Consider the following 55,346-nt stretch of genomic DNA (forward strand, 5'->3'; position numbering starts at 1 on the left):
ACGACGCGCGTGACGTGACCGTTCTCATCGTTGACGACCAGGACCTGGTGCGCAACGGCTTCCGCCTGATCATTTCCTCGTACGATCACGTGAAGGTGGTGGGCGAGGCCGACAACGGCATCGCCGCGTACGACCGCGCCATGGAACTGCATCCCGACGTGGTGCTCATGGACATTCGCATGCCCTTGGAAGATGGCATCTCAGCTACGCGCAAGATCGTTGCAGAGCCTTCGCTCGCGGGTACGCGCGTTCTCGTGCTTACCACGTTCGATGTCGATGAATACGTGTACGACGCCCTGCAGGCTGGGGCCAGCGGCTTCATGCTGAAGGATTCCGAGCCCGACGACATCGTTCGCGCCATTCGCACGGTGGCCGATGGCGATGCGCTCATTCAGCCGTCCATTACGCGTCGTCTTATCGAGACGTTCGTCGATTCGCGTGCGCGCGATGCTCATGCTGCGGTGGAGCTTTCCGTGCTCACCGACCGCGAGCGCGAGATTCTGCGCATGGTGGCGCGCGGCATGAGCAACGAGCAAATCGCCGAGGAGTTGGTCATTTCCCCAGCCACGGTGAAGACGCACGTGGCGCGCATCATGGGCAAGCTCGACGCGCACGATCGCGCCCAGCTGGTGGTTATCGCTTACGAACGCGGCCTGGTTGCACCCGGCTGCTAGCGTTTGCCCTGCATACGTGTGCGCATAGGGGCATTCACGCCCTGTGTGGCGCAAAGGTAACGGTTGAGTTACCCACGCTCAGATTATTTGAAAACGCTTGCATACGGCCTTTCCAATGCTATGATGGCAAGCGTTGTTTGGCACTCGTACCCATTGAGTGCTAGCACTCTTCAAGCATAAAAGACAAGCCGCATTGCGGCGGTCAGTGAAAGGAAGGCTGTGCTATGAATCTGAAACCGTTGGGCGATCGCGTCATTGTCAAGCAGGACGAAGTGGAAGAGACCACCGCGTCTGGCCTGTTCATCGCCAGCAGCGCCAAGGAAAAGCCCACCACGGGCGTTGTCCTGGCCGTGGGCGAGGGCAAGCTTGCCGAAGACGGTTCCCGTCTGCCCATGCCCGTTGCCGTTGGCGACCATGTCATCTATGGCAAGTTCGGCGGCGCCGAAATCGAAGTCGAAGGCGAAACGGTCATCATCCTGCGCGCCGACGATATCTACGCTATCCAGGGCTAACAGTGCTCTTTTCCCCGCGGTTGCATAACGCGGGTCTTCACTATTCGCTATTGAAAGGAAACTGAACAACATGGCTAAGGATGTTCTGTTTGACACCGACGCCCGTGGCGCACTTGCCACTGGCGTGAACAAGCTTGCTAACGCCGTAAAGGTCACGCTTGGCCCCAAGGGCCGCTACGTGGCTCTGGAAAAGTCCTATGGCGCTCCGCTGGTCACCAACGACGGCGTGACGGTTGCCAAGGAAATCGAGCTGGAGAACCCCGTTGAGAACATGGGTGCCCAGCTGGTCCGCGAAGCTGCTGTGAAGACGAACGACGCTGCTGGCGACGGTACCACCACCGCTACGCTGCTGGCCGACGCCATCGTCACCGAGGGCCTGCGCAACGTCATCGCCGGTTCCGACGCCCTGGGCATCCGCCGCGGCGTTCAGAAGGGTGTCGACGCCGTTGTTGAGACCATCAAGGCCGACGCTATCGAAATCGAGAGCAAGGACCAGATCGCCAACGTGGGTACCATTTCCGCTGGCGACGCTACCATCGGCGAGAAGATCGCCGAGGCTATGGACCTGGTAGGCAAGGACGGCGCCATCTCCGTCGAGGAAAGCCAGACCTTCGGCATCGACCTCGAGCACGTTGAGGGCATGCAGTGGTCCCGTGGCTACATCAGCCCCTACATGGCCACCGACATGGAGAAGATGGAAGCCAACCTGCAGGATCCCTACATTCTGCTCACCGACCAGAAGATCTCCAACATCCAGGACATGGTTGGTCTGCTGGAAGCTGTCATGAAGTCCGGTCGTCCGCTGCTGATCATCGCTGAGGACGTCGAGGGCGAGGCTCTGGCCACCCTGCTGCTGAACAAGCTGCGCGGCACCCTGAACGTTGTCGCCATCAAGGCTCCTGGCTTTGGCGACCGCCGCAAGCGCATCCTGGAAGACATCGCTATCGTCACCGGTGCCCAGGTTGTCGATAAGGACTTCGGCATGACCATCGCCGACGCCACCGTGGAAATGCTCGGCCATGCCAAGAGCGTCAAGGTCGACAAGGACAACACGCTCATCGTCGACGGTGCTGGCGACAAGCAGGCCATCGAAGAGCGCAAGGAGCAGCTGAAGGCTGAAATCGAGCGCGTCGATTCCGACTTCGACCGCGAGAAGCTGCAGGAGCGCCTGTCCAAGCTCACCGGCGGCGTTGCCGTGCTGAAGGTTGGCGCTGCTACCGAAAGCGAGCTCAAGGAAAAGAAGAGCCGCATCGAAGACGCTCTGCAGGCTACCCGCGCTGCCGTTGAGGAAGGCATCGTTGCTGGCGGCGGCGTTGCCCTGGTTGACGCTCTGCCCGCGCTGGACGCCGTGAAGTGCGACAACAAGGACGAGGAGATTGGCGTCGAGATCGTGCGCAAGGCCCTGGTTGCCCCCATGCGCGAGATCGCCAAGAACGCTGGCTTCGAAGGCTCCGTTGTCGTCGAGAAGGTTCGCTCCATGGAGAAGGGCTTCGGCCTGAACTCCGCCACCGGCGAGTATGGCAACATGATCGAGATGGGCGTCAACGACCCCGTCAAGGTTACCCGCATCGCTCTGCAGTCCGCCGCTTCCGTGGCTACGCTGATCCTGATCACCGACTGCACCGTGAACGAGATCCCGAAGGAAGCCGACGCTTCCGCCGCCGCTGCAGCCGCTGCTGCCGGCATGGGAGGAATGGGCGGCATGATGTAAGCCCACCCTGCTGGGTTGGACTTGCACCGCGGGGCCCGGCGGCGTACCGCCGAGGCACGCCCCGCTCCGCTGCTCGCACGGCGCTTGTTGCTGTGAGTTGTTGGGACCGAGAGGTTAGGCCTCTCGGTCCCTTTTTGCGTTCTGCGGGGGTGCGCCGTGCTCGTGCGCTGCGCTGCTTCATGCTTTTACTGGGCGCTGCCCCGCGGGTGCCGGCCGCGCCCGGCGGGGCAACGTTCGGCTACGCCTTACGTTGCCCCTTCGGGCGCGGCTGGAACCCGCGGGATTGCAGCGCGGGGGATGGTGTTCAGAGGGTGCCTCGTGCGGTACGCCGCCGGGCCCCGCTAGCGGGTACCGATCGGGTTGGCTTTCATCGGAGGACCGCTGCGAGCCGGGGCCGCTCGCGGGGGCTGCCTCACGGGCGCGGACGCTTCGCTGCGCGCCCTGCTGCGAGCGGGTTCCGCTTGCTGGGTCGTGGGGTTGCCGTACGGGCGGAGGCGCTTCGCTGTCCGCCTGCTGCGAGTGGGTGCCCCTCGCCGGGTCGAGGGGACGGCTCACGGGCGCTCGCTTCGCATTGCGCCCTGCCGCGACGGGGTTCCGCTTGGCCTGGGCGTTGCCACGGGCGCGGACGCTTCGCTACGCGCCCTGCCGCGAGCGGGTTCCGCTTGCCGGGTCGTGGGCGTTACCACGGGCGCTCGCTTCGCTTTGCGCCCTGCTGCGAGTGGGTGCCCCTCGCCGGGTTGGAGGCGGTTTACGGGCGATTCGCTTCGCTCTCGCCCTGATGTGGGCGTGGGATACAATGAGGGCGAAGGATGTTGTTGGATTGGATGGTTGCATGAACGTTATTGAGGTTGAAACGCTGGAAGATGAGAGGCTCGCGGTATTTGCGCGGCTGACAGAGGCGCAGCTGAGGAATAGGCTGGAGCCAGAAAAGGGTATCTTCATTGCGGAGTCGCCCAAGGTTATTAGAAGGGCGCTTGATGCGGGCATGCGGCCGCTTTCGTACTTGATGGAGCATAAGTGGCTCGATGAGGTGCGCGAAATGGTGGAGGCACATCCCGCTGAAGATGGTGGGGAAGTGCCGGTGTTCACGGGGTCGCGTGAGGTGTTGGCACAGCTCACGGGCTTCGAGCTCACGCGCGGCGTGCTGTGTGCCATGCGTCGTCCGCAGCTGCCCTCGGTGGAAGAGCTGCTTGAGCAAACGCATGCGCGCCGGGTTGCGGTGCTCGAGGGCATCGTGGACCACACGAATGTGGGCGCCATGTTCCGCAGCGCCGCCGCATTGGGTGTGGACGCGGTGCTCGTAACGCCTACGTGCTGCGATCCGCTGTATCGTCGTGCCGTGCGCGTTTCCATGGGTACGGTGTTCCAGGTGCCGTGGACGCGCATTGGCGAAAGCGCGCACGATTGGCCTGATGCGGGGCTCGAGCGCCTGCGTGCATGCGGCTTCAAAACAGCTGCCATGGCCCTTTCCGACAATTCGGTATCCATCAAGGACGAAGCGCTGAATGCGGAAGAGAGGCTTGCTATCGTGTTGGGCACGGAAGGCGATGGGCTCAGCCCGCGAACCATTGCGCAGTGCGATTACACGGTGCGCATCCCCATGCGCCACGGCGTCGACAGTCTGAACGTTGCCGCGGCAAGCGCCGTAGCGTTTTACCAGCTCGTGGGGTAGGGGACGTCGCTGAACGTGGGGCGGCTGTTGCCTGCGCGCGAAATATGAGCATATGTGCAGGTGACACACTGTATCCATAGTATGGAAACGCTAACGATACTTCGGGCGAACGGATAGAATGCGCGCATGGAATTCTTTATCGACATCTTTAACGACGCGCTCATCGACACGCTCAAACTCGTGCCGTTCCTGTTCATCACGTATTGGGTCATGGAGCTCATCGAGCATATGGCCAGCGACAAGAGCCGTGCCGCCATCGAGCGCGCGGGTCATGCGGGCCCCCTGGTGGGTGCGCTTCTGGGCGCGTTGCCGCAATGTGGTTTCTCCGCAGCGGCGTCCACGCTGTACGCGGGGCGCGTCATCACCGTGGGAACGCTCATTGCCGTGTTCCTGTCCACCTCCGACGAGATGCTGCCCATCTTCATCGCCGAGCAGGTCGACCCCATTCGCATCGTGCAGATCATTGGCCTGAAAGCCCTCATCGGCGTCATCATGGGCTTCGTCTTCGACCTCATCGTGCGTCTTACGCATCATGCGGGCGATGGCAAGCCGCACATCGACGAGCTCTGCGAGCGCGATCATTGCCATTGCGACGACGAAGAGGAGCATCATAGCCCCTTGCGTAGCGCCGTGCATCACACGCTGCAGGTAACGCTGTTCATCTTCCTCATCTCGCTAGTGCTAGGCGGTGCCATCGAATGGGTGGGCGAGGAGGCCATCGCTTCGTTCATGCAGGTGCATCCTACGCTGTCTGTCATTGCGGCATCCGTTGTGGGTCTCATTCCCAACTGCGGCGCAAGCGTCGTGCTCACCGAGCTGTATTTGGAAGGCACGCTCTCATTTGGCGCCGCCATGGGCGGCTTGCTCGTTTCGGCAGGCATCGGCCTGCTCGTGCTGGTGCGCACGAACCGACATGTGAAGCAAAACCTCACCATTATTGGCGGCTTGTTCCTTACGGGCGTTATCTGGGGTTGGCTACTGCAGCTGCTGGGCGTGGCGCTGTAACACAGCCGTCCGTTCGGGCTGCTTCGCCCGCCGTGCTGGGCTTCGCAAAACCCAGTTACGAGCAGGGAAAACCTTATTGCGAAAACCTGGCAACATCTATCTTCGAATGTGATAATATGCACGCCGCAGGCTATAGCCCCAATCATTCTGCGCACGGGCAAGTTGGTCTGCGAATTCTGCTGCTTGCCTAGAGGCGTCTCATCGAGTCGTCCCGTTCGTGCGCCCATTTCCTGATATGCGTCATCGTATCGCGTCGCTCCTGCGTCGTCTCTTCGGAAGCAACACCGTCAGTTAGGCATTCTGAAGAAAGGTGTCACATGGAGTTTCTCAATTCTAAGAAGGGGCTTGCCGTCGTTGGCGTGCTCGTGGGTGCGCTCATTGCCACGCTCGCATTCTTCGGCAATCCTTCGAACATGGCCGTTTGCGCCGCGTGCTTCATCCGCGATATGGCGGGCTCCCTGAAGCTGCATTCGGCTGCTCCCGTGCAGTATTTCCGCCCCGAAATTGTGGGCTTCGTGGTGGGCTCTTTCCTGATTGCCCTGGCCACGAAGGAATTCCGCTCTACGGCGGGTTCTTCTCCCATGGTTCGCTTCATCCTGGGCTTCATCATGATGATTGGCGCCCTGATCTTCCTTGGCTGCCCGCTGCGCATGGTCATCCGCATGGCTGCCGGCGACCTGAACGCTTGGGTTGGCCTGGTGGGCCTGGCCGCTGGCGCCATCACGGGCGCCCTGTTCCTGAAGCGCGGCTTCTCGCTGGGTCGCGAAACCGACACGGGCAAGGTGTCCGGTGCCGTGCTTCCCATCGTTCTCGTCGTTTTGCTCGTCATCAGCGTTACGACCGCCGTGTTCGCTGCGAGCACCGAAGGCCCCGGCTCCAAGCATGCTCCCGTTGCCATCGCCCTGATTGTCGCTCTTATCATTGGCGCCCTGGCCCAGAAGACGCGCATCTGCTTCGTGGGTGGCATTCGCAACCTGTTCCTCATGAAGGACTTCACGCTGCTCATTCCCATTGTGGGCATTTTCGTGGCTATGCTCGTCTACAGCATCGCTACGGGTAACTTCAAGCCCAGCTTCGATGGCCAGCCCATCGCTCATTCCCAGCACCTGTGGAACATCCTGGGCCTGTACGCCGTGGGCTTTGGTGGCGTACTCGCTGGTGGCTGCCCGCTGCGTCAGATGGTCCTGGCTGGCCAGGGCTCTGCCGACGCTGCTGTCACGTTCCTGGGTATGCTCGTTGGCGCTGCTTTCGCTCACAACTTCGGCCTTGCCGGCGTTGCTGCGAGCGCCGCTACCGACACCACGGCTGCCGTGGCCGGTGGTCCTTCTACCGCGGGTCAGATCGTGCTGGTGTGCTCCATTGCCGTGTTGTTCGTGATCGCCCTCACCAATCTGCGTCGCAAGAAGGTTGGCAAATAAGCTCGCTTGCGATTGAATGAGTACCCTGTAGAAAGGAAGCATCATGCATGAAGTAGACGCCCGCGGCCTGTCGTGCCCCGAGCCTGCCCTTATGACCGTCGAAGCCATCAACGAGTTCCCGAACGAGCCCTTCCGCGTTTTGGTGAGCAATGCCACCTCGAAGCAGAACGTGGTGGAAATCCTTACGAAGCGTGGTCGCACGCCCCAGGTTTCCCAGGACGGCCTCGATTTCGTGATCGACGTCAAATAACCAGTTCATGCGATTGTTCTCTGGCAAAACCGAGACGGCGCTCGTCGTGGCCTTCGACTCCACGGCGAGCGCATTCGCATTTTCCGATGCCGCCGGTCCGGCTGGCATCGAAGGCCGTCTGGTCCCCACGCCGCGTTCCCTTTCCGCGGGTTGTGGCATGGCCTGGCGCGGCGCTCCTGCTTCGCGCGAAAGCGTGGAATCCCTTTTGGCTGCCGAGGGCATCGACGATGCCCGCATAGCCCTTCTCCAATTGAAATAGCCCGTTTGGGCGTTTCTTCATCCTTTTGTGCTCTTTGCCTTAAATCGCTTTACGCGGCTAATTCCTAGCGGTAAGGTACGCAGCCGTCGGGAATTTCTGCACCCGGCATTCTTCGGCGCCTTGCGTGCTTCGTACGTATGCGCGCCTTCATCTCATTCTGCATGTGATTCATCCATTCTGCTTGCGCCTAATCCAGGTGCTTGGCCCGCTTATGCCCTTGGCATAGTGCAGGAACGAGGTATCTGTGAAGTTCAATTGGGAATACTTTTTCCAAACGCTGCCCGAAGTGGCGAGCAAACTTGACGTTACGTTGGGGCTCACCTTGGCCGCAGCGTTCTTCTCGCTGTTGCTCGGCATTGTGTTTGCCCTGATCGCGTACTATAAAGTGCCCGTGCTCAGCCAGCTTCTGAAAGTCTGGAGCAGTTTCATGCGCGGCACGCCCGCCATCGCCCAGTTGTTCTTCTTCTATTACGGCCTTGCGAATGTGAGTTCGGTAATCTTGCAGATGTCCCCGCTGGTCGCGGTCGCCGTCATCATGAGCTTGCATATGAGCTGCTTCATGGGCGAATCCATCCGCGCAGCGCTTATCTCCGTTGACGACGGCCAGCGTGATGCCGCGAAGGCTTTCGGCATGACGGGTTTCCAAATGACGGTGCGCGTGGTGTTGCCCCAGGCCATTCGCGTTGCCCTGCCGCCGCTGTTCAACGACCTCATTAGCTTGTTCAAGCTTTCCTCGCTCGCCTATCTGGTTGGCCTGCGCGACGTTATGGGCGCGGCCAAGATCGAAGCGAATAACACCTACCAGTTCTTCGAGTGCTACGCCTGCGTCATCGTGGTGTACTGGGCCATCAGCCTGGTGCTCATGGGCATCCAGAAGATTCTGGAAAAGCGCTGCTCCGAAGCGTACTAGCACCATCTACGGGTATACGCAGCATTCGCTGCTCTATCGCACGTGTAAGTTGATACGGAAGGGATGTACATGCAACGACGTGATTTTCTTAAGCTGAGCGCAATTGCCACGGCCTCCTGCCTGGGCACCGGTTTCATCATGACGGGCTGCTCCAACGGCTCCTCTGATGGTTCCTCTTCGAACGACGGCTCCAGCCGCACCGTTCGCATTGCCACCATGGGCAATGGCGAGCCCTACTCTCTGGTTGACGACAGCGGCAACTGGACGGGCATGGAAGCCGACATGTGGGCCGAGGTTGAAAAGCGCATGGGCTGGACCATCGACATGGAAGCCGCCGGCGACGCATCCAGCGTGTTCGGCGACCTGGCCAGCGGCCGCGTAGACGTTGCCGCCAACTGCTACGCCATCACCGAGAAGCGCCTGGAGACCTACATCGCCTGCGACCCCATCTACGCCGACGCCCAGGTTGTCATCGTGCAGCCCGATAGCCCCTACCAGACGCTGGAAGACCTGCGCGGCGCTACCATCGGCGTAACGAGCGGCCAGGCTGCCCAGAGCACCATCGAGTCGCTGGCTCCCCAGTACGACTGGGAGGTCGTGACGTACGAGGACTCCACGGCTGGCTTCCAGGACTGCGCCCTCGGCCGTGTGGATTGCTATGCCAACACGGTCACGAACATCGAGAAGGCCGAACGTGCCCAGGGCCTGGAGTTCCGCATGCTCGACGAGAAGCTGTTCGGCAACAACGTTTCCTGGTTCCTTATGCCTGCCGAAACCGAGCTGCGTGACGAACTGAACAAGGTCATCGCCGCCATGCACGAAGACGGCACGCTGTCCTCGCTGTGCGAGAAGTGGTTCTACGAGGACCTTACCAAGCTCATCAGCACCGATTGGCTGACGGCCGACAAATAGCCGCTGGCTTTTGCATGCACCGCAGTAGGAAGAAGACCCCATGATTAGCGTGAAGAACCTCTCCAAGTCCTTCGGTGAAACCGACGTTCTGAAGGACATCAACTTGGAAATCGGCGACGACGAGATCGTGGCCATCCTGGGCCCTTCGGGTACGGGCAAGTCTACGCTGCTGCGGTGCATGAACTATCTTTGCGAGCCCACTACGGGTACCGTTTCCATTGACGATGTTGTCGTGGATGCCGCGCACCGCAAGCGCGCCGACGTGCGCGTCCTGCGCCGCAAGACGGCCATGGTGTTTCAGGATTATCACCTGTTCAAGAACAAGACGGCCGTGCAAAACGTCATGGAGGCCCTGGTCACCGTATGGAAGCGCCCCAAGGCCGAGGCGCGGGAAACCGCTATGGCCCTGCTGGAAAAGGTGGGCATGGCCGACCGTGCCGACTTCTACCCCTCGAAGCTTTCGGGCGGTCAGCAGCAGCGCGTGGCCATCGCTCGTGCGCTTGCGGTGCATCCGCAGGTGCTGCTGTTCGACGAGCCCACGAGCGCACTCGACCCCGAGCTGGTGGGCGAGGTGCTGGCGACCATTCGCCAGCTGGCGCAGGAGCGTGATTTTGCCATGGTAATCGTCACGCATGAGGTGGAATTCGCTCGCCAGGTGGCCGATCGCGTGATATTCATGGATGGAGGGTCCGTCGTTGTCGACGGAACTCCCGAGCAGATCATCGAGCATCCTTCCGACCCGCGTTTGCAGAAGTTCCTGTCATACGTGAGCCGCGGGGGCGCTGCTCCCTCCAAGCAACCCGAGGCCGAGGTGGCACAGCCCACCTTCGCAACGGACGATTTCTAGAGAGGAGGCGGAAGGCGCGGGCCTTCCGTTTTTCATGGGTCAGGTGCAGCAGGCGGTATTGCCCAAGACGTTCGAAGAATACAATGAGCAGCGCAAGGCTTCGTTTTTGCGCGTGAAGGATTTTAAGGAAGCAGGCGGTCGCTTGGTTGGCTACCTGTGCTCGTATACGCCGCTTGAGGTCATCGACGCAGCTGGAGCGGCTGCCGTGGGCCTGTGTGGCACGTCGAACGAAACGGTCTCCATTGCCGAGACGGTGCTGCCGTCGAACTTGTGCCCGCTCATCAAGTCGACGTTCGGGTTTGCCCTGGCCGACAAGTGCCCCTTTACGTACTTTTCCGACCTCATCGTGGGCGAAACCACCTGCGATGGCAAGAAGAAGATGTACGAGCTTCTGGCTGATATGAAGCCAGTTCACGTGCTGCATTTGCCCGCTGGTCGTACGCGCGAGCTGGAAGCCGAGCAGTGGCGCGCCGAGGTGCGCTACTTCAAGGAAGAGCTCGAGCGCATCTTCGGCATCACCATTACGGACGACGATTTGCGCGCTGCCGTGCGTCGTCGCAACAGGCTGCGCCGTGCGCAGACGGCCCTATTCCAGGTGCAGCGTCATGTACCCGCGCCTCTGGGCGGCGTTGAGGTCATGAGTACGCTTGCCGCGGGCTCGTTCAGCTTCGATATCGAGGAATATGCTCAGAAGCTGGAGGGCCTGGTGGAAGACGCCCAGAAGCGCGCCGAAGCAGGTTTTGCGCCCGAAGGAATTGCCCCTGGTGCGAAGCGCATCCTGCTCACGGGCTGTCCGTCGGGTGGCCTCATCAACAAGGTCGGCCGCACCATCGAGCGCAACGGCGGCGTGATCGTATGCCTGGACGATTGCTCGGGCGAACGCACGACCTGCATGGAGATCGACCCAGACGCGCCCGATATCCTGGATGCCATCGCCGACCGCTACCTGGACATCAACTGCTCCGTCATGACGCCGAATAACGGGCGCATGGAGCACACGTGCCGTCAGCTGGACGCATACCAGGTAGATGGCGTAATCGATGTCATCCTCACCGCTTGCCATACGTTCAATATCGAGAGCACGCTCATGCAGCGCGCCGTGGAAGACGCTGGCGTGCCGTACATGAAGGTCGAAGTGGATTATTCGGAAGCCGACATGGGCCAGCTTGAAACGCGCTTGGCGGCTTTCATCGAGATGCTGTAGGGATTTGCCTTACAGCACGCGGAGCGCGTGGGGGAGTATGCTTACGTCGTAGACGCGCGCTACGATTTGCTCGCCGTCCATCTGGGCGGGTGGCGTTACTTCGAATTCGACGTGCAGCTTCTTGCACGTACGCATTTCCATGCACTGGAATCCGGTGTGCTTCCCGTTTTTGGCGCGCACGAATATAAATGCCGCCTTTGCCCTGCCCAGCGGGGGATGCGCGATGCATACGTCGAAGCGCCCATTATCGATGCTTGCGTCGGGGCAGATGCGGAAGCCGCCACCATAATAGGGGCCCACCTGCACGGCAAAGGTAATCGATGAGCTGCTCACGGGCACGCCGCCGTCGAACGATGCCGTCCAAGCATGTGCGTCAAGATGGTGGGCTATCTGATTGAATCCGCATTCCGCGTAGAGGGCCGTACCGCTTTTGTTCGTATGCTTGCGACGTTCCACCGTCTCGATGGCGATGGCAGCGTCGAGACCAAACGAGAGCGTCTCCATGAAGTAGGTGTTGTTTACCTGGCCCAAATCGACCCAGCGTGCCTCGTTGCGCGCAATGCGCTCGATGGCGCGCGCGGGGTTTTTGGGCATGTCCAGCGAGCGTGCATAGTCGTTGCCCGTGCCAGCGGGAATAACGCCCAGCGCGGGCCGCAGCTCTTCAGGCAGGCGCATGAGGCCGTTGATGGTTTCATGGACGACCCCGTCGCCTCCCAGCGTGACCACCGCGTCGTAATGTGCGGCTTCTTGTGCGAGCGTTTCCGCATGGTGCGAACGCTGCGTTGTCTCCAAGCGTACGTTTGCGCCCGTTGCAGCGTGCAGCATTGCCCCTGCGTCGCGCGCTGCGTTGGCTGCACGTCCGCTTTGTGCGGCGGGATTTGCTATGAGCAGGATATTTTGCATGGCGACTATTGTAGCGGAAGGGTGCTTTACAGCGCGCTTCGGATTTATCCCTTCTTCAAGAAATGCCTGATGCATCGGCGAATGCCAAACGTTGCAGGTGAATCGCTCGTTCCTGCGGCCGCTGCTTCCGCGATGCGCGCTTCCTCGCTCTGCCTTGCCTCAAGACGCTCGCGCACGGCCTGTTCGTGCAGCTTTGTGACGATCGTGGCCTCGCGGTACAGCTCGCTGGATGCGCGTACGCCTTCGACGAGGTATTTCTTTTCCTGCGTGCTTTGCGCGGCAAAGGCTCCGCTTCCGATCTTCTCGATGAGTTCGGCTGCCATTGCCTTCTCGCGTTCGATCGTGCGTTCCGCCATGAATGCGAAGCCGGCTTCGGACATGCGCTGACGCTTGTTGTCGTCGGCGAAGAGCCCAAGAATGGCTTCCGCCATGGAGGCGGGGTCGGGGTAGGCGAGCGACGTGGCATCTGAGGGCAAGTCGTACAGGTTGTTCTCCATGTGCAGGTCAACAACCGGCAAGCCGCATGCCATCATTTCGAACGGGATGCGCGACGGGTTGGAAGAGCTGCAGCACACGCCAACGCCGCAGCGATTGTACAGGCTTGCAAGCTCTTTGACGGGCAGCAGGCCAAGCTGGGTGTCGATGGCGTCGGCAGTTTCCACATCGTCGAGCGGAACGCCGCTTCCGTACGAGTAGATATGAATGCTCGGGTCGTGGTGCTTTACGATGCGCAGTGCTTGCAGAAGCAATTCGTGGCATCTACGAGGCTTTTCGGGCTGCAGCACTACGCAGATTGCTCGTTCGCGCGTGGAATCTAGTCGGTGGTAAATGGAGCTGTCTACGCAGAAATCGAAGGGCTCCGCCTTGCCGTTGGCCTCTTGCTGCAGCTTTACGGGCAGCCAGCGGCCAATGGTGACCATGCGGAGGTCCTGCGAATAGGTGAGTCGTGCTTGTATCTGGTCGTATCCCATGGGCATGAACCAGGGCTCGAAGTCCTGAACGAAGTATGCTCGCGCGCGAGCTGGCGTGTTCAGGGCCTCGCTGACGGTGTTCCAGGCGGTAGCGACTACGACGTCAAGCGATGAGGGGATGTCTTCCTTGGCTACGACAATTGCGTTTTGCATGCCGTATGAGTCGCGCAGAACCCCCTGAACCTCTTCGGGTTCGTAGGCTTCGTTTGCCACGGAGATGGTGACGGAGTTGTTCTTTCCCAACTCCTCTGCAACTTGGGCAATCGTGCGCGTTCCGCCCGAGCCGGGGCCTACGCGCGTGGGTATGATCCAGTGGATGTTCATTTCGTCCCCTCATACGGTTCTTTAGCGTTCACAGTATATACGTTGGAATACGTGAGAATGGGATGGTTCTGAGGGGGCGGTGTTGAAAGGCGCCCGAAAAAGAAAAAACTCCCAGTTGGGAGTTGATGCGTCATGGTGGGCCGTGTGGGACTCGAACCCACGACCTTAGGATTAAAAGTCCTCTGCTCTACCAACTGAGCTAACGGCCCACGGCGCTAAGCGCAATGTTGCATTTTACCGATGGCCCTACGTTTGGTCAATCCATTCATTTCTTGTCCACGGGGTTGGTTAATGGGCTTGCGTACGCTACAATGCACCCAATTTACTTTAGGCGGCTGGAGTGCCAAAGGGCGCATGCCGCAGTTCGAGGAAGGGCACACCATGGCTGTGAAGCGACATCATGCGGGCGGTTACGACCTGTCCAAGCAGGTGTATTTCGTCGGCTTCATGGGTGCCGGCAAGACCACCGTTTCGGGCTACCTGGCCACCACGCTGGGCCTTCCCTCCATCGACGCCGACGAATACCTCGAGCTCCTGGAAGATCGCGTCATCGCCGACATCTTCGCTGAAGATGGGGAAGACTACTTCCGCGACCTGGAAACGGAGTACTTGGAAGACCTCTCGCAGCGCAGCCCGCGCTTCATCGGCACGGGTGGTGGCGTGGTGAAGCGCGCCTGCAACGTCGACATCATGAAGAAGTACGGCTTTATCATTTACTTGGGCGTTACCGCCGACGAAGCATCGAGCCGTATCCCCAATACCGATTCGCGCCCCCTGTTCAAGGACATTGAAACTGCGCGTCGCACGGTGCTCGAGCGCGAGCCGCTCTACGAGGCCGCAGCCGACGCCTACGTGAACACCACGGGCCGCACGGTTCAGGACATTTGCGCCGAAGTGAAGCAAATCCTCATCGATAATGGAGTTTTGATAGAGGAGTGCTAAACGCGCTATAGTGTTTGTCTGAAGCGATTCGAGGCGCGCGCAAGCGTGCCCTCGTATTACGGAAGGCGGATGTTCACTGGGTAAGCGCTTCTCCCCCAATTCCGCTGCATAGTGCTGGGCGCCGTTCGACCGCCCGTTCGCGCGATTTACATACGCGCGAAACTTGGGCGCATTGTGCGCCTAAAGCTTTTTGCAGCGGCTTTGGCAACCTCCCCTTTCGCCGTGCAAGACAACGCTCGTATGGAGGAACCTTTGAGCAAAGAAGACGTCATCGAACTTGAGGGCACCGTAACGGAGGCTCTGCCGAACGCAATGTTCAAGGTAGAGCTGGAAAACGGCCACACTATCTTGGCTCACATTTCCGGCAAGATGCGCATGCATTACATCAAGATTCTGCCGGGCGACAAGGTAACGGTCGAGCTTTCTGTCTACGACCTCGAACGCGGTCGCATCACGTATCGTTTCAAGTAAGTCCCTCGCCGCGTAAGCGGTTCGGGCAAAGCGCGCATGCAAGCCGCTGCATGCTCAGTTGGACAACCATCACCTGCGGCTGGGTGTGAACATACATGTGGAACACATACCGAAAGGAAGTTTGATATGAAGGTACGTCCTTCGGTCAAGAAAATGTGCGACAAGTGCAAGATCATCCGACGCCATGGCAAGGTCCTCGTTATCTGCGAGAATCCGCGCCATAAGCAGCGTCAGGGCTAGAGAAAGAGGAAGAAGAACATGGCACGTCTTGTTGGTGTCGACCTCCCTCGCGACAAGCGCATTGAAGTCGGCTTGACCTACATCTACGGCATTGGACTCACCACGTCCAAGAAGATCCTCGCCGAAACCGGCGTTGACCCCGATATCCGCGTGAAGGATCTGGGCGAAGACGATCTGGCGAAGATTCGCGATTACATCAACGCAAACCTCACGGTAGAGGGCGACCTGCACCGCGAAGTTTCCCAGAATGTAAAGCGCCTCATGGAAATCGGTTGCTACCGTGGCCTGCGTCATCGTCGTGGCCTGCCCGTTCGCGGTCAGCGCACCCACACGAACGCTCGTACCCGCAAGGGTCCTCGCAAGCAAATCGGCGGCAAGAAGAAGTAGGTGTAACTAAGTGGCTCAGAAGAAAAACGTGCGCGCACGCATCAAGCGCTCCGAGCGTAAGAACATCACCGTTGGCGCCGCGCATATCAAATCTACGTTCAACAACACGATTGTCAGCATCACCGATCCTCAGGGCAATGTGATTTCCTGGCAGTCTGCTGGCACGGTCGGCTTCAAGGGCTCTCGTAAGTCCACGCCGTTCGCCGCTCAGATGGCTGCAGAGGCTGCTGCCAAGACCGCTATGGAGCACGGCCTGAAGAAGGTTTCCGTGTTCGTTAAGGGTCCTGGTTCCGGCCGCGAGACCGCTATCCGCTCCCTTCAGGCTGCGGGTCTGGAAGTCTCCAGCATTCAGGATTGCACCCCGATTCCGCACAACGGTTGCCGTCAGCGCAAGCGTCGTCGCGTTTAACTGAAAGGATTATGATTATGGCAGTGAACAGGACTCCGGTTCTGAAGCGTTGCAGGCAGCTGGGTATCGACCCTGTCGTGCTGGGCTATTCCGGCAAGGAATCCAAGCGCCAGCCGAAGCGCCGCCGCAAGGAATCCGAATACGGCATGCAGCTCCGTGAAAAGCAGAAGGCCAAGTTCATCTATGGCGTTCTCGAAAAGCAGTTCCGCGGTTACTTCCGTCGCGCCAAGAGCATGCCCGGCATCACGGGTGAGAACCTCATGGCTATCCTGGAAAGCCGTCTGGACAACATCGTCTTCCGTCTGGGCTTTGCCCGTACGCGTAAGGAAGCTCGCCAGGCTGTAACGCACGGTCACATCACCGTGAACGGCCGTCGCGTCGACATCCCCAGCTACCGCGTGCGTCCCGGCGATCTCGTTGCCGTTGCCCCCAAGGCCAAGGAACTCCTGGTCATCAAGAGCGCTCTCGTCTCCAACGAGCGCGTTCAGGTGCCCGCTTGGCTCGAGGTTGACATCGAGAAGCTGCAGGGTAGCGTACTGAACCTTCCCACCCGCGATCAGATCGATTTGGACATCAACGAACAGCTCATCGTCGAACTTTACTCCAAGTAATCTACGCGGCTTTTAAGGAGGCTTACACAATATGACAGAGTTCATGAGGCCTACAATCACTACGGAAGAAGTCAGCGATACCGTTGCTCGTTTCGTGGTCGAACCGCTTGAGCGTGGTTATGGCTACACGCTAGGTAACTCCATGCGTCGCGTCTTGCTGAATTCGCTCGACGGTGCTGCTGCTACGGCTATTCAGATCGATGGTGTTCAGCATGAGTTCACCACCGCTGAAGGCGTAATCGAAGACATTACCGACATCGTCCTCAACGTGAAGGGGCTGGTCTTCAGCGCCTTCGCCGAGGACGCCACCGAGGCTACCGCTCGCATTTCCGTCGAGGGTCCCTGCACCGTTACCGGTGCCGACCTGGAAGTGCCCACGGAGTTCACGCTGGTGAACCCCGAGCACGTCATCGCGACGGTTGCCGACGGCGGTCAGCTGGACATGACGGTTCGCATTGGCGTTGGTCGCGGCTACGTTGTGGCCGACCGCAACAAGCGTACCGAGGATCCCATCGGTATCATCCATGTCGATTCGCTCTTCTCCCCTGTGCGTCGTTGCGCTCTGAATGTTACCGACACGCGTGTTGGCCAGAGCACCGATTACGACAAGCTGGTTCTGGAAGTCGAAACCGACGGTTCGATTTCGCCGGTTGATGCAGTATGCCAGGCGGCTAACATCATCAACCAGTACATGGGAGCATTCCTTTCCCTGAACGAGACCGACGAGGAAGAGGAAGGCGAAGTGCCCTCCATCTTCGCTCCGGAAGGCGAAGAAACGAATGCCGAGCTCGACAAGCAGATTGAGGATCTGGACCTCTCCGTCCGCTCCTACAACTGCCTGAAGCGCGCTGGCATCCATGCGGTGCGTCAGCTGGTCGAATATTCCGAAAACGACCTGCTCAACATTCGCAACTTCGGCGCCAAGTCTATCGAAGAAGTGAAAGACAAGCTCATTTCCATGGGCCTCAATTTGAAGCAATAGGAGAATCGAGAACATGAGACACTACAAGAAGGGTCGCAAGCTCGGCACCGATGCCGCGCATACCAAGGCCATGAAGAAGAGCCTGGTTGTCGCGCTGTTCACGAACGACCGCATCAAGACGATCGAGGCTCGCGCCAAGGAAATCCGTCCCGATGTTGACAAGATCATCACCTGGGCGAAGCGTGGCGACCTGCACGCTCGTCGTCTGGCTATCGCCGCTCTGGGCGACAAGGAGCTCGTCCGCGAGGTCTTCGAGAAGGTTGCTCAGGGTCAGTTCCAGGACCGCCAGGGTGGTTACACCCGCATCATGAAGCTTGGCCCCCGCAAGGGTGACAACGCTCCCATGGTGATCATGGAGCTCGTTACCGAGCCCGTGGCCAAGAAGGCCGAAAAGCCGGCCAAGGCTGCCAAGAAGGCTGCTGCTCCCAAGAAGGAAGAAGTGGCTGAGGAAAAGGCCGAGCAGGCTGTCGAGGAAGTCGCTGAAGAGGCTACCGAGTCTGCCGAGGAGAAGGCTGAATAGCCTACTCGCTCTAAGCGCATTGAAAGACCCGCTTCGGCGGGTCTTTTTTTGTTGCACGCGCCGTTGTTCCCCATGTTGCCAACGGCGCGTGCCATACTGGGCGCATGTCCCTTAACGCCGCTACATATCAACCAGGCACTACGCCCCTTCACGCGCTTGATGCGCGCGTGAAGATCACGGTTGTGCTCGTGTATTCCATTGCGGTCTTCTTTGTTGATACGTGGTGGGGGATGGGCGCGTATGCGGTCGTAGCCGTAGCGTGCCTTGCCGTGGGGCGCATGCGCGTTCTGGCGCTTGCGCGGCAGCTTCTTCCACTGTGGCTTATCCTGGCGCTCACGTTGCTTTCAAGTGCGCTGGGTGGGGCTGGCATCCTTGTCGGTCTCTTCTACGTAACGCGTATCGTGCTCATCCTGGCGGCTTCTTTCGTGCTTACGGCGACGACTACTGCTAGTGATATTTCCCAGGCCATCGAGAGCATGCTTCGTCCTCTGACCCATGTGGGCGTACCCGTACGCGATATCGCCGCCGTTTCGGGCATAGCGTTGCGATTCATCCCCATTATCATCGACGAATTCCAGGGTATTAGGGCTGCTCAAGCGTCTCGTGGGGCGCGCTTTGCAAGCGGAGGCATTGCCACCCGCGCAAAGGCGTGGGGCGGTGCATTCACGCCGTTGTTCGTAGGGCTGTATCGACGTGCCGATCGATTGGCCGTATCCATGGATGCGCGCTGCTACGGGTTTCAGCGCATTCCCTCACGCCTACGTGAGTGCGCACTGGGCGTTGGGCCCGCCATAGGCATGCTGGCTGTTGCCGCGGCGCTTGTTGCCTGCGCAATTCTTCTTTAGACTGCAAAACTTCGAAATGCCTGGTCGCAGGCGCGTCTTCGAGCGTTTTCCCTGGATGGGATATCGTTTCGCATCTGTCTTAGGCGCGTGACAGTCGCGAATTGTGAGTATATAGTGAAGAAAACGGACGCGTAGGGGTGCGCGTCAACTCAACTTCACAACGATGCGAGAGGGACCGGGTGCTTCTTACTCTGCCTGGCATATATGTCGGCTGCGCTATTTTGCTGGCTGCCGTTTTGGGGCTTGCAATGGGCAGCTTCCTGGGGCGCGTGGCATGGCGCCTGATGCGCAATGAACCCGTGCTTGCAGGGCGTTCCCATTGCGATACGTGTGGGCATGTGCTTTTCGCGAACGACTTGGTGCCCATCGTTAGCTGGACGGCGCTGCGAGGTCGCTGTCGCTACTGCCATGCGCGCCTTTCCGCGCGATATCCTGCTAGCGAATTCGCATGTGCTGCGCTGTATGTGTCCATTGTCATTTGCTACGGTCTTACCCTCGAGGCGCTTCAGATGGTTGGGTTTGCCAGTGTGCTTATGGTGCTCTCCCTTACCGACCTGGACGAATCGTATATTCCAAACCAGACGATTGTGGCCGCCATCGTCATTCGCGTGCTATTCATCGTCTTTGCATGGCTTGCCCTCGTGGTGCACGTTCCCGTGCAGGCCGTGTTCGCCGACCCTGCTGCGCATGGCATCGTGCTCATGGATGCCCAGGCGCTTGGATTCGATGACAAGCCCTTTTGGGATCCCACGGCCGATGCCTCCATCGTCGTCTTGGATATGCTGCGGACATCGCTTTTGGGTGCGGTAATCATCGGCGTGGCCGTGGTCGTGCTGGCGCTGGCCATGGACAAGTTCCTGGGGCGCTCTTCGATAGGCGGGGGCGATATGAAGCTGTTTGCCGTGGCGGGCTTTTACTTTGGCGCTCGCCAGTGCCTCTTCCTCATCGTGATCGCATGCGTGTTGGGCATCCTGTTCGCGCTCGCTACGCAGAACCGTGCGGGGTTTAGCGATGATATCTATCGCATCGATCAGGCGGAAGGCAAGTCGTCCGTTTCTAACTGCGCAGACGAGGCTTCGCAGGGCCCCGTGGAGGACGAATGGCCCTTCCTAGAGGAAGAACGCGTGCCGGCATCCAAGGGCGTCTCGCGCGTGTTCCCCTTTGGCCCCTCCATTGCGTTGGCGTGTTGGATCACCATGATGGTAGGTGGTCCCGTTACGCAGTGGTATCTGGAATTGCTCTAGTTGGTGGCGCAAAGCACGGCTTGCTCTACGTAATCGAGCGTGGCCGGAGCTGTGTCGCAAATCCTGAACAGGTTGCGATCCTCCGGGTCCATGAACTTGGCGAGTAACATCTGGTCGAAGAGCACGCCAAGCGCATCGTAATAGCCCTGCACGTTGTAGATGCCCGTGGGCTTGGGCGCATGCCCGTCTTTCACCTTCTGTTCCGCAAGGGCACTGAATATCTCGTCCAGCGTTCCCACTGATCCGGGGAGTGCAATGAAGGCGTCGGAATGCTCGAACATCATGTCTTTGCGGTCGGAAAGGTTATGTGCTTTCAGCAGCGTATCGCAGGGGAATACGGGGCGCGCGTTGAGGTAGGGGATGTCGGTGGTGATGACGCCCAGAACGTGTCCCCCGGCCTGTGCGGTCGCATGTGCGACGGAGCTCATGAGGCCCGTTTCGAAGCCTCCGAACACGAGGGTATGACCGCGGCGACCCATTTCGGTGCCAAGGCTGATAGCGCTGGATACGTAGGGCTCGCCGGCGTTGGCGTTCGAGCCGCAGAAAACGCAGATGTTCATGATGTCCTTCCAGAAGGCTTCGCGTGCGTGCGTTTCCCCATTGTATAATTTTGTGCAAAAGTTGCACGCATCGGGAGGAGCTCATATGGCGAAAATGCTCTATCAGGGTCATGGGTCCTATCGTTTCACGCTTGAAGATGGCACGTTGGTGTACGTCGATCCGTTTGCGGGCGAGGGCTACGATGTGCCTGCGAGTCTCGTTTTGGTCACGCACGAGCACTTCGACCACAACCAGGTCGATCGGATGCCCCATGCTCCGGGTTGCCGCGTCCTGCGTGCTGCCGATTTTCAGCCCGCTCCTGGCGAATACCGTACGTTCGACGTATGCGGCGTGCATATCCAGCCCGTTCAGGCATGCAACGAGAATCACCCGGTAGACGAGTGCGTGGGCTTGGTGCTTTCCTTCGATGGGCTGCGCTTTTACGCTTCCGGCGACACCAGCACTACCGATGACATGCGTTCGGGGAAGCTGGCTGCCATGGCTCTCGACTACGCCGTGTTCCCGGGCGATGGCTTCTACAACATGAGCGTGGAAGAAGCCAGCGCGTGCGCGGCTTTGGTGGGTGCGCGTCACAGCATGCCCGTGCATTTGGTTCCCATGAGCGGTGAGCCCACGCCCGAAACGCTCTTCGACGAGGGCAAGGCCCAGGCGTTTCATGCGGAGGGGCGCATTATCTTGCACCCGGGGCAGGAACTCGATTTGTAGGGCGTCGCGCTGCGGCATACTTGCCGTTCGTTGTTCTATTTTTCTTTTGCGTGCTATAGCCTTCGATTCATTCAATTTGCCATAGGCGTCGGTAACGCATCAGCGGCGGGTGTATATGCCCGCCGTATACTTTGTGCGGACCGCCCCATAGGCGGGCGGCATCATGCAGGCAGAGCGCAGGGAGAGGCCTATGCAAGCAGCGTATCCGCACATTTTCGAGCCCTTCACCGTACGGCATATGACAGCCAAGAACCGCATCGTCATGGCGCCCATGGGAACGAACTTCGCCAAGTGCTCCGGCGAGCTTTCCGAGGAGCATATCGCCTACTACGAGCAGCGTGCCAAGGGTGGCACGGGCATCATCATCTTGGAAAACGTGGATATCGACTACCCGCAGGGCAGTAATGGAACCACGCAGCTGCGCATCGACCGCGATACGTTCATGCCGCGCCTGTACGAGCTGTGCGAGGCAGTGCATCGTCACGGCGCCTGCATTGCGGTGCAGATCAACCATGCTGGTGCTGCCACTATGGAACGTCGTATTGGCTGTCAGCCCATTTCCGCATCCGATATCCCCAGCAAGGCGGGTGGCGAGGTTCCACGCCCCATGACGGTTGAGGAAATCAAGCATGTGGTGAAGAAGTTCGGCGAGGCGGCGAAGCGCGCCCAGGCGTGCGGGTTCGATGCCGTGGAGATTCACGCTGGGCATAGCTATCTGCTCTCACAGTTCCTTTCGCCTCTTACCAATCATCGCGAAGATGAATACGGCGGCAGTCCCGAAAATCGCGCTCGCATCGTGACCGAGGTCGTGCAGGAAGTGCGTGCCCAGGTGGGGCCCTTCTTCCCGATCTTCATCCGTCTTTCGGCCGATGAGCTCATGGAAGGCGGCAATACGCTGGAGGACTGCATCGAGTACCTGCAGTACTTCCAGGAGGAAGTGGACGTATTCGACGTGTCTGCTGGCCTGGCGGGTGCCATCCAGCTGCAAATCGATATCGACTACAAGCCCGATGGATGGCGTGCGTATATGGCCCGTGCGTTGAAGGATGCCTATGGCAAGCCGTGCATTACCATGGGCAACATTCGCAAGCCCCAGGTGGCAGAGGACATCCTGGCGCGCGGCGATGCTGACCTCATTGGCATGGGCCGTGGCCTTATTGCCGACCCGTATTGGGTGAACAAGGTGGAAGATGGGCGCATCGAGGATATTCGCACGTGCATTTCGTGCAACATTGGCTGCGCAGGCCATCGCATTGGCTTGAATCAGCCCATGCGCTGCACAGTGAACCCCGACTTGTTCCACGATGACGCCTATCGCGAGATGCAGGTGAAGAAGCCCTGCAACGTGGTGGTCATAGGTGGCGGCACGACGGGCCTGGAAGCCGCTTGCACGGCAGCTGAAGTGGGTTGCACCACGTTCCTCATTGAGGAGAAGGACGAGCTGGGCGGTTTGGCGGCCACCATTTCCCGCATCCCCGAGAAGGACCGCATCATGGACTTCCCGCGCTACCTAATAACCCGCGCGAAGAAGCTGCATAACCTGTTCATCTTTACGGGCAAGCCGGCTACGGTCGATTTCGTGCGCAGCTTGAACCCTGACATCGTGGTGAATTCCACGGGTTCTAATCCCACGTTGCCTCCCATTACGGGACTGAAGTATCGCGTAGACAAGCATGGTACGCGTGTGGCCACGGCGCTGAAGATGATCGAGCGCATCAATGGGTATCCGCAGGATATGACGGGCATGAAGGTGGCCATCATTGGCGGCGGCGCGACGGGCTTGGATATCATGAGCCTGTTTGCCCCGCGTGGCGCAGAGGTTACCATCATCGAACGCTCTCCTGCAATTGGCGCGGGCCTCGACCCGGTAACCAAGAGTGACACGGCGAACAAGCTGGCGAAATACAACGTCAAGCAGATGACGCGCACGGCGCTTCAGGAAGTGCGCGACGACGAGTTCGTGGTGGAAACCCTCGAGGGCGAAAAGATGGTCGTGCCCTTCGACTATGGTTTTGTGGCGCTGGGCATGCGTTCGAACAACCCTGTCCTTGCTGCGCTACAAGAGGCGTTTGCGGGGACCAACGTGGTCTTGTACAACATTGGCGACAGCAAACGTGCACGTCAGATCATTCACGGCACCATGGAAGGCCGCGACATCATCAGCGTGTTGCAGCGGCATCAGTTCCTCTAAGACGTGCGCTATAGCGAATGGATGGCGGCGGGCTTCGGCTCGCCGCCTTTGCGTTAGAGCAGCTCTTCCAGGCTATGCACGGCTACGGTAGCCGCGGCCTGCAGGTCTTCGAAGGGATGCGAGGTGTTGTTGGGGTCGAAGGCGCCCACCGTGCGGATGCCCGCACGCGTCATGGTGTTCACGGCGTAGACCGCATCATCGAAGCCCCAGGTTGTTTCCGGAGTGGAGCCCATGGTCGCCATGGCGTGCTCGTAGATGGCGGTTTCTTCCTTGGTCATGCCCAGCTCGTCGGTAGTGCAGATCTCGGCGAAGAACGAGGCGAGTCCCCAGCGCTCGAGCCCCGCCTGCACGTAGCGCTTCGGGCTGCTGGTAACCACGCAGCAGGGAATGCCCTGTTCCTGGGCGCGTTCGAGCATGGCGCGCACGCCGGGCAGCACCTCGACGCGCTCGCGGTAGAACGAAAGGAGCACGTTGTCCTCGATGGCGAGGACGTCTTCGGTGCTTTCGCCGACGCCGTATTTCTCATGCCACAACGCGGCGCTCTCCTCGATGGGCAGCGCGTGGATGCTCGTGGCGTCTTCGGGGCTCACGGGGGCGTTCGCCATGCGCTGCAGGGCGTCTTCGGCCTCGTTCCATGCTTGCATGGAATCGAGGAGCGTTCCGTCGCAATCGAAGATGAATCCGCGGGTGCCGGTGAAGATGTCGGTCATGGGGATGCTCCTGATAAGTGGGCGTGTGGGTAAAAAGAAGCGCCCTCCCTGGCGTGGGAGGGCGCGTGAGGCGTTGGCCTATTTGAAGTAGGCGACGCCGCTTTCGATGATGGGTTGGAAGCTCTGGCTCGGAATGTTCTGGTACAGGCCTGCGCCGCTGCGCTCGGTGTGGCCCATCTTGCCGAAGACGCGACCGTCGGGGCTGGTGATGCCTTCGATGGCGTATGCCGAACCGCTGGGATTGGCTGCCCAGTTCATGCTGGGGTTGCCGTTTTCGTCCACGTACTGCGTGGCAATCTGGCCGGCTGCGGCCAGCTGTGCGTACAGTTCGGGCGAGATGACGAAGCGGCCTTCGCCGTTGCTGATGGGCATGGTGTGGATGTCGCCCACTTCGCATTCGGAAAGCCAGGGCGAAAGGTTGCTGGCCACGCGCGTGCGCACGATGCGGCTCTGGTGACGGCCCACGCTATTGAACGTGAGGGTGGGGCAGGTGTCGTCCATGGGGCGAATGTCGCCGTAAGGCACCAGGCCCAGCTTCACGAGCGCCTGGAAGCCGTTGCAAATGCCCAGCATCAGGCCATCGCGGTTTTGCAGCAGGTCGCGTACCGCTTCGGTGACGGCGGGCGAGCGGAAGAATGCCGTGATGAACTTGGCGGAGCCGTCGGGTTCGTCGCCGCCCGAGAAGCCGCCGGGGATCATGATGATCTGGCTGTTCTTGATGCCCTCCACGAGCGCCTTCGTGCTTTCCGCGACGGCGGCAGGCGTGAGGTTGTTGATGATGAGCGTGGTGGCTTCGGCGCCCGCGCGCTCGAAGGCAGCTGCGGTGTCGTATTCGCAGTTCGTGCCCGGGAATACGGGAATGATCACGCGCGGCTTTGCGATGGTGCCGTTGAATACGAGCGGCGTGTGGTTGTCGCTGGTCACGGCCTCGACGGTGCCTTCCTGGTTGCGGTAGGGGAACACCGGCTCGAGCTTGCCTTCCCAGGCTTCCTGCAGCTTAGCGAGCGAGATGACCTCACCTGCTGCGCTGAACTCGTAGGCTTCCGTGGTGGCGCCCACTTCGCCCACGTACAGGCTGCCCGTAGCAGCGGGAATCTCGGCGTTATCGGCAAGCTCTACGTAAAACGAACCGTACGCAGGTGCGAACAGGTCGCCGCGCTCTTCGTTGTCGTTCAGCGCAAGGCCGATGCCGTTGCCCAGGCACATCTTGAAGAGTGCTTCGGCGGCGCAGCCGTAGCCGGGCGTGGAAACGGCCAGTGCGGCCTTGGAGCCAATGAGCTCTTCCACCATGTCGAATGCCGCGAGCAGGTCTTCCACGTCGGGCGTGAGGTTGTCTTCTTGATAGGCGGGGCGAATCTCGATGACGCGGTGACCAGCGCCCTTGAATTCGGGGCTGGTGATGCGATCTTCCTTGCCACAGCCCGTGCAGAAGCTTACCAGCGTGGGCGGCACGTCGATGTCTTCGAAGCTGCCGCTCATGGAGTCCTTGCCGCCAATGGAGCCAACGCCCAGGTCGACCTGGGCCATCAGGGCGCCCAGTACGGCCTGCGCGGGCTTGCCCCAGCGTTCCGGGCTGGTGCGCAGCTTCTCGAAGTATTCCTGGAATGACAGATAGGCATTCGCGCGCTGGAAGCCGGCGGCCACGAATTTGGCCACGCTTTCCACCACGGAAAGGTACGCGCCCGTGAACTGGTTCGCTTCCATGATGAAGGGGTTGAAGCCCCAGGCCATGCCGCTGACGGTATGGGTCTCGCCGAACACGGGGAGCTTGGCTGCCATGGCCATGGCAGGCGTGAGCTGGCGCGCACCGCCAAAGGGCATGAGGGCGGTTGCCGCGCCGATGGTGCTATCGAAGCGCTCTACCAGGCCCTTCTTGCCGCAGACGTTCAGGTCGGTAACGAGCGAGGTCATGCGCTCGGCCAGGGTGTCGCCTTCCCAGCTGGGGGCGTACGTGTTGCCAGCGCACAGATGCGCGGTCTGGTGCTTGGGTGCGCCATTGCTGGCCAGGAACTCGCGGCTTACGTCCACGATGGCCTTGCCATTCCAGTCGATGCGCACGCGGGCGTCGGCGGTAACGGTGGCGACGGGCGTGGCCTCCAGGTTTTCCTCCTTGGCGTAGGCCAGGAATTCCTGCACGTCGGAAGCGTCCAGAGCCACGGCCATACGCTCCTGGCTTTCGGAAATGGCAAGCTCGGTGCCGTCGAGGCCGTCGTACTTCTTCGGAACTGCGTTCAGGTTCACATGCAGGCCGTCGGCCAGTTCGCCGATGGCAACGCTCACGCCACCTGCGCCGAAGTCATTGCAGCGCTTGATGAGGCGGCAGGCATCGCCGCGGCGGAACAGGCGCTGCAGCTTGCGCTCGACGGGCGCGTTGCCCTTCTGCACTTCCGCGCCGTCCTTTTCCAGCGACTGCGTGTTGTGGGCCTTGGAGGAACCCGTTGCGCCGCCGATGCCGTCACGGCCGGTGCGGCCGCCGAGCAGCACGATGACGTCGCCCGGGGCGGGCGTCTCGCGGCGTACGTGGTTGGCGGGCGTGGCGGCGACAACGGCGCCGATTTCCATGCGCTTCGCCATGTACCCCGGATGGTAGATCTCGTCTACCTGGCCCGTGGCCAGGCCAATCTGGTTGCCATAGCTGGAATAGCCCGCGGCAGCCGTGGTGACAATCTTGCGCTGCGGCAGCTTGCCGGGCAGCGTTTCGGAAACGGGAGCCAGCGGGTTCGCGGCACCCGTTACGCGCATTGCCTGGTAGACGTAGCTGCGGCCCGAAAGTGGGTCGCGGATGGCGCCGCCCACGCAGGTGGCAGCCCCGCCGAAGGGTTCGATTTCGGTGGGGTGGTTATGCGTTTCGTTCTTGAACAGGAAGAGCCAGTCTTCGTCGACGCCGTTCACGTCGACCTTCACCTTCACGGTGCAGGCGTTGATTTCCTCGCTCTCGTCGAGGCCGGTAAGGACGCCCTTGGCCTTCAGGTACTTTGCGCCGATGGTGCCCATGTCCATGAGGCAGATGGGCTTTTCGGTGCGGCCGAGCTCCTCGCGCATTTCCAAGTAACGGTTGAATGCCTGGCGGACCGTTTCGTCGTCGATCTGCACTTCGTCGAGCTGCGTGCCGAACGTGGTGTGACGGCAGTGGTCGCTCCAGTAGGTGTCGATCATCTTGATTTCCGTGATGGTGGGGCAGCGGCCCTCTTCGCGGAAGTATTCCTGGCAGAAGGCGATGTCGGCGAGGTCCATGGCCAGGCCGCGGTCGGCGATGAACGCGGAAAGCTCTTCCTCGCTCATTTCCAGGAAGCCGTCGAGCACTTCCACGGGGCCAGGCTCGGGGTAGTTGCCTGCGAGCGTTTCCACGGTATCGAGCGAGGCTTCGCGCGCTTCCACGGGGTTGATGACGTAGCCCTTGATGCGGTCGATGTCGGCCTGGGAAAGCGAGCCTTCCAGCAGGTATACCTTGGCGCTGCGGACCGCAAGGCGCTCGCCCTGGCTGATGAGCTGAATGCATTCGCTGGCGCTGTTTGCGCGCTGGTCGAACTGGCCAGGCAGGAATTCCACGGCGAATACGGCTGCGGCGTCCGTGCATTCATCGTGCAGGGAGCGATAGACGACGTCGCTCTGGGGCTCGCTGAATACGGTGGGGATGCAGGATTCGAACAGGTCTTCCGCCGCACCCTCGACATCGTAGCGGTTCACGAGGCGCAGGCCACTCAGGCCGCTGACCCCCAAGATGTCCTGAAGCTCGTGCAGAAGCTGCTGCGCTTCCACATCGAAGCCGGGTTTTTTCTCGACGTAGATACGTGAAACCATGTGGAGCCTTTCGTTGTGGTTTCGTTGGGCAAACGTACGCGCGTGATGCGCAACTAGTTGTTCTTCGCTTTTAGCTTTTCCCACTCGCGGTCGATGTCTTCCTGAGTGAGGTTTTCCCATTCCTTGTGGTAGCGGCCGTCGGAGTCGTATGCCGCGGGGTTGCGGCGCGCAACCATCCAGGAGCGATGCTTTTGCTGGAAGTACGTGACTGCCATGACCAGGATGAGCGCGACGACCATGATGATCGTCTTCGCGAGCTGGTCGGGCACGATGAAGTAGGCGATGAATGCCGCGAGAGTTGCCGCTGCAAACAGGTTGCGACGGAGCGCAAATGGGTTCTTTTCCTGCTCGGCGGATTGACGATTCTTCTGTTCTGCCATGTTGAACCAATCTATGTGGAGTACGATGAAAACATTCTACGACAAGGAACTGGGGGAAGAATCGTGAAGAACCGTACGTGCAAATGGGCTACATGGTTTGCCGTGGCAATGCTTGCCGTCTGCGCGCTCGTTGGGTGCGCCTCGTCGTCCACTGCCTCTTCGCAGGACGATGTGGATGCCGTGGCTACGGCGGGCGTGTCCGATTCCGGCGCTTCTTCCGTTGCGGGCAATCAGGCCTCTTCCGAGCCCACTTATAATGCGCAAGACGATACGCGCGCTCAGGAATTTGCCGTCGATCCGAACGCCAACACCGAATGGCGTACGAAGACTGACGGAACCAAGACCATTTGGCTCACCTTCGACGATGGCCCTTCCGAGAACACCCAGAAGGTGCTCGATATCCTGAATAAGTACAACGTAAAGGCGACCTTCTTCGTTACGGGCATCAAGCCCGATTACGCCTACATGATCAAGAAGGCCTACGAGCAGGGCAACACCATTGGCCTGCATACCTATTCGCACGACTACGCAACCGTCTATGCGTCGGAAAGCGCGTACTTCGACGATTTGGATGCTGTGGGGGCTTTGGTGAAGGAGCAGATTGGCTACGTGCCGTGTTTCATTCGCTTCCCAGGAGGCTCGTCCAATGCCATTTCCGCGGAATACACGAAGGGCATTATGAGCGAGCTCGTAAACGACGTGCAGGATAGGGGCTACCAGTACTTCGACTGGAACATCAGCTGTGGTGATGGTGCTTCGGGCCATACTGCCGAAGAGCTCGCCGAAGCCGCGTGCGATGGCGACGATTACACGAATATCGTGCTGCTCATGCACGATTCTGCGGGGCATGAGGCCACGGTGGAGGCGCTCCCCACCATCATCGAGCACTACCAGTCGCTGGGCTATACGTTCAAGGCCATCGACCGCAGCGCTCTGGCCAGCCATCATGGCGTAAACAACTAGCGCTTCCCTTTGCGAGCGCATGAAAATGCCCCGCTTGCCATGCTGTGCGGCAAGCGGGGCATTGTTGCGTTAGGGTTTGCGGCTGGGCGCTAGCTTACGTGAACGAGCGAGAAGATGTCGCAGTCGGTGGCTTCACGTACGACCTTGCGCGGGTTCAGGTAGTCAAGCTCCATGAGGAAGGCCATGCCCACGAGGGTAGCGCCAAACTTGGAGAGCAGCTTTGCCTGGGCTACGGCCGTGCCGCCCGTGGCAATAAGGTCGTCGACTAGCAGCACGCGGTCGTCCTTCGTGATGGCGTCGGTGTGCACCTGCAGTTCATCGGAACCGTATTCCAGGCCGTATTCCTGCGAGTAGACTTCGCGCGGCAGCTTGCCGGGCTTGCGCATGGGGACCAGGCCAGCGTTCAGCTTGTATGCAACGGGAGCGGCGATGATGAAACCGCGCGCCTCGGCGCCTACGACCTTGGTAATGCCCTGGTTGATGAAGTGGTTGGATAGCTCGTCCACGGCGCGCTGAAACCCTTCGGCGTCGCGCAGGAGCGTGGTGATGTCCTTGAAGATGACGCCCGGTTGCGGGTAATCGGGGATGCTGACGATCTTGTCGTTGAAGTCGTATGCGGCCATGATGGTCCTTCCTGCGATAATAATCCGCGGCTATTTTCGCACGTTTTCACCCGCAAGGCAGGCAGATGCGCAAAGTGCGCACGAGTTCATTGTACGTTCGTGCTGGCGGCTGCGCCATAAGGTGGTTTGCTGGGTCGATGCGTCTATTTGAATAGGTTGTTCGTGCGGAAGTACAAAATGGCTCCCGCCATGCCCACTACGGCGAGCCCCAGGGGCAGAAGGCATGTGTTGGTAAGGGGCAGGCCCTCTACGTTCATGCCGTAGAAGCTGAAGATGATGGTGGGTATGGCCAGCACGATGGTCACGATGGTGAGCGTTCGCATGACCAGGTTCAGGTTGTTGCTTATGACGCTCGAAAACGTGTCCATGGTGCCGTTCAGAATGCTGCTGTACACCGTGCACATCTCGATGGCCTGGCGAATCTCGATGAACACGTCGTCGAGCAGGTCCTTGTCGTCTTCATATAGGCGCACGACGCGGCCCGATTGGATGCGCGAGAGCGTGGTTTCGTCGCCACGTAGCGAGGTGCTGAAGTACACGAGCGATTTTTCCAAGCCCAGCATTTTCACGAGTTCGCTGTTGCGCATGGTTTGGTGCAGGATCTTTTCGTTCTTGGTGAACTGGCGGTTGATGCTGCGCAGGTAGCGCAGGTAGCGCTGCACGGTGTTCGAGAAGATCTGCAGCAGAAAGCGCGTGCGCTGATGCGTGTTGAAATCGGCAACCTTGCCCACGGCGAACAGGCTCAGCGTGGGGTTCTCCTTCAAGCTGATGGTGACGATCATGTCTTGCGCGCGTAGGAACAGCACCGTAAGCGGATGCGTGTCGTACTGCGTCATGAGGGGGTCTTCGGCTTCCGCTGCGTCTTCGATGAAGGGGCAGTCGATGATGACGAGCGTCTGGCCCGTGTCCTCGTCGTAGTCGACGTGCGAAGTCTCTTCGTCGTCGAGGGCCGACTTCACGAATTCGTCGATGACGCCCAGTTCCTCTTCCAGCCAGGCGCGATCTTCGGCCGTGGGGGAGGTGACGTTTACCCAGCAACCGGCTTCGGGTTCTTCGATGGCGTGCGTACCCGTTTCATCGGTGAGGAAACACTCGATCACCGTGCACTCCTTTCGCCTGGTTTCTGGACGCACCGATTATACATGAGCGCGGCAACGCGGTGCGGCCTGACGGGTGCGTGCGGGGCGCCTGGCATGCCGACAGCGTTGTCGCCCCTGTTCGTGCGCCTGTTTGCCGATGTCGCGGCTGTGGAGATTGCCGTTGGGGCAAATATGCGACTCCGTGGAGCGCCCTCTTCGCGTATGATGTACGGAAAACGGTTAGGCATGGCTAATTATAGGAGGCCACAGCGTGGCTCAGGCGTATTTGGACATTCGGAATCTGAAAAAGCACTACGGGGAAGGGGAGGCGCTCCTGCAGGTGCTGCGCGGTATCGACGTACAGCTCGAGCGCGGCGAAATATGCGTGCTGCTGGGGCCCAGCGGTTCGGGCAAATCGACCTTCTTGAACATGGTGGGCGGCTTGGAACCCGCTGATAGCGGTTCCATTGTGGTGAACGGCACCAACATCGCGACGCTTCCCGACAAGAAGCTCGTGGAGTATCGCCGCAAGGAGCTTGGCTTCGTCTTTCAGTTCTACAACCTTGTCCCCGACCTTACCGTTCAGGAAAACATCGAGGTTTGCGCGTATCTCTCGAAGAACCCCCTGCCTATGAAGCCGCTGCTGGAATCGCTGGGGCTGTACGAGCATCGTCATAAGTTTCCGCATCAGATTTCAGGTGGGCAGCAGCAGCGTTGCGCAATCGGTCGCGCATTGGTGAAGAACCCGGGTTTGCTTTTGTGCGACGAGCCCACCGGCGCGCTTGACTACAAGACGAGCAAGGAAATCCTGCAGCTCATGGAAGAAGTGAACCAGCAATATGGCTGCACGATCGTCATCGTTACGCATAATGACGCCATTCGCCATATGGCGCATCGCGTGCTGCGTCTGCGCGATGGCGTGATGGCGGAGGATTCCGTGAATGAGCATGTGCTTCCCGCCATGCAGCTGGAGTGGTAGCATGCGCAACCCACTGCATAAGAGGTTTCCCCGCGAGCTTCGAAACAACATAGGCAAATACCTGGGCATGTTCCTGATGATGATGTTTGCCGTGGCGTTTACGTCGGGCTTCATGATGGCCGCCAACAGCATCGTTGTCATTGGCGATGGCATGCGCGATGCGTACGTAATTGAGGATGGGCACTTCGTTGTCGATTTCCAGGCCGACGAAGATTCCATTGCCGATGTGGAGGCCCTAGGGTGCACGGTGTACCAGGACTTTTACAACAATGTGCCGTTGTCGCTTCCCGAGACGGCTTCGGGCCAGCTCACCGACTTGACCGTGCGCCTATATCAGAATCGTACCCAGGTGAACTTGGCATCGTATGCACAGGGGTGCGAGCCCACTCAGGCGAACGAAATCGCGCTTGATCGCGTGTTCTGCGCCAATCACGATCTTTCCGTGGGTGATTCGGTCACGGTGAACGGGCAGGAGTTCGTAATCAGCGGCATCATGACGCTGCCCGATTACCAGGCCCTCTTCGAGAAGAACTCGAACTTCATCTTCAACGCCATCACGTTTAGCGTTGCTCAGGTGACGCCTGAAGCCTACGAGGCCATTGGGTCGGCGGGGCAGACGTTCAACTACTCGTTCGTGATGAACGATCGCTCCCTCGATAAGCCCACGCGCGTGGACATCGAGGAGGAGATGATGAAGACGCTCTCGAGTGATGGCGAGACGCTTTCTGACTTCATCGACTACGAGGACAACCAGGGTATTGGCTACGCCACCGACGATGCCGCTCACGACCAGGTTATGTGGATGGTGCTCGTTATCATCTTGGTGGTCATCATGGCGTTCGTGTTCGTGGTGCTCACGGGTGCCACCATTGAAGCGGAAAGTGCGGTTATCGGCACGCTGCTGGCAAGCGGATGGCGCAAGGGCGAGTTGCTCCGCCATTATCTTGCTCTGCCCGTTATCTGCGGTTTCGTTGCGTGTTCGTTGGGGCTCGTGCTGGGTATCACCGTCATGGAAGAGCCCATGGCGGGGCTGTACTACAACAGCTACAGCTTGCCGCCATATCACCTTATCTGGAGCTGGCGCATCGTCTTCCTCACGACAATCGTGCCGTTCCTGCTCCTTTCGGGCATTACGTTGTTTGGCCTGATGCGGAAGCTGGGAAATACGCCCTTGCAGTTCCTAAGGCGCGAAGTGGCGCACAAGTCGCGTCGCCATAGCCTGCACCTGCCGGATGGGCTGACGTATCCTACGCGATTCCGCCTGCGCGTGCTCATTCGCAACCTTTCGCACTTCATTACGCTCTTCGCGGGCATTTTGTTCGCGAGCCTGCTTCTTCTGTTCGGCACGTGCATGTTGCCCGTGGTGCAGAATTACGCCAGCCAGATGCGCGACAACGTTGCCGCGCAATATGAGTACGTGCTGAAGACGCCGCTCGAGCTGCAGGGGACGAGCTCCGATCGTGCTGCGTATGCTGCGGCGGAAGATATCGCGTACAGCGACAATGCGCTCGACGGCTTTGGCGATTACGGCTACTTCAGCGATATGATCCGCGCCATGTCCGTGGACGAGGATGCCACGCCTGTGAATACGCTCGAGAATTCCAGCGAGGCAATTGCCCAGGTCGAGAAGTTCGCCATGGCCACGGTCGAGATTGAGCGTGCGTTCGGCGGCGAGAGCGAAGAGGTCACCATCTACGGCATCCAGCCTGATTCGGCTTATTGGCAGGGCTTGGACATTGGCGATGGGAAGATCGTGGCCACCAAGGGTCTTGCCGAGAAGACGAAGCTCGAAGTGGGGCAGAGCGTAAGCGCGTACGATGCGCGCGAGGGCGAAGCGTACGACTTGTGCATCACGAGTGCCACCGAGAGCGAAACCGACATGTCCCTCTATATGAGCATCGACGATTTCAACCAGCTCTTTGGCAATGACGCCGACTACTTCAATGCATATGCGAGCAACGAACCTCTTCAGATTGACGAGCGCTTCGTGGCGAGCGTCATAACGCCCGATGAGATGGACAAGATCGCCGATCAGCTTGTTGACTCCATGGGCAGCATCATGCAGATGATGATGGCCGTGGCGGTGCCGGTGTACCTCATCTTGGTATATCTGCTCACCAAAACGGTTATCGACCGCAGTGCCCGCAGCATTTCGTACATGAAGGTGTTTGGCTATCGGGCGCGCGAGGTGAATGGGCTCTATATCCGCCCCATCACGTATGTCGTCCTGGGCTCGCTTGTGGTGTCGATGCCCATTATCGTGAGCATGCTTACGGTTCTCATGAAGGTTGTGTTCATGAGCTATTCGGGCAATTTTCCCTTGGTGATTCCTGCGAGCAATTACGTCTTGCTGTTCGTCGTTGGCGTGGTGGCGTACGCGTTCGTGGCGTTCCTGCATGTGCGTAGGGTTAAGCGCGTGCCTTTGGAATTGGCCATGAAGATTTCCGAATAGCCCGTTTTCAGGGCAAAAGAAAGGAGGGCTCGGCGTGACCGGGCCCTCCTGCTTGTGGCGGTGATGAAGCTTACAGCCCCTCGACTTCCATGCGGCGTTCGAGCGCTTCGGCGTGAATGCTGTAGCGCAAGGCGACTTCCTTGGCTACCTTTCCTTCCTTTACCAGGGCAAATAGGCTCTGGTCCATGGTGCGCATGCCCTCGTTCTGCGAGCTGGCGATAACCGAGTCGATCTGGTAGGTCTTCTGCTCGCGGATGAGGTTGCGGATGGCGGTGTTCGTGTGCATGATTTCGAACGCGGGCAGCGTGCCGCCGTCGAGCGAGGGCACGAGCTGCTGGCATACGATTGCCTGCAGCACCAGCGAAAGCTGGATGCGAATCTGATGCTGCTGCGACGCGGGGAAGGCGTCGATGATGCGGTCGACGGTACCCGATGCGCTGGTGGTATGCAGCGTGCTGAAGATGAGCTGGGCCATTTCGGCGGCCGTCATGGCCGTGCCGATGGTTTCGTAGTCGCGCATCTCGCCCAGCAGCATGACATCGGGGGCTTCGCGCATGGCCGAACGGAGCGCTTCGCCGTACGTGGCAATGTCGGTGGGCACTTCGCGTTGCGTAACGATGCAGGTGCCGTGCTTGTGCACGTATTCGATGGGGTCTTCCATGGTGATGATGTGCCCCATGCGCTGGTGGTTCATGCGGTCGATGATGCAGGCCAGCGTGGTGGACTTGCCGGCGCCTGCGGGGCCTGTTACTAGCACCAGGCCCTTCGAAAGGTCGGCGAGCGAAAGCACGTCTTCGGGAATGTTGAAGTCTTCGGGCTTGGGCAGGCCGAAGGGGATGACGCGGATGATGGCGGAAAGCGAGCCACGCTGACGGAAGATGTTCGCGCGGAAACGTCCCACGCCCGGGATGGCAAACGAGAAGTCCTCGTCGTGGTTACCATTCTGGGCGAACATATTGATGTCGCGATTCGCCAGATGGTAGATGGCCTCCACGATGGCCCGCGTGTCCGCGGGGCGCAGCGGTTCGGTGTCGCTGCGTACCTGGCGTCCGCTCACCTGGAACGATATGGGCAGGCCTGCTACCACGAAGATGTCGGAGGCCCCCGCCTCGATCATGCGCTGTAAGAGTTCCTCAAGTTCCATCGCTGCTCCTTCTAGTTTGAGGCGCCCGACCATAGGGTGTCGTCTTCGGCATTGTTGACTACGGCCGCCATGTTCCATTTGGTTATGTCGTACGTGCGGTTGCTGCGAATGTTCAATTCGACGTTGAGCGTGCGTCCGTCTTCGCACGAGAACTGCGCCGAAACAGTGGTTCCCGATACGCTGGCAGTGGCTTCCACGTTTTCGCTAGAGGCTGCGCGTGCCGCTTCTAGCGAGCTGCTCAACTGGGCGTTCACTTGCTGCGCAAGCTCGGTGGATGTGGTCGCCTGCGAAGCGGAAAGCGTTGCGTCCACGTGCGCCACGAACGTTTGCGCGCAGACTTCCTCGGCGTATGCCTGGGAAGTTGCGTCTGCCTGGCGCTGGGCCAGGGTATTCGACGCGTTCGCGGTGGTAAGCGTGAGCACGGCTAGCACCGCGAGGCTGATGATGGCGATGTAGGTGATGAGCGAAAGCGGGCCTATGTGCAGTTTGCGCCTGGTGGAGCTCATCGTTCCACCCCGCTTACGTATCGTGCGGTGGAGATGCTGTACACCTGGCTATCGCTGCTGGAAACGACGATGTTGGCGTTGTACAGCGTTCCGCCGGTTTCCTGCGTTTGGGTGACGCTGCAGGTGACGGTAAGGTCGTCGTGCGTGGTCTTGGCGGCTACCGACGTGGGGTCGGCGGAAAACTGCTCGGCGGTATCGGTGGCCAGCACAACGGCCTGCTCAAGCTGGGCTGCCTGTTGCGAGGTGGTGGTGGCGTGGGCGAACAGCTGCGTGAACACGGCAAGCGCGCCCACGAGGAACACGAGCAGGATGATGGCCTCCACGGTGAATGCCGCGTGAGAAAACGAGGTGGCCTTGGTATGTGCTGCGCGGCGCTCCATTACGCGCTCCCTTGTTCGCTGCGCAGGGCAACATGCGATGTGCCCTGGTCGGTGGTGATGGAAAGCACGCCGTTCTCGTACGAGAATTCGAAGACGCTAGACGCGAGGAGCTCGGTTGCCTTTTCGGGGGTGTATGCCGCGTTGGCAAGGGCGTATTCCTGGACGATGGAGCCATGGTACAGGTAGATACGCGTTTCATACGTGCCGGAATCGATGCGCTCCACCAGAACGAGCGCTTTGCCTTCGGGGCCGTCGGCGCTGGCCACGGCATCGGCGGCATCGGTCGAGCGCACCAGGTTCGAGATGAGCGAAAGGCCCAGCTTCGCGTCGACGGAGTTTGCCTGCGTGTTCGCAACGTTGCGGTATACCGTAACGCCTGAGCTAAGCGCCACGAGCAGGATCACGAAGAAGAACACCAGCAGGATGCCCAAGAACATGCCTTGGGACTTGTTGCCGCGACGCGCGGGGCGCATGGCGGTCATGGCGTCGAGGACGTTTGTGCTTTCCGGCATCATCGGGGCACCACCACCACGCTGGGCAGTACGTTGTCCGCGAACCATTCGTAGGTGACGACGTAGTCGTTATGGTTGTTGGTCAGGCCATATGCGTCTTCCAGATGGGAAAGCGACGAAGGATACGAGCCCTCTACCGCGCAGCATTCCTTGGCTGAGTTCAGGATGGCGTTGCGCAGCGAAGCCGCGGCTTGGGTGCGCGCGTTCTGCTGAGCTAGCTGCACGCTGAACGCCACGAGAGCGGCCAGGATAACGACAATCGCTACCGCCACGATGCGGTGGATGCGTCGCTTCCGAAGGCTTGCGTATGTCTGCTCGTGATACATGGCGCGTTGCTATCCTATGGATCCCATGATGCCGATAAGGGGCAGCATGACGGCAACGAGCGTTGCGCCTACGGCTAGCGTGAGCAGTGCGGCCAGGATGGGCTCAACGCGGTCGATGACCTTGTCGACCTGCGTTACGGTGTCCTCGAAGAACATCTGCGACAGACGCCCGAGCACGCTATCGATGCTGCCCGAGTGGCTGCCCACGGTGAGCATGCGTGCGTATAGTGGTTCGAAGATGTCGTTTTCGGCGATGGCCTGTGCAAGGCTACGCGGATTATCGGTGCTGACCATGGTGTTGCGCGCGGCCTTTAGCTTTTTGCGCAGGGCTACGTGGTCTACCGTTTCGATGGCGCGCTGCATGGCGTCTTCGTTGTTGATGCCCGACGCGATATAGGTGGAAAGAGCCACCGTGAAGCGCGAGAGCGCAAGCTGGTACATGGCCTGGCGCGTGGAGGGGAAGCCCTCGAACAGGTTTAGGACGCGCTGGCGGCCGGCTTCGGTGCGGCTGGCGATGACCAGCGCTATTGCCGCAAGGGCGCATACCACGGTAACGCCCAGGGCGGCCCAGCCGATGGTGACGGACAGGCTTACCGCGCCGAAGGACCCTGCGGTGAGCGAGCCCGACATGTTCTGGTATACGTCCACGAACACGGGCAGGATAACTGCCACGGTGAACCCAAGGATGATGGCCATGATGGAAAGAAGCGCTGCAGGGTACGCAACGCTCGACTGCAGCTTCGCGAACATGCGATGCTCTTCGTCGTAATACAGATCGAGGCTGCGCAGCACGCGTTCCAGACGACCCGCATGCTCGCCCGTGCGCACCATGTCGAGCGCATAGCGGGGGAATGCCCCCGTTTCCTCCATGGCATCGGAGAGTGTCTTGCCGGAGATGAGCCCTATGTATACTTGGTCGCATACGGCTTTGAAGTGCGATTCTTCTCGGTTTTCGGCGAGCATGAGCACCGCTTCGTCGGTTTGGATGCCCGCCGCGATCATGGTGGCGATGCTGCCGAAGAAGGCGCTGAGCGCGCTGCTTTCGAGCAATGATTGGGCCATGGTTACTCCTCTGCCGTGGAGCCTGATGTGCGTGTGCCGCACTGCTGGGGCCATTGCCCCTGGCAGGCTGCCGTGTTTTCGTGTGCTCCGCAACAACTTTTCATTCTAGTATACCTTTCGCGTATCGCTAATACGTGTAGCGAACCGTATAGTTTTTACCGTCTCCCACCTGGCTCACGTTCCCCGATGAGGCGGCAAACGTAAGGTCCACGCGCGACCACGTGTTGCGGCTGACGCTAAACTCGCCGCACTTCCATACACCGTCTATGTAGACCATGATCCAGGCATGGTAGATGTCGTCGGGCGAAACGTAGCCCGTGATGATTTGGCAGGGTATTCCCTGGCTGCGCAGCATGGCGCATCCCAGGGAAGCGTAATCGAAGCAGATGCCCGTGCCGCTGGCGAGGGTGTCGTCGGGGCTGGGAATGTAGCCCGTTGCCGTTCTGAGGGTGTCGGCCTTGCTGGTGTCGTAGGAGATGTTGTTGATGATGTATTCGCAGATAGCCTGCACGGCCTCGCCTTGGTTGCTGGCCTGCGCCGTAAGACTGCGCGCAACGCTCACGCATTCGCTGCTCTCGTTGTAGTCACAGTATACGTTGGGTTGTAGGAAGGGGCTGAACTCGCTGGTGAGGGAAACGTTCTCCTGCGTGGAGGCGATTTCCACGTAGTTCTGCCCGCTCGTGTTCTGCATGACGCGAAAGCTGTACTCCCCGTCTCCCATGTTGATGGGGCAGTAGATGGGCGAACCGTCGGAGGGCAGATCGTAGTTGTAGCTCATGTCGCCCTTGGTGACCTGGAATTTCAGGCGTGAGGAGCTGGTCCCCTTGGCAGCAACGTAGCCGTTTGCGACTTGGGACGTATCGATGGAGGCCCCGTTCGAGCTGATTGCGGCGCCGTCGTTGAACGTTTGGGCTTCGATGGTTGCGGGCGCATTCAGAGGGCTTCCCGAGGTTTCGCTGCTCGGGTTGGTCTTTTCCGATTCGCCGCCGCCAGAGCATGCCGCCAGAGCGACGCAGAGTGCTGCGCACGCGAGAGCGATGATCCATGTGTGCTTGGCCATGTGCACGGCTTGCTGTCCCCGTCGTTTGGTAACCGAACATCCCGTAATGCCCAGCGTCTTACCATTATAGTTTAGTATGCGCTATCATATTCAAGTGGTCGGATGGGGTTCCGACGTAGGTTATCCCACGTGCAGTACGGAATAGGGGTATGCGCAGTCGCATCAAACATTTTCTTGGGATGGAATCGCACGATCGTGACGTCCTGACGTTCTTTGCGCGCTCCAATGCCAGCGTGGGGTACTATGCGGGCGTCATGCTTACCATTGCATGGCTGGCGGTGCTCGGCACGAGGTTGCTGGGCCTTGAAGCTCTTACCTTTTCCGTTGCCGGCGTTGGCGTTCCTCTGTTCATGCTCGCATGCAATGTGTTCGTCGTTATTCTTTCCCGGCGCTACCTCAATGCGCATATCAGCCGCAGGAAGTTCCAAGCCGTGCTCGTCGTGTACATGTTTGCGAGCGTATTGGCGAGCGGCCTTGCTTCTCTGCTCGATTTTGTCTCCGGTGGTCAGGTCGTTATCTTTCTGCTTCAGGTGGCGTTTTGTACCTGCTTGTTCGTGGAGCCTCCTATTGGCGCGTTGCTGCTCACTTCCGTAACGTTCGTCACGATGAGCGTGGCCGTGTGCCTCCTGGGCGAGGGGACCGTCGAGATGTACACCGTCATGGTTGTGTCCTGGCTGGCCATTATGGCCGTGAGCGTGGGAAGGTACCGACAAGCGTTTGCGGCTGCGCATCGCGAGAGCGAGTTGCGTTCTCTCTCCACGCGCGACGAGCTTACGGGGTTGCCGAATCGCCGCGCGTTGCGTATGAATTTCTCTCACTATGTTAATGAGCCCATCATCGTGGTCATGGCCGACCTCGATGACTTCAAGTACGTGAATGACGCCTGTGGTCACACGGCTGGCGATGCCATCCTCGAGCAATTCGCCCATGTAATTGTCGAGTTTTTCCCCGGTGACGACATCTATCGCTATGGGGGCGACGAGTTTCTCGCCTTGCTTGCCATATCGGAAGAGGAGCTGCTCGAACGTTCGAATGACCTGCGCGCTGCCCTGCTTGCCGTGAAGGAGCCGAAGGTACGCGCTACGGGCTATAAGATGGCCCATACTGCTGGTTACGTGTGCGGTGTTGCTCGAAGCGAAAAAGAGCTGCGCCACATGATTACGTTGGCCGACGAGAATCTGCTTCGGGCGAAGCAGCGGGGCAAGGATATCATCCTTGGCTCCAAGTTCAGCCCCTCGGAAGACGAAGCGAGTTTGGGCGAATCGTTGCTGCACGATCGCGGGGTCGACGAGCTCACGGGTATGCCAACGCGTTCGTCCTTCCGCCGCCAGGCGCGCGAGCTCATCGACCGGGCGAACGAAGCCGAGCTCGTTGCGTATATCGTGCATTTCGATATCGAGGATTTCAAGATCTACAACAGCCAGAAGGGCTACGAAAGTGGCGATGAGCTGCTGAAGCGCGTGGGTTCGCTCGTGAAATCCACGTTTACCGATGGTGTGACCTCGCATTTGTCCGACGACCATTTCGTGGTTGCGGTGATTGCCACCGACGATTTCGAACAGCGAGTTGCATCGGTGTGCGAGGGCGTGGCGAAGCTGGGGGATGGCCTGGTGGTCGTGGCGAAGGCTGGCATTTACGTGTGTCATCCGGATGATCCGCGCGTGGGTCTTTCCTTCATGGCCGACTGCGCGAAGGTCGCCTGCGATAGCGTTAAGGGTCGCTACGACGAGCTATACCGCTATTTCGACGAGAAGATGATGGCGCGCGTGGCGCGTCGATATTACGTGGTGAATAACCTTGATAAGGCTTTGCGCGAGGGCTACATTCGCGCAAGCTATCAGCGTGTCGTTCGTACGGTTACCGGAAAGGTGTGCGGCTACGAGGCCCTGGCTAAGTGGGATGACCCCGAGCACGGAATCATCCCCGCTTCTGAGTTCGTGCCCATCCTGGAAGATGCGCGCCTCATCCACAAGCTCGATTTGTTCATGCTCCATGCCGTATGCGAAGACCACAAGAACGTGCGTGCCGATGGCGTTGAGACGCTCCCGACCTCGGTGAACCTTTCGCGCTTGGATTTCGACCTTTGCGATCTTCCGTCCGAAGTGTCTGGCGCCATTGCTTCGTGTGGCATCCCGCCCGAGCTCATTCATTTCGAGATCACCGAAAGCTCGCTGGCCGATTCCGCTGGCACGCTGAAGAGCGGTGTTGCATCCCTGCGTGAATTGGGCCACGAGGTATGGGTCGACGATTTCGGCAGTGGTTTCTCGTCGCTCAACATGCTCAAGGAGTACGAATTCGACGCCCTGAAGATCGACATGGAGTTCTTCCGCGTGCGCGGCGGCGATGACGTTTCCGACGAGCGCGCTCGTCGTATCGTTGCCTCTACGGTGAATATGGCGAAGAGGATTGGCATGGGCGTCATTGCCGAGGGCGTCGCAAGCGAGGAACAGCGCAGTTTCCTGTCTCGCATAGGGTGCGGCAAGATCCAGGGCGAGCTGTATGGCTTGTCGAGGCACGACGATGCGGAATTGCATCATTCCGAGAATCGAAACGAACTCATCGAGTCCCAGGCTGAGCGCGTGTATTTCGACAAGATTGACGAGCTGAACATGCTTTCTGCCAATCCGTTGGCCGATTTGGGTCATGGACCGTTTCTCTATGGGCGCCCTATTGCCGTGGTAGAGTTCTGTGACGACGATACGATGCACTACATACAGGTGAACAAGCGTTTCATGCATATGATTCAGGAGGGCGGGACGCAGGGGCTAGCCGAGTCCGAGGCGCGGTTCAATACTCCCGGACCATTCCGGGATGCGGCGATTCACGCGTTCAAGCAGATCGAGCAGGCCGGCACGCAGATGCGCTATAGCCTGACGCGAGGAGATATAACGTATTGCATCGACGCTGCATTCGTGGTTCGCAGGGAAGGGGCTGCTGCTTTCCTGGCCGAAGTTCAGTGCTTCGATTCGAACGATATTACATTCGTGGAATAGCATAATCGCGCATTCGCTTGCTGTTCGTCGAGCGAATGTGCTATGTTACGCCCTTGTTGTGTCGTCGCTTTCGTACTTTAGCGTAATGGAGTACAATAGCGAAATTGACAGATGGCCTGCCCAATGGGGGAATGTACGGATACGCACACTCACATAGTCACCTATGATTCCACGCTTCGCGATGGCGAGCAGGGTGAAGGCATATCATTTTCCCTTGAAGACAAGTTGCGCATCGTCGAACGCCTCGACGCGTTTGGCATCGACGTTATCGAAGGCGGCTATCCCGCATCCAACCCGAAAGACATCGCCTTCTTCCAGCGTGTGGCTTCCATGCAGCTTTCCCATGCCAAGGTGGCCGCATTTGGCTCTACCTGCCGCAAGGGTGTTGCTGCTCAGGAAGATACCGGCTTGGCCGATTTGCTGGCAAGTGGCGCGCCCATCGTGACCATCGTTGGCAAATGTCACGAAGAACAGGTAACGCGCGCATTGCGCACGACGCTTCAGGAAAACGTGCGCATGGTGCGCGATTCCGTTTCCTACCTGGTTAGCCAGGGTGTGGAAGTAGTGTTCGACGCCGAGCATTTCTTCGATGGCTACGAGGCAAACCCCGCCTATGCGTTGGAGGTTTTGCGTGCGGCGAGCGAAGCGGGGGCGTCGTCTATCGACCTCTGCGAGACCAACGGCGGAAAGCTGCCCATGCACATCTATCGCGTGGTCTCTGAGGTGACGCAGGCTCTGCCCGGACAGCGTTTCGGCATTCACTGTCACAACGATTCCGGTTGCGCGGTTGCCAATACGCTCATGGCCGTTGCCGCGGGTGCAACGCAGGTCCAGGGTACGGTGAACGGCTTCGGTGAACGCGTCGGCAATGCGGATTTGCTTACCGTCATCGCCGACCTGCAGCTGAAGATGGGCAAGCATTGCGTCGACGATCTTACCCAGCTTACGGGTGTGGCGAATTTTGTGGCCGAATGCTGCAACGTAACGCTTCCCGCGCGTACGCCCTACACGGGGCAATCCGCGTTTGCCCACAAGGGAGGCTTGCATGCCAGTGCGTTGGCGCGCTATTCCGCGGCGTACGAGCATGAAAGCCCCGAAGCGGTTGGCAACGAACAGCGTGTGCTGGTAAGCGAGCTTGCGGGCAAGGCGTCGCTTGTCACCAAGGCGAAGTCGCTGGGGCTCGATCTGTCGGGCCAGCCCAATTTGGTTCAGGAGATTCTGGACGACGTGAAGGCACGCGAAGCCGCCGGCTATTCCTACGAAGTCGCCGATGGCTCTCTGGCGCTGCTCATCATGCGCCACTTGGGAACTTCGAAGCCCCATTTCACGTTGGAGAGCTTCCGCGTTATCGTGGACGACCGCGAAGACGAGGGCGCTTTGGCGAGGGATGCGGAAAGCGAAGCGACTATCAAGATTCACGTTGGCGATGCGCGCTATGTCGCCACGGGCGAGGGCGTTGGTCCCGTTGGCGCGCTCGACAACGCATTGCGCCAGGCTATTGGCGAGTCGTACCCCGAAGTTGCGAATATCGAGCTCGTCGACTTCAAGGTGCGCATTTTGGACGAAAGCGTTGGCACGAACGCCATCACGCGCGTAACCATCACCACTTCCGATGGCACGCATACGTGGGGCACGGTTAGCGTGAGCGAGAACATTATCGAGGCGTCGTGGAATGCCCTCGTCGACTCGGTCGAATACGGTTTGACTAGGATGGGAAAGTAATGAGCGATCTGAGAAATGCCAGTGTTGAGGCCCTGCTTGAGGTTATCGCGGGCGTAAAGGATACCGATGTGGCGTATGCTCTGCTCGAGGATCTATTCACGATTCGCGAAATCAAGGAGACGTCGCAGCGCCTCGAGGTTGCCCGTATGCTCGATTCCGGCAAGCCCTACGTTGCCATCGAGGAGGCCACTGGTGCCTCCGCCACCACTATTGCGCGCGTATCCAAGGCGCTGAACTATGGCTCAGGTGGCTACCGTCATGCCCTCGACATTCTGGAGAAGACCCGCAAGTAACGTGGGCTAGGCGCCGTAACGCTGCACGTTGCGGCTGAATGCTTCCAGAATGAGCTGCGCCCTGGTGCCGATGGGCGTGGTATTCGTCTCTAGGAAATGCGGAACATCGGGGACGGCAATCTTGAATACCTCGATGCATTCCGTGGGCTCCGTGTGCGGCTCGCATGCGAGCTCGTCTTCCACGTGCACGTATACTACCTGCACCGTTTCCTCGCTCATGCCGGCCGAGGAAAACCCTGGCTGGGAAAGCGGGTTTACGTGCGCGCATCCCTGTTCGTCGCGGGCAAGCGCATAGCCCGTTTCCTCGCTGAGCTCGCGCTCGACGGCGCTTTCCAGAGATTCCCCTGGTTCCACGAGGCCAGCAGGGAAGGCGATGCACCAGCTGTTGAGTGGATAGCGAAACTCGCGTACCAAGACGAGTTCGTTGCTGCGCGTGCGCGGCACGATGCATACGGCATCGGGTGCTTGCATGTGCGGGGCGTCGCTGGCCATGTTGCGCAGTTCTTCCAGGTAGGCGTCGTATTTCTTGCGAGAGACGGCTTCGTAGGCGAATTCGCGTCCATTGGGCAGGCGATAGGTGAGCACGTACTTCTTGATCCAGCCATCGGAGACCTGGTCGACCTTGATGAGCTGGGGTGTTTCCATTTGCTGTGCTCCTGCGTTCATGGGCGCTCCCTTCTCTGTTCGTGGGTTCAGTATACGACTACATGGCGGATGCATTGATTGACGTGGCTTTCAAGCGGGCTCGCGTGGCGTTGGGACGTGCAAGGGGGCCGAGAACGAAAGCCCCGAGCGGAGGTTGCTTCCGCTCGGGGCCTTTTGGTTCGGCGTAGTGGATTAGAATTCCAGGAATTTGCTTTCCGGGGCGCCGCAAATGGGGCAGCTGCCTACGCCCTTGCCCTTGTGAATGTAGCCGCAGCCAGGGCATACGTAGTATTTTTCATCGGTCAGGTGATCGATGGTGTTGTAGGCGTCGATGTAGCGCTGGGCGTGATATGCCTCGGCGAGCTTTGCGCGCGTGAACACCATTTCGGCTGCCGTGTCGCCTGCTTCCTGGGCAATCTTGATGAACTGCGGATACATGTCGCTCGTTTCGAAGATTTCGCCCAGAGCGGCGTCGATGAGGTTTACGTCGGTGGAATGAACTTCTGCCTCGGGTGCCTCCGGGTTCACGTAGTCGGGTTCGGCCTTGCGCACCAGGTTGCTCTCCATGGCGATGTGAATCTGCTCGGCCTTGCTTGCTGCTGCAAAGAGGCTGGCGATCTGGCCAAAGCCCTCTTCGGCGGCCTTCTTGGAATACGCCGCGTACTTGGCGCTGGCACCCGTTTCGCCCATGACGGCGCTCTTTAGGTTTGCGAGCGTGTCGCCGGGCTGGCAGGCGGGGTTCGGAACGACGTTGAAGTTGCTGGAATTCGAAGCGTTGGGTAGTGCCATGTTGACCCTCCTTTTCCGACCTGTGGCCGGTATCTCGTAACTGGCATACACAAACTAGCACGTGCGGTATGGCTCCCGCATGGCACCAGCATACTCGTCAATCATCCGTCATGTAACGTGAAAATGCAGAAGCCAGCTGGGCTGACGAAGGGGTGAATCTCGTTCGCAGGTCGTTTGTCGTAAGGATGACATTCTGCGTGCCGCAGGTGCGTGCGCGAGTGGAGTGCGATAATGCGAGGGTACGACAAAAAGCTGCAGGGCATAGCGAAAGGAGCTTCATGGAGCGTAAGAACGCATGGAAGGCGTATTCCGAAGAAGACCTGGTCAAGGTAACGAACCTTGCCAATTCGTATATTGATTTCATCAGCTCGTGCAAGACCGAGCGCGAGTGCGCGGCGTACGTGATGGAAACGGCGCGTGCCGCGGGCTATCGCAGCCTCGAAGAGGTGCGCGCTGCGGGCCAGGCGCTCAAGCCGGGCGACCGCGTGTACGCGAGCAACTACGACAAGTCGGTCATGCTGGTTCAAATTGGCAAGAAGCCGCTGGAAGAGGGCTTCAACATTCTGGGAGCGCATATCGATTCGCCCCGTTTGGATGTGAAGCAGAACCCCCTGTACGAGCAGAACGATTTTGCCCTGCTCGACACGCATTACTATGGCGGCGTGAAGAAGTACCAGTGGGTTACGGTACCCCTGGCCATTCACGGCGTCGTGGTGAAGAAGGACGGCGCGAAGGTGCAGGTCAATGTGGGCGAAGATGCGGCTGATCCCGCCTTCTGCGTAACCGACCTGCTCATTCATCTGGGCGCCGACCAGCTGAAGAAGGATGGCGGCCACGTGGTCGAGGGCGAAGACCTTGACGTGCTGGTTGGCGGCCGCCCGCTCGTGGTGTCCGAGGAAGACGCGAAGGCCGCTCCCAAGGGTTCGGCAGAGGCCATGGCGGCAAAGGAGCCGGTCAAGGCAGCCATCGTGAAACTCTTCCGCGAAAAGTACGGCTTCGACGAAGAAGACCTACTTTCCGCCGAGCTCGAAGTTGTTCCCGCGGGTCGCGCGCGTAGCTGTGGCTTCGACGAGAGCATGGTGCTGGGCTATGGCCAGGACGACCGCGTATGCAGCTACCCGAGCCTCATCGCGCAGCTCCAGGCGGGCGATTTGGATCGCACGGCCATCTGCCTGCTGGTGGACAAGGAAGAAATCGGTAGCGTGGGTGCCACGGGCATGACGAGCATGTTCTTCGAGAACACCGTGGCCGAGATTATGGCGCTTGCCGGCGAAGAGGGCGATCTGCCCCTGCGTCGCGCGCTGGCTGCCTCCAACATGCTGTCGAGCGACGTGAGCGCTGGCATCGACCCGCTGTACGCGAACGCCTTCGACGTGAAGAACGCGGGCATGCTTGGCCACGGCCTGGTGTTCAACAAGTACACGGGCGCTCGCGGCAAGAGCGGCAGCAACGATGCGAACGCCGAGTACATGGGCAAGATTCGCGGCATCATGGATGCTGGCAACGTGACGTTCCACACGTGCGAGCTGGGCAAGGTCGACCAGGGCGGTGGCGGCACCATCGCGTATATCCTGGCGAAGTACGGTATGAACGTCATCGACTGCGGCGTGCCCGTGCTTTCCATGCATGCTCCGTGGGAGGTTACGAACAAGGCCGACATCTACGAGGCGCTGAAGGGCTACTCCGCATTCCTGCAGTACGCGTAGTCTCTGCTTCCATCTGCCATCTTGTGCCCTGGTTCGCTTGTGCGGGCCAGGGCTTTTTTGTGCCCGCTGGCCGTTGCAAGAATTGCGCGACGATTGCGCAACGATTCCGTTCAATTTTCCGCGGTTCTTTTTCCCACGCGCTGCGACTGCCGTTCCTCATCTTTGGCGTAGGAGGAAAGGAGGGTGCGTGAAGCGAAGGGGAATGCTTGCGTTGTCGCTGCTGTTTGGCGTGGTATGTGCCTTGTCCGTCATGGCGTATCTGAGCATGGTGAAGGGCCAGGTTGACGATGCCCGCGCCGAGGCCATGTCTCGTTACGGAGGCGACCAAGTGGAAGTCTGCGTGGCAACGCGCGATATTGCTCCGGGCGAGAAGCTCGATGCGTCCAATGCCGAGGTGCGGCCGTGGCTTGTCGATTTGCTTCCGGAAGGCGCCGTGGGTTCCCTTGCCGCCAAGGATGGCATGCGCCTTACATCTTCCATTGGCAAAGGAGAGGTGGTAACCGAGCAACGCTTTTCGGGGTCGTCGGATTCCCTGGTGGTTCCTGCGGGGTATCAGGCCGTTGGCTTGGAAGTGGAAAGCGCGCAGGCGGTTGGCGGAGCGCTGAGCGTTGGCAACAACATCGACGTGTATGCCGTTTCCGCTTCGGGCGTGTCATGCATCGCGCGCGGCGTGTCGGTGCTTGCTTGCGGCTCGGGTTCTGGGTCGCGGTCATGGGTGACGCTGGCGGTGGCCGACGAAGGCGTTCAGGAAATGATTGCTGCAACCCAATCCGCCTCCCTGTACCTCACCCTGCCCGGTTCGTCGTATGAGGGGAGCTCGCATGGAGCCTAGGGTCGTCTTTTGCATGGATGAAGCATGCCTTGCTCATCCCGACATGATGGGGTTGGGCGGTGAGCGCCTTGCGTCGCAGCCCTGGCTGAAAGTCTTTACCGATGCGCAGCAGGCACGCGATTTTGCCCGCGCGCATGCTGCGGATTGCTCCTACTGGATTGCGGGGAGCGACTCCGTCGATGCCATCAATCTGGCGGCGGCTTTGAAGCGCGATGGTGCCGTCACGGTGGCGCTCGTTTCGTTTTCTGCGAGCGGATCGCTCTACAGCCGTGCACGTGCTGCGGGCGTTACCGGCGTCATGGATGGGCCCTCTTTAGCGCGCATCTACGCTCAATGTAAGGCCCGTTTTGGGTCTGTCGTGCGCGAGTGCCCAGGCGATGCAAAACCCCAGCGCAAGCCCGCTCACGCGGCTCCAGAGAGCTTGGGAAAGGCTGATTTTGCTGGGGGAGGGGGTACCCCGCCACCTGGGGATATGCCACCCACAGTGAAAAACGACGATTTTGGGGCGAAAACTGTGTCCGAGAAGGGCTCTCCGAAAAATGTGAGCGCAGCGGAAGCGTTTCGTTCCGCTTTTGAAGTAATACCTGGTTCTAAGGCGCAAACCGCCCATGCAGCTCGAGCTGGTTTCATGCTTGGCGTCGTGGGGGCGGGAGGGGGCATGGGAAAGAGCACCGTTTCGGTTCTCTGCGCGCTTCTTTCTGCTCGGATGGGCTATCGAACGGTGCTGGTCGATGCTGATTTGCAGTGCGGCGATGCTCACTTCCTGCTGGGGGTCGAGGACCCCATGCGCATCGACGATGCCATAGCCCATGCGGGCAAGCTCGATGGGCTTCGCACCGATGGCGGTGCGCCTGCGTTGCTCGCGGCTCCGCTGCGCCTAGAGCATGCGGAAGAGGTGGAGCCTGCGATGGTCGATTTGCTGCAGGCGCTTCGAAAGCGCTTTGATGTGGTGGTCGTAAACACGGCGCCTGCCTGGGATACGCTGCATATGCGCGTTGTCGCGCTTTCGTCTGCGGTGTTCTTCGTTCTCGATCAGCGCCCTACGGCCATCCGGCTGTGCCGCCATGCGCTCGAGCTCTGCTCGCGCTGCGGCGTTGCCACCAGGTCGGTGAAGTTCCTGGTAAATCGTTGTTCTCGCTCTTCGTTGTTTAGCTCTATCGACGTCTCGTGCGCGCTTTCCGGTGCACATGTCCTTGAAGTGGCCGATGGCGGCAGGGAGGTTGGCGAGGTTATGGGGTCGGGCCAGGCAGCCGATTTAGTGGGCGCAGGCAATCCTGTATGCCGCAGCCTGGAAGCGGCGCTTCGCGAAACGTTGCCGCATGGTGCAAATGCCGCGAATCCCGACATTACCGACCCGAAGAGGAAACGCGTTCGCATTTTGGATGGCCTAAGGAGGCGGGCGGCATGTCTTTGATGGAGATGGTGCGCCAGGCGGGCAACGAAAGCGTTCGCTCCGGGCAGGAAGATGAGGCGGCTTCTTTTGAGCAGCTGAAGCGCAGGGTGCGCGAGATATTGCCGTCGCATGTGGTGGCGCGCATGGGCCGTGATAATCCCACGCGCGCCGAAAACGAGGTGCGACGAGCTTGCCAGCAGGTGTTCGAGGCGAACCCGTGGCTTGCCGCGGATGCGGCTTCGCGCGAGCGGCTCATGGGATCGCTTATCGATTCCCTGTTCGGGTTGGGTCCGCTCGAGCCCTATCTGGAGGACGAGACGGTAACGGAAATCATGGTGAATGGATGCTCTTCGCTCTTCATTGAGCGCTCAGGAACGTTGGAGGCGTGTGGAAGTCCCTTTTCCAGCGATGATGAGGTGCGCGTGCTGATCGATCGAATTCTGGGACCGCTTGGGCGCCGCATTGATGAGGCTTCGCCCATGGTGAATGCGCGCCTTGCTTCGGGGCATCGCGTACACGCGGTGATCCCTCCCATTGCGCTTGATGGGCCCACGCTGACCATACGCAAGTTTCGTACGCATGTCATGACGATGACGGATATGCAGGAGAGCGGGTCATTGGAGCCTTCCGTGCGTCGTTTCCTGCGAACGTGCGTTGCCCAGCGTAAGAACATTGCCGTTTCGGGCGGAACGGGAAGCGGGAAGACCACGCTGCTCAATGCGCTGTCCTGCGAAATCTCCAAGGGGGAGCGCATCGTGACGATTGAAGACTCTGCCGAATTGCGCTTTCTGGAACACCCGCACGTCGTTCGCCTGGAGGCGCGACCGGAAAGCATCGAGGGGACGGGGCTCGTATCCATTCGCGATTTGGTGATCAATGCGCTGCGCATGCGTCCCGACCGCATCATTGTGGGCGAATGTCGTGGTGGCGAGGCGCTCGATATGCTGCAGGCCATGAATACGGGACACGATGGCTCGCTGACTACGCTGCATGCCAATTCTCCCGCCGATTGCGTTTCGCGCCTTACGACCATGGTGCGCTACGCAGTCGAGTTGCCCGTGGAGGTTATTGAATCGCAGATCGCAAGCGCAATTGACTATATCGTGCAGGTTGCGCGTAGCGCGGACGGGAGGCGCTTCCTGTGTTCGGTAAGTCAGGTGGGGGCCAAGCCCAACGGTGCGGGCTGCCTTGTTTCTCCAGTGTATACGCGTTCTTCTCCCGATACGCATGGCGTGTGGGTTGGCCAGGAGAATGCGCCTGCTAAGCGGGGGAGGGCCGCGTGATGGGCGAGAGGGAGTTGCTGGCAGCGCTTGCGATTCTCAGCGCCGGCGCTTGTGGCGTAGCGGCATGTTGGGTCGTGTTTGGGTTTGCGCGCGTGCGTATACGCTCGGGTCGCGTGCAGCGCACATCGGGTACGGGGTCGCCTTTGCGGCGCGTCTTGCGCAATGGCGTTGGCTTGCTTGGCTCGTTATCTTCCTCCGCGTTGCGCATTGGGCCGTTTCGAGCGGGCTGTTCGGAATGCGTTCGCGCGCTTGCGACGCGCGGATACGAGGCGTCTACCGAAAGCCTTGCTTCGACGGTGCTTGCGCTGGGTATTGCCTGCCTTGTGGGCGGTGCTGCCCTGGGTTCTGCGATTGGGGGTTTGCTTGCATTTCTTTCCGGTTGGTATGTGGCGTGCTCAGCCGCGTCGCATGTGCTTTCGCAGCGTCGTGAGGCGGCCCGCGATGCACTGCCGGACGCGTTGCGAACCATGGCATCGTGTTTTGGCGTAGGGTTTACGCTGTCGCAAACGTTCCATGAACTTGAAAGCTCGGCACCGGAGCCTTTGGGCGAAGTGTTCGGCCGGGCCAGGATGGAGCTTGCGGCTGGGTCGACCGTAGCGGAAGCGCTCGATGGCATGGGTACGTGCAGCGAGGCTCCTTCCGAGCTGGCGTTTTTGGCGGTTGCCTTGAGGGTGCAGCATCAGGCAGGCGGTAGCTTGCAGCATGTGCTGGAGGCGGCGCGCGAGTCGTTGGAAAACGAGATCGAGATTCGTCGTTCGTTGCGGGTGCATACTGCCCAGGCTCGTTTGTCGGCACGCGTCGTGGTGGGCGTTACTCTGGGGCTTCTTGCCGCATTGTCCCTGCTTTCGCGCGACTTTCTTGCGCCGTTCTTCGCGTCGCCGCTTGGCTTCGCCATGCTCATAGTGGCTGTGATTATGCAGCTTGCGGGTATCTTTGCCGTGCGTCGGATTCTGGCAGTGGAGGTGGCGTGATGACCGAAACGGTTGCCTGGGGCATTGCCTGCGCTTCCTCGGCCCTTTCGGGGGCGTGCAGTGCGTACATGCTGGCCGGGGTGTATGTCAGGCGGGCTTCTCGCCGAACGGTGCTTGCGCATGCGGCAAGCGCGCCCCCTTCGTTTTCCGCACGCTATGCATCGGGGTTGGATGCCCTGCTTATTCGGGGCGCAATTCGTCTCTCTCATCAGGGAGGCACGTCATTCGAACGCCACCCCATCGCGCGGTGGGGAATGAGTTCGCTGCGTAGCTTGTCATTGCATGCGGGCCTTTCATCGCAGGTGAATGAAGAGGGGCTTTGCCGGGTGCGCTTGGAGGCGACGGCTGCATGCGCCATCGTGGCTTGCTTGCTGGGGTCCCTTCTTTCTCCCGAACTTGCGGTGGTCGGGTTGCTTGCCGGCATTGTCTTCGGCTGGCGTCTTTTGAATCGTGCGCTTCGGCATGAGGCTACTCTGCGCACACGAGCGCTTGAGCGGGGGCTATCCCAGACGCTTGAGGTTATTTGCTTGGGGCTTCGTAGTGGTATGACGTTCGACAGGGCCCTTCAGCTGTATTGCGCGTGCTTTGGCGGCGTGTTTGCCGACGAGCTCTCGCTTGCGCGCGCCGAATGGTCGTCGGGCATGAGAACGCGCGAAGAGGCCTTGCGCTTGCTTGCCGATTCGTATGGCTCTGCGCTGTTCGCGCGTGTGGTGGACAGTGTCGTTCGGTCGCTTCGCTTTGGTTCCCCTCTTGCCGACTCCCTTGAACAATTGGCGGCCGAGGCCAGGCGCGTGCGTCGATGCGCAATAGAGGAGGTGGTTATGAAAGCGCCGGTCAAGATGATGATTCCCGTTGGAACGCTGATCTTGCCGTCGATGCTGCTGCTGGTACTTGGTCCTATTTTGCTTGACGTGATCTAGTGCGCGAGATGTGCGCAAAGAAAGGAAACGAGAATGAAAAACGTGGTTTGCGCTGTAGAGCGAGGGGCAGCTAGGGCGCTCCATCGCATGGCTTCCTACATGTATGGGCTGGCTGCTCGTTTGGCGAAGGACTGCAAGGGGCAGGGTACGACCGAGTACGCCATCCTCGTTGGGGTGCTTGTTGTCAAATGATGGCTATTTGAATCCGCGAAGACGTATGTCCAGGTGGATGGCACGGTTCTCGCGTGCCGTGTCAAGCTCGTAGTACTCGATTCGCTCGATGACGGCCTTCAAGGCGTCGTTCTTCGCCTCCGCCGATATGGAATCGTCGCGCAGGAGCGCCACCGCCTCCTTGGTCCTCATGGAGATAGTCTGGGCGCTTGTTTCCATGCGCTCCAACTCGGCACGGCGTGCTCGCAGGCCGTCGACGCGCTTCTGGGCCGCGTCCCGCCTGTCCTTGAACTCCTCGACGCTTAGCGCATCTGCGTAGAATAGCTCTAGCAGCTTGTCGAGCTTGCCGCTCTCGCGCGCCAGTTGCGCATCCACGCTCTCCAGCTCCCCAGGGGCGGCCCCTGGGCGGACGAGTCCCATGTCCAGGTCCTCCGTGATCTGCTCGAGCGCTTCCGCAACCTTGCCGACCACGTAGTCAAGGCGCACGCTCACGCAATGGCATTCCGTGCCATATTTGTGATGGAGCCTGGCATATGGCCGCCCGCATTGCGGCGTCACGACCTGCCGCACCAGCGCATACCCGCACTTCCCGCACACGATTAGACCCGCGAGAGGGTTCTTCACGCTCCTATCCCGCTGCACCGGCACGCCCTCGAACGCCCTCCGATTCGCCGTTGCCCACGTCTCGGCATCGACCAGCGGCTCGTGGATGCCCTGCGCCTCCACGTACTCGCCGCGCTTCCGATAGACCCTCTTCTTCTCGAACGTCAGGCCGTCCCTGCTCGTAATCGACACCGAATACTTGCCGTACGTCACGACGCCCTTGTACACGTCGTTAGACAGGGTTCGCCCGACTGCTGATGCCGTCCACATCTTCCCATGGCGGGTCGGTATGCCGTCCTCGTTCAGCTTGCGGGCTATAGCTCCCTTGTTCATGCCATCGCAGGCCATGGAGAACATGCGGCGCACGATGGGCGCCTCGGTCTCGTTGGGGACTATGGATGCCTGCATGCCTATCTTGCCGCGGTCGTATCCGTATGGCGCAAATGGCCCATGGTAGCCACCGCGCTCCACGGCGCGCCTGCTGCCCTCGTTCATGCGCTCGCGGATGTGCTCCAGCTCGATGTTGCTCACGAACATCTGCAGCTTTAGCGACTGTATGTCCTCCGCGACCGTGGGGTCGTACGTCCTGGTTGGCGTGACGATGAGCGTGCGCGTGTACCGAAAGGTGGACAGTATCCACCCGTATTCCATGGGGTCCCCGCGCCCCAGGCGGTCGATGGCGTGCACGATGACGCCGATGCAGTCAGGGTCGCTGATGCGCTCCATGACCTTCTGGAATTCCGTGCGCGCCTGGATGCTCTCGCCGCTGACCAGCTCTCGGTACACGTGCTCGACGCGCAGGCCGTTGTCCCTCGCGTACCTCTCCAGCCGCTCCGCATGGATGGCCAGCGTCTCGAACTTCCCGAGGCGCTCCTTCTCCACGTCCGCCCTCGACTTGCGCAGGTATGTTATGTAGTAGCCGTCGCCCATGGTGCCCACCTCGATTTTCGACTATGACTCTAGACCTCATAGTCGAACGGATAGACGCACCACACCACCTCGCCGATGACCGTCACGGTCTCCGTGCTAGCATCGCCGAAGTCGTACACCTTCGGCTTGATCGTCGGGTCCGTCGAATCGGGAACCAGCTCCAGGCCGTTCTCGTACTTCTTCACGCGCTTGATGGTCGCGTTGTAGCCATTGACTGCGACAGCGTACGCGTGGCCGTCAATGACGTCCTTGGTCGGATTGATGAGGGCAAGCGAGCCGTTCGGCAGCCGCTTGTTCATGCTCTCGCCCTCCACGCGCAGCAGGAACGAACGCGGGTACTTCTTGTGCATCTCAATGGGGATGGACATCTCGCCATCCACCACGGCCATCTCTATGGGCTTGCCAGCGGCGATGGAGCCGTACATCGGAACGCGCACC

At 59.9% G+C, this 55,346-nt stretch carries 55 protein-coding genes and 1 tRNA gene (2 of these 56 only partly in view); 36 read left to right on the top strand and 20 right to left on the bottom strand.

Features of this window, described 5'->3' with window-relative positions; genetic code table 11:
* The 12 genes from AAY81_RS00495 to AAY81_RS00550 form a co-directional block, all read left to right on the top strand.
* Positions 1–674, top strand: partial view of a response regulator gene (locus tag AAY81_RS00495; RefSeq protein ID WP_082867764.1) — the 3' portion only. It extends 112 nt beyond the left edge of the window; only the last 674 of its 786 coding nucleotides appear in the window; its start codon lies off the left edge, out of view; the stop codon is at positions 672–674.
* Between the two features lie 224 nt (positions 675–898).
* Complete coding sequence (locus tag AAY81_RS00500) at positions 899–1,186, top strand: co-chaperone GroES (RefSeq protein ID WP_066660044.1); 288 nt, start codon at positions 899–901, stop codon at positions 1,184–1,186.
* A gap of 70 nt (positions 1,187–1,256) precedes the next feature.
* Entirely contained in the window at positions 1,257–2,897 is a 1,641-nt protein-coding gene (gene groL, locus AAY81_RS00505; protein WP_066660046.1) for a chaperonin GroEL, read from the top strand.
* A gap of 832 nt (positions 2,898–3,729) precedes the next feature.
* Positions 3,730–4,569, top strand: coding sequence for a TrmH family RNA methyltransferase (locus AAY81_RS00510; RefSeq protein ID WP_066664692.1), 840 nt, complete (start codon positions 3,730–3,732; stop codon positions 4,567–4,569).
* Positions 4,570–4,695: 126 nt separating this feature from the next.
* Positions 4,696–5,574: a putative manganese transporter gene (locus AAY81_RS00515; RefSeq protein WP_066660047.1), complete on the top strand. Its 879-nt coding sequence runs from the start codon at positions 4,696–4,698 to the stop codon at positions 5,572–5,574.
* 317 nt (positions 5,575–5,891) lie between these two features.
* Positions 5,892–6,992 carry a YedE family putative selenium transporter gene (yedE, locus tag AAY81_RS00520; RefSeq protein ID WP_066660050.1) on the top strand — a complete coding sequence of 367 codons (1,101 nt, stop codon included), beginning with the start codon at positions 5,892–5,894 and terminating at the stop codon, positions 6,990–6,992.
* A 43-nt stretch (positions 6,993–7,035) separates the two neighbouring features.
* Positions 7,036–7,242 (top strand): sulfurtransferase TusA family protein, encoded by a 207-nt coding sequence (locus tag AAY81_RS00525; protein WP_066660052.1) that lies wholly within the window; start codon positions 7,036–7,038, stop codon positions 7,240–7,242.
* Between the two features lie 7 nt (positions 7,243–7,249).
* Complete coding sequence (locus AAY81_RS00530; protein ID WP_066660054.1) at positions 7,250–7,501, top strand: putative Se/S carrier protein; 252 nt, start codon at positions 7,250–7,252, stop codon at positions 7,499–7,501.
* Positions 7,502–7,745: 244 nt separating this feature from the next.
* On the top strand, positions 7,746–8,411 hold the full coding sequence (locus AAY81_RS00535; RefSeq protein WP_066660055.1) for an amino acid ABC transporter permease: 666 nt from the start codon (positions 7,746–7,748) through the stop codon (positions 8,409–8,411).
* Between the two features lie 69 nt (positions 8,412–8,480).
* Positions 8,481–9,323: a transporter substrate-binding domain-containing protein gene (locus tag AAY81_RS00540; RefSeq protein ID WP_205630834.1), complete on the top strand. Its 843-nt coding sequence runs from the start codon at positions 8,481–8,483 to the stop codon at positions 9,321–9,323.
* Between the two features lie 40 nt (positions 9,324–9,363).
* A complete protein-coding gene (locus AAY81_RS00545) occupies positions 9,364–10,170 on the top strand; it encodes an amino acid ABC transporter ATP-binding protein (RefSeq protein WP_066660057.1) in 807 nt (268 codons plus the stop codon).
* Positions 10,171–10,204: 34 nt separating this feature from the next.
* On the top strand, positions 10,205–11,374 hold the full coding sequence (locus tag AAY81_RS00550) for a double-cubane-cluster-containing anaerobic reductase (RefSeq protein WP_066660058.1): 1,170 nt from the start codon (positions 10,205–10,207) through the stop codon (positions 11,372–11,374).
* A 9-nt stretch (positions 11,375–11,383) separates the two neighbouring features.
* On the opposite strand, the gene AAY81_RS00555 is transcribed toward AAY81_RS00550, so the two are convergent.
* From AAY81_RS00555 to AAY81_RS00565, 3 genes are all read right to left on the bottom strand, one after another.
* Complete coding sequence (locus AAY81_RS00555; RefSeq protein WP_082867765.1) at positions 11,384–12,352, bottom strand: diacylglycerol/lipid kinase family protein; 969 nt, start codon at positions 12,350–12,352, stop codon at positions 11,384–11,386.
* Positions 12,322–13,572: a rhamnosyltransferase WsaF family glycosyltransferase gene (locus AAY81_RS00560; protein ID WP_066660062.1), complete on the bottom strand. Its 1,251-nt coding sequence runs from the start codon at positions 13,570–13,572 to the stop codon at positions 12,322–12,324. Before AAY81_RS00560 ends, AAY81_RS00555 begins: the two co-directional genes overlap by 31 nt.
* Before the next feature lie 133 nt (positions 13,573–13,705).
* Positions 13,706–13,781 (bottom strand) — tRNA-Lys (locus AAY81_RS00565).
* Between the two features lie 172 nt (positions 13,782–13,953).
* On the opposite strand from AAY81_RS00565, the gene AAY81_RS00570 reads away from it, so the two are divergent.
* The 10 genes from AAY81_RS00570 (at position 13,954) to AAY81_RS00615 (ending at position 20,223) form a co-directional block, all read left to right on the top strand.
* Entirely contained in the window at positions 13,954–14,514 is a 561-nt protein-coding gene (locus tag AAY81_RS00570; protein ID WP_066664694.1) for a shikimate kinase, read from the top strand.
* Positions 14,515–14,766: 252 nt separating this feature from the next.
* The gene (gene infA / locus AAY81_RS00575; RefSeq protein ID WP_066664696.1) at positions 14,767–14,985 is read left to right on the top strand and encodes a translation initiation factor IF-1; all 219 of its coding nucleotides are present in this window, start codon (positions 14,767–14,769) and stop codon (positions 14,983–14,985) included.
* Positions 14,986–15,111: 126 nt separating this feature from the next.
* The gene (gene rpmJ, locus AAY81_RS00580) at positions 15,112–15,225 is read left to right on the top strand and encodes a 50S ribosomal protein L36 (RefSeq protein ID WP_006363204.1); all 114 of its coding nucleotides are present in this window, start codon (positions 15,112–15,114) and stop codon (positions 15,223–15,225) included.
* Positions 15,226–15,243: 18 nt separating this feature from the next.
* On the top strand, positions 15,244–15,612 hold the full coding sequence (gene rpsM, locus AAY81_RS00585; RefSeq protein WP_066660064.1) for a 30S ribosomal protein S13: 369 nt from the start codon (positions 15,244–15,246) through the stop codon (positions 15,610–15,612).
* A gap of 10 nt (positions 15,613–15,622) precedes the next feature.
* A complete protein-coding gene (gene rpsK / locus AAY81_RS00590) occupies positions 15,623–16,021 on the top strand; it encodes a 30S ribosomal protein S11 (protein WP_066660066.1) in 399 nt (132 codons plus the stop codon).
* Between the two features lie 17 nt (positions 16,022–16,038).
* On the top strand, positions 16,039–16,632 hold the full coding sequence (gene rpsD / locus AAY81_RS00595) for a 30S ribosomal protein S4 (RefSeq protein ID WP_066660068.1): 594 nt from the start codon (positions 16,039–16,041) through the stop codon (positions 16,630–16,632).
* A gap of 31 nt (positions 16,633–16,663) precedes the next feature.
* Positions 16,664–17,614: a DNA-directed RNA polymerase subunit alpha gene (locus AAY81_RS00600; protein WP_066660070.1), complete on the top strand. Its 951-nt coding sequence runs from the start codon at positions 16,664–16,666 to the stop codon at positions 17,612–17,614.
* A 13-nt stretch (positions 17,615–17,627) separates the two neighbouring features.
* Positions 17,628–18,134, top strand: a complete 507-nt coding sequence (rplQ, locus tag AAY81_RS00605; RefSeq protein WP_066660072.1) for a 50S ribosomal protein L17 — start codon at positions 17,628–17,630, stop codon at positions 18,132–18,134.
* Between the two features lie 104 nt (positions 18,135–18,238).
* The gene (locus AAY81_RS00610; RefSeq protein WP_082867766.1) at positions 18,239–18,979 is read left to right on the top strand and encodes an energy-coupling factor transporter transmembrane component T family protein; all 741 of its coding nucleotides are present in this window, start codon (positions 18,239–18,241) and stop codon (positions 18,977–18,979) included.
* A gap of 179 nt (positions 18,980–19,158) precedes the next feature.
* The gene (locus AAY81_RS00615) at positions 19,159–20,223 is read left to right on the top strand and encodes a prepilin peptidase (protein ID WP_066660080.1); all 1,065 of its coding nucleotides are present in this window, start codon (positions 19,159–19,161) and stop codon (positions 20,221–20,223) included.
* Here the strand turns inward: AAY81_RS00615 and AAY81_RS00620 are convergent.
* Positions 20,220–20,783 carry an LOG family protein gene (locus AAY81_RS00620; RefSeq protein WP_066660083.1) on the bottom strand — a complete coding sequence of 188 codons (564 nt, stop codon included), beginning with the start codon at positions 20,781–20,783 and terminating at the stop codon, positions 20,220–20,222. The two genes, AAY81_RS00615 and AAY81_RS00620, sit on opposite strands and share 4 nt — an antisense overlap.
* Positions 20,784–20,868: 85 nt before the next feature.
* On the opposite strand from AAY81_RS00620, the gene AAY81_RS00625 reads away from it, so the two are divergent.
* Together AAY81_RS00625 and AAY81_RS00630 are read left to right on the top strand one after the other, a co-directional pair.
* On the top strand, positions 20,869–21,489 hold the full coding sequence (locus AAY81_RS00625; protein ID WP_066660092.1) for an MBL fold metallo-hydrolase: 621 nt from the start codon (positions 20,869–20,871) through the stop codon (positions 21,487–21,489).
* A gap of 190 nt (positions 21,490–21,679) precedes the next feature.
* Positions 21,680–23,680, top strand: coding sequence for an oxidoreductase (locus AAY81_RS00630; protein ID WP_066660105.1), 2,001 nt, complete (start codon positions 21,680–21,682; stop codon positions 23,678–23,680).
* 53 nt (positions 23,681–23,733) lie between these two features.
* Here AAY81_RS00630 and AAY81_RS00635 read toward each other — a convergent pair whose 3' ends face one another.
* From AAY81_RS00635 to AAY81_RS00645, 3 genes are all read right to left on the bottom strand, one after another.
* Positions 23,734–24,390, bottom strand: a complete 657-nt coding sequence (locus tag AAY81_RS00635; RefSeq protein ID WP_066660108.1) for an HAD family hydrolase — start codon at positions 24,388–24,390, stop codon at positions 23,734–23,736.
* Between the two features lie 78 nt (positions 24,391–24,468).
* On the bottom strand, positions 24,469–28,191 hold the full coding sequence (locus AAY81_RS00640) for a phosphoribosylformylglycinamidine synthase (RefSeq protein WP_066660111.1): 3,723 nt from the start codon (positions 28,189–28,191) through the stop codon (positions 24,469–24,471).
* 53 nt (positions 28,192–28,244) lie between these two features.
* Positions 28,245–28,571, bottom strand: a complete 327-nt coding sequence (locus AAY81_RS00645; protein ID WP_066660116.1) for a hypothetical protein — start codon at positions 28,569–28,571, stop codon at positions 28,245–28,247.
* Between the two features lie 63 nt (positions 28,572–28,634).
* Here AAY81_RS00645 and AAY81_RS00650 point away from each other — a divergent pair, with 63 nt between their 5' ends.
* Positions 28,635–29,534, top strand: a complete 900-nt coding sequence (locus tag AAY81_RS00650; protein ID WP_066660120.1) for a polysaccharide deacetylase family protein — start codon at positions 28,635–28,637, stop codon at positions 29,532–29,534.
* An 89-nt stretch (positions 29,535–29,623) separates the two neighbouring features.
* Here AAY81_RS00650 and AAY81_RS00655 read toward each other — a convergent pair whose 3' ends face one another.
* Together AAY81_RS00655 and AAY81_RS00660 are read right to left on the bottom strand one after the other, a co-directional pair.
* A complete protein-coding gene (locus AAY81_RS00655) occupies positions 29,624–30,157 on the bottom strand; it encodes an adenine phosphoribosyltransferase (RefSeq protein ID WP_066660123.1) in 534 nt (177 codons plus the stop codon).
* Between the two features lie 143 nt (positions 30,158–30,300).
* Entirely contained in the window at positions 30,301–31,257 is a 957-nt protein-coding gene (locus tag AAY81_RS00660; RefSeq protein ID WP_066660124.1) for a magnesium transporter CorA family protein, read from the bottom strand.
* Between the two features lie 250 nt (positions 31,258–31,507).
* Here AAY81_RS00660 and AAY81_RS00665 point away from each other — a divergent pair, with 250 nt between their 5' ends.
* Together AAY81_RS00665 and AAY81_RS00670 are read left to right on the top strand one after the other, a co-directional pair.
* Positions 31,508–32,215: an ABC transporter ATP-binding protein gene (locus AAY81_RS00665; protein WP_066660125.1), complete on the top strand. Its 708-nt coding sequence runs from the start codon at positions 31,508–31,510 to the stop codon at positions 32,213–32,215.
* 67 nt (positions 32,216–32,282) lie between these two features.
* A complete protein-coding gene (locus AAY81_RS00670; RefSeq protein ID WP_240480599.1) occupies positions 32,283–34,667 on the top strand; it encodes an ABC transporter permease in 2,385 nt (794 codons plus the stop codon).
* A 70-nt stretch (positions 34,668–34,737) separates the two neighbouring features.
* Here the strand turns inward: AAY81_RS00670 and AAY81_RS00675 are convergent, their stop codons facing one another.
* The 7 genes from AAY81_RS00675 to AAY81_RS00705 all read right to left on the bottom strand — a co-directional run bounded on the left by AAY81_RS00675 (position 34,738) and on the right by AAY81_RS00705 (position 39,657).
* Positions 34,738–35,811 (bottom strand): type IV pilus twitching motility protein PilT, encoded by a 1,074-nt coding sequence (locus AAY81_RS00675; protein WP_066660130.1) that lies wholly within the window; start codon positions 35,809–35,811, stop codon positions 34,738–34,740.
* An 11-nt stretch (positions 35,812–35,822) separates the two neighbouring features.
* The gene (locus AAY81_RS00680) at positions 35,823–36,317 is read right to left on the bottom strand and encodes a hypothetical protein (protein ID WP_066660133.1); all 495 of its coding nucleotides are present in this window, start codon (positions 36,315–36,317) and stop codon (positions 35,823–35,825) included.
* Positions 36,314–36,697 carry a type IV pilus modification PilV family protein gene (locus AAY81_RS00685; protein ID WP_066660135.1) on the bottom strand — a complete coding sequence of 128 codons (384 nt, stop codon included), beginning with the start codon at positions 36,695–36,697 and terminating at the stop codon, positions 36,314–36,316. The genes AAY81_RS00680 and AAY81_RS00685 overlap by 4 nt, the downstream gene beginning before the upstream one ends.
* On the bottom strand, positions 36,697–37,209 hold the full coding sequence (locus AAY81_RS00690; RefSeq protein ID WP_066664699.1) for a DUF4860 domain-containing protein: 513 nt from the start codon (positions 37,207–37,209) through the stop codon (positions 36,697–36,699). The genes AAY81_RS00685 and AAY81_RS00690 overlap by 1 nt, the downstream gene beginning before the upstream one ends.
* A complete protein-coding gene (locus tag AAY81_RS00695) occupies positions 37,209–37,535 on the bottom strand; it encodes a type II secretion system protein (protein WP_066660137.1) in 327 nt (108 codons plus the stop codon). The genes AAY81_RS00690 and AAY81_RS00695 overlap by 1 nt, the downstream gene beginning before the upstream one ends.
* Positions 37,536–37,544: 9 nt before the next feature.
* Positions 37,545–38,597 (bottom strand): type II secretion system F family protein, encoded by a 1,053-nt coding sequence (locus tag AAY81_RS00700; protein ID WP_066660139.1) that lies wholly within the window; start codon positions 38,595–38,597, stop codon positions 37,545–37,547.
* A gap of 127 nt (positions 38,598–38,724) precedes the next feature.
* The gene (locus AAY81_RS00705; protein ID WP_066660141.1) at positions 38,725–39,657 is read right to left on the bottom strand and encodes a transglutaminase-like domain-containing protein; all 933 of its coding nucleotides are present in this window, start codon (positions 39,655–39,657) and stop codon (positions 38,725–38,727) included.
* Positions 39,658–39,836: 179 nt separating this feature from the next.
* On the opposite strand from AAY81_RS00705, the gene AAY81_RS00710 reads away from it, so the two are divergent.
* From AAY81_RS00710 to AAY81_RS00720, 3 genes are all read left to right on the top strand, one after another.
* Complete coding sequence (locus tag AAY81_RS00710; protein WP_066660144.1) at positions 39,837–42,650, top strand: EAL domain-containing protein; 2,814 nt, start codon at positions 39,837–39,839, stop codon at positions 42,648–42,650.
* A 123-nt stretch (positions 42,651–42,773) separates the two neighbouring features.
* A complete protein-coding gene (cimA, locus tag AAY81_RS00715) occupies positions 42,774–44,372 on the top strand; it encodes a citramalate synthase (protein ID WP_066660147.1) in 1,599 nt (532 codons plus the stop codon).
* The gene (locus tag AAY81_RS00720; protein WP_066660151.1) at positions 44,372–44,665 is read left to right on the top strand and encodes a YerC/YecD family TrpR-related protein; all 294 of its coding nucleotides are present in this window, start codon (positions 44,372–44,374) and stop codon (positions 44,663–44,665) included. The genes cimA and AAY81_RS00720 overlap by 1 nt, the downstream gene beginning before the upstream one ends.
* Before the next feature lie 6 nt (positions 44,666–44,671).
* Here AAY81_RS00720 and AAY81_RS00725 read toward each other — a convergent pair whose 3' ends face one another.
* Positions 44,672–45,331, bottom strand: a complete 660-nt coding sequence (locus tag AAY81_RS00725; protein WP_240480600.1) for an NUDIX domain-containing protein — start codon at positions 45,329–45,331, stop codon at positions 44,672–44,674.
* 171 nt (positions 45,332–45,502) lie between these two features.
* The gene (locus AAY81_RS00730) at positions 45,503–46,099 is read right to left on the bottom strand and encodes a rubrerythrin family protein (RefSeq protein WP_066660153.1); all 597 of its coding nucleotides are present in this window, start codon (positions 46,097–46,099) and stop codon (positions 45,503–45,505) included.
* A gap of 278 nt (positions 46,100–46,377) precedes the next feature.
* On the opposite strand from AAY81_RS00730, the gene AAY81_RS00735 reads away from it, so the two are divergent.
* The 6 genes from AAY81_RS00735 (at position 46,378) to AAY81_RS00760 (ending at position 53,204) form a co-directional block, all read left to right on the top strand.
* The gene (locus AAY81_RS00735; RefSeq protein ID WP_066660154.1) at positions 46,378–47,805 is read left to right on the top strand and encodes an aminopeptidase; all 1,428 of its coding nucleotides are present in this window, start codon (positions 46,378–46,380) and stop codon (positions 47,803–47,805) included.
* A gap of 187 nt (positions 47,806–47,992) precedes the next feature.
* Positions 47,993–48,637: a Flp pilus assembly protein CpaB gene (gene cpaB, locus AAY81_RS00740; RefSeq protein WP_143117302.1), complete on the top strand. Its 645-nt coding sequence runs from the start codon at positions 47,993–47,995 to the stop codon at positions 48,635–48,637.
* A 13-nt stretch (positions 48,638–48,650) separates the two neighbouring features.
* Positions 48,651–50,051, top strand: coding sequence for a CpaE/TadZ family protein (locus tag AAY81_RS00745; protein WP_169815767.1), 1,401 nt, complete (start codon positions 48,651–48,653; stop codon positions 50,049–50,051).
* The gene (locus AAY81_RS00750; protein ID WP_082867770.1) at positions 50,042–51,313 is read left to right on the top strand and encodes a TadA family conjugal transfer-associated ATPase; all 1,272 of its coding nucleotides are present in this window, start codon (positions 50,042–50,044) and stop codon (positions 51,311–51,313) included. Before AAY81_RS00745 ends, AAY81_RS00750 begins: the two co-directional genes overlap by 10 nt.
* Positions 51,313–52,284 carry a type II secretion system F family protein gene (locus tag AAY81_RS00755; protein ID WP_066660165.1) on the top strand — a complete coding sequence of 324 codons (972 nt, stop codon included), beginning with the start codon at positions 51,313–51,315 and terminating at the stop codon, positions 52,282–52,284. Before AAY81_RS00750 ends, AAY81_RS00755 begins: the two co-directional genes overlap by 1 nt.
* Before the next feature lie 254 nt (positions 52,285–52,538).
* Complete coding sequence (locus tag AAY81_RS00760) at positions 52,539–53,204, top strand: type II secretion system F family protein (RefSeq protein WP_169815768.1); 666 nt, start codon at positions 52,539–52,541, stop codon at positions 53,202–53,204.
* Positions 53,205–53,399: 195 nt separating this feature from the next.
* Here the strand turns inward: AAY81_RS00760 and AAY81_RS00765 are convergent, their stop codons facing one another.
* Positions 53,400–54,908, bottom strand: a complete 1,509-nt coding sequence (locus AAY81_RS00765) for a recombinase family protein (RefSeq protein ID WP_066660171.1) — start codon at positions 54,906–54,908, stop codon at positions 53,400–53,402.
* Between the two features lie 29 nt (positions 54,909–54,937).
* Positions 54,938–55,346, bottom strand: partial view of a LexA family protein gene (locus AAY81_RS00770; RefSeq protein WP_066660173.1) — the 3' portion only. It continues 242 nt past the right edge of the window; the window shows 409 of its 651 coding nt (coding positions 243–651); the start codon falls outside the window, past its right edge; its stop codon occupies positions 54,938–54,940.

Source organism: Denitrobacterium detoxificans (genome assembly GCF_001643775.1).
Taxonomy (GTDB): domain Bacteria; phylum Actinomycetota; class Coriobacteriia; order Coriobacteriales; family Eggerthellaceae; genus Denitrobacterium; species Denitrobacterium detoxificans.

What these genes read in the sequence shown, in the direction of transcription:
- AAY81_RS00500 (WP_066660044.1), top strand. Translation starts at nt 899, where the DNA reads ATGAATCTGAAACCGTTGGGCGATCGCGTCATTGTCAAGCAGGACGAA.
- groL (WP_066660046.1), top strand. Translation starts at nt 1,257, where the DNA reads ATGGCTAAGGATGTTCTGTTTGACACCGACGCCCGTGGCGCACTTGCC.
- AAY81_RS00510 (WP_066664692.1), top strand. Translation starts at nt 3,730, where the DNA reads ATGAACGTTATTGAGGTTGAAACGCTGGAAGATGAGAGGCTCGCGGTA.
- AAY81_RS00515 (WP_066660047.1), top strand. Translation starts at nt 4,696, where the DNA reads ATGGAATTCTTTATCGACATCTTTAACGACGCGCTCATCGACACGCTC.
- yedE (WP_066660050.1), top strand. Translation starts at nt 5,892, where the DNA reads ATGGAGTTTCTCAATTCTAAGAAGGGGCTTGCCGTCGTTGGCGTGCTC.
- AAY81_RS00525 (WP_066660052.1), top strand. Translation starts at nt 7,036, where the DNA reads ATGCATGAAGTAGACGCCCGCGGCCTGTCGTGCCCCGAGCCTGCCCTT.
- AAY81_RS00530 (WP_066660054.1), top strand. Translation starts at nt 7,250, where the DNA reads ATGCGATTGTTCTCTGGCAAAACCGAGACGGCGCTCGTCGTGGCCTTC.
- AAY81_RS00540 (WP_205630834.1), top strand. Translation starts at nt 8,481, where the DNA reads ATGCAACGACGTGATTTTCTTAAGCTGAGCGCAATTGCCACGGCCTCC.
- AAY81_RS00545 (WP_066660057.1), top strand. Translation starts at nt 9,364, where the DNA reads ATGATTAGCGTGAAGAACCTCTCCAAGTCCTTCGGTGAAACCGACGTT.
- AAY81_RS00550 (WP_066660058.1), top strand. Translation starts at nt 10,205, where the DNA reads ATGGGTCAGGTGCAGCAGGCGGTATTGCCCAAGACGTTCGAAGAATAC.
- AAY81_RS00555 (WP_082867765.1), bottom strand. Translation starts at nt 12,352, where the DNA reads ATGCATCAGGCATTTCTTGAAGAAGGGATAAATCCGAAGCGCGCTGTA.
- AAY81_RS00560 (WP_066660062.1), bottom strand. Translation starts at nt 13,572, where the DNA reads ATGAACATCCACTGGATCATACCCACGCGCGTAGGCCCCGGCTCGGGC.
- AAY81_RS00570 (WP_066664694.1), top strand. Translation starts at nt 13,954, where the DNA reads ATGGCTGTGAAGCGACATCATGCGGGCGGTTACGACCTGTCCAAGCAG.
- rpmJ (WP_006363204.1), top strand. Translation starts at nt 15,112, where the DNA reads ATGAAGGTACGTCCTTCGGTCAAGAAAATGTGCGACAAGTGCAAGATC.
- rpsM (WP_066660064.1), top strand. Translation starts at nt 15,244, where the DNA reads ATGGCACGTCTTGTTGGTGTCGACCTCCCTCGCGACAAGCGCATTGAA.
- rpsD (WP_066660068.1), top strand. Translation starts at nt 16,039, where the DNA reads ATGGCAGTGAACAGGACTCCGGTTCTGAAGCGTTGCAGGCAGCTGGGT.
- AAY81_RS00600 (WP_066660070.1), top strand. Translation starts at nt 16,664, where the DNA reads ATGACAGAGTTCATGAGGCCTACAATCACTACGGAAGAAGTCAGCGAT.
- rplQ (WP_066660072.1), top strand. Translation starts at nt 17,628, where the DNA reads ATGAGACACTACAAGAAGGGTCGCAAGCTCGGCACCGATGCCGCGCAT.
- AAY81_RS00610 (WP_082867766.1), top strand. Translation starts at nt 18,239, where the DNA reads ATGTCCCTTAACGCCGCTACATATCAACCAGGCACTACGCCCCTTCAC.
- AAY81_RS00620 (WP_066660083.1), bottom strand. Translation starts at nt 20,783, where the DNA reads ATGAACATCTGCGTTTTCTGCGGCTCGAACGCCAACGCCGGCGAGCCC.
- AAY81_RS00625 (WP_066660092.1), top strand. Translation starts at nt 20,869, where the DNA reads ATGGCGAAAATGCTCTATCAGGGTCATGGGTCCTATCGTTTCACGCTT.
- AAY81_RS00630 (WP_066660105.1), top strand. Translation starts at nt 21,680, where the DNA reads ATGCAAGCAGCGTATCCGCACATTTTCGAGCCCTTCACCGTACGGCAT.
- AAY81_RS00635 (WP_066660108.1), bottom strand. Translation starts at nt 24,390, where the DNA reads ATGACCGACATCTTCACCGGCACCCGCGGATTCATCTTCGATTGCGAC.
- AAY81_RS00640 (WP_066660111.1), bottom strand. Translation starts at nt 28,191, where the DNA reads ATGGTTTCACGTATCTACGTCGAGAAAAAACCCGGCTTCGATGTGGAA.
- AAY81_RS00645 (WP_066660116.1), bottom strand. Translation starts at nt 28,571, where the DNA reads ATGGCAGAACAGAAGAATCGTCAATCCGCCGAGCAGGAAAAGAACCCA.
- AAY81_RS00655 (WP_066660123.1), bottom strand. Translation starts at nt 30,157, where the DNA reads ATGGCCGCATACGACTTCAACGACAAGATCGTCAGCATCCCCGATTAC.
- AAY81_RS00670 (WP_240480599.1), top strand. Translation starts at nt 32,283, where the DNA reads ATGTTCCTGATGATGATGTTTGCCGTGGCGTTTACGTCGGGCTTCATG.
- AAY81_RS00675 (WP_066660130.1), bottom strand. Translation starts at nt 35,811, where the DNA reads ATGGAACTTGAGGAACTCTTACAGCGCATGATCGAGGCGGGGGCCTCC.
- AAY81_RS00680 (WP_066660133.1), bottom strand. Translation starts at nt 36,317, where the DNA reads ATGAGCTCCACCAGGCGCAAACTGCACATAGGCCCGCTTTCGCTCATC.
- AAY81_RS00685 (WP_066660135.1), bottom strand. Translation starts at nt 36,697, where the DNA reads ATGGAGCGCCGCGCAGCACATACCAAGGCCACCTCGTTTTCTCACGCG.
- AAY81_RS00690 (WP_066664699.1), bottom strand. Translation starts at nt 37,209, where the DNA reads ATGCCGGAAAGCACAAACGTCCTCGACGCCATGACCGCCATGCGCCCC.
- AAY81_RS00695 (WP_066660137.1), bottom strand. Translation starts at nt 37,535, where the DNA reads ATGTATCACGAGCAGACATACGCAAGCCTTCGGAAGCGACGCATCCAC.
- AAY81_RS00700 (WP_066660139.1), bottom strand. Translation starts at nt 38,597, where the DNA reads ATGGCCCAATCATTGCTCGAAAGCAGCGCGCTCAGCGCCTTCTTCGGC.
- AAY81_RS00705 (WP_066660141.1), bottom strand. Translation starts at nt 39,657, where the DNA reads ATGGCCAAGCACACATGGATCATCGCTCTCGCGTGCGCAGCACTCTGC.
- AAY81_RS00710 (WP_066660144.1), top strand. Translation starts at nt 39,837, where the DNA reads ATGGAATCGCACGATCGTGACGTCCTGACGTTCTTTGCGCGCTCCAAT.
- cimA (WP_066660147.1), top strand. Translation starts at nt 42,774, where the DNA reads ATGGGGGAATGTACGGATACGCACACTCACATAGTCACCTATGATTCC.
- AAY81_RS00720 (WP_066660151.1), top strand. Translation starts at nt 44,372, where the DNA reads ATGAGCGATCTGAGAAATGCCAGTGTTGAGGCCCTGCTTGAGGTTATC.
- AAY81_RS00725 (WP_240480600.1), bottom strand. Translation starts at nt 45,331, where the DNA reads ATGAACGCAGGAGCACAGCAAATGGAAACACCCCAGCTCATCAAGGTC.
- AAY81_RS00730 (WP_066660153.1), bottom strand. Translation starts at nt 46,099, where the DNA reads ATGGCACTACCCAACGCTTCGAATTCCAGCAACTTCAACGTCGTTCCG.
- AAY81_RS00735 (WP_066660154.1), top strand. Translation starts at nt 46,378, where the DNA reads ATGGAGCGTAAGAACGCATGGAAGGCGTATTCCGAAGAAGACCTGGTC.
- AAY81_RS00745 (WP_169815767.1), top strand. Translation starts at nt 48,651, where the DNA reads ATGGATGAAGCATGCCTTGCTCATCCCGACATGATGGGGTTGGGCGGT.
- AAY81_RS00750 (WP_082867770.1), top strand. Translation starts at nt 50,042, where the DNA reads ATGTCTTTGATGGAGATGGTGCGCCAGGCGGGCAACGAAAGCGTTCGC.
- AAY81_RS00755 (WP_066660165.1), top strand. Translation starts at nt 51,313, where the DNA reads ATGGGCGAGAGGGAGTTGCTGGCAGCGCTTGCGATTCTCAGCGCCGGC.
- AAY81_RS00760 (WP_169815768.1), top strand. Translation starts at nt 52,539, where the DNA reads ATGAGTTCGCTGCGTAGCTTGTCATTGCATGCGGGCCTTTCATCGCAG.
- AAY81_RS00765 (WP_066660171.1), bottom strand. Translation starts at nt 54,908, where the DNA reads ATGGGCGACGGCTACTACATAACATACCTGCGCAAGTCGAGGGCGGAC.